A 57,671-nucleotide genomic window follows, 5' to 3' on the forward strand; every position below is an offset into this window, starting at 1 on the left:
AGGGCTAGTGACGTACCAACCTATCGGTATTATCTATGGCATGCAGCCTTGGAACTTCCCAGCGTATCAGGTATTCCGTTACACCATTGCAAATCTAATGGCGGGTAACAGTGTTTTACTAAAACACGCATCAAACGTAACAGGCTCTGGTTTATTAATTGAAAAAATTCTTCACGAGTCTGAATTACCAAGTGATTTGTTCCGTACGATTATCATTGATCATGACCAGTCAGAAGCATTGATTGGCAATGACAAAGTACGCGGCGTGACACTAACAGGTAGTGACAAAGCAGGTGTAATCGTTGGGCAGCAAGCAGCTAAAGCGATCAAGAAAGCTGTATTAGAACTAGGTTCAAACGATGCATTTATCGTATTAGAAGATGCTGACATCGAAACTGCTGTAGAAACCTGTACTCAAGCACGTTTAATCAATAACGGTGAAACTTGTGTAGCAGCCAAACGCTTTATCGTAGTCGATAGCGTATATGACGAATTCCGCAAGCGTATCGTTGAGAAGTTTGAAGGTACCAAAGCGGGTGATCCAATGGATGACAGCTCAGATATCGGCCCATTAGCACGTGCAGATTTACGTGAGCAGCTACATGAGCAAGTAGAGCAAAGTGTGGCTAAAGGGGCAACGATTGCTGTTGGCGGTAAGGTACCTGAAGGTAAAGGTAGCTTCTATCCAGCAACTATCCTAGAGAACGTCGAAAAAGGCCAACCTGCGTACGATGACGAACTATTTGGCCCTGTCGCTTCATTGATTCGTGCCAAAGATGAAGACGATGCAATGCGCATCGCTAACGACAGTCGTTATGGTTTAGGTGGCGCGATTTTCTCAAAAGACGAGGAGAAAGCCGTTCGTCTAGCACGTGAGCAATTCGATACAGGTATGGTCTATATTAATGGTTATGGTCTTGCCAACCCTGCACTACCATTTGGTGGCGTGAAAAACTCAGGTTATGGTCGTGAGCATGGCGGCTTCGGTATCAAAGAGTTTGTTAACATCAAAGCAGTTCATGTATTCTAAGAATGAACTAACTAGACAAATTAGCTAAATAGATAACTATTTACGATTTTAAATGATAGTAAATAATAAATAGTTATCAAATGAAAAAGCCCAGTTGCTCGTAATGAGTAGCTGGGCTTTTACTGTGCTATATAAAGTAGTATAAAAAGCAGCTTAATAAGCTGAGATTTTTATCCCTCTATCAGCAATTGCAAAGGCAACTTAGGTAAATAAGTTTCCGTTTGCGATGATGTATTATTTACTTCAAGTGATAATACATTTTGTGCTAGTAGTAAAATCGTCCAAGGTAGCAGCTGATGTTCAAGCTTCTGAATCCGTGACTGTAAGCTCTCTGCAGTGTCGTTGATATCGACATTCAATACGGCTTGAGTTAATACCTGACCTGCATCAAGCTCCGCGGTCACTTTATGAATACTACAACCGTGACGACGCTCACCCGCTTGTATGACCCGTTTATGAGTATCTAAACCCTTATAAACCGGAAGTAGAGAAGGGTGAAGGTTAATCATGGGCGCTGGTACATTATCGATAAATGAGCCACTTAATACACGCATAAACCCAGCTAAGACAATCAAATCAGGTTGCCATACTATTAGCTGCTCGTTGGCATGGGTTTCAAATGTTTTGATGCCCATACGTTTACCATTAGCAACGTGTGACAATACTGCAACTGGAATATTGGCATCTTTAGCACGTGTCAATGCATAAGCATCTTCACGGTTACTAATGACACCAACGATTTCAATCGGTAGCGCACCTGCTTGCATGGCATTGATTAACACTTGCAGGTTGCTACCACTTCCTGAGACTAGAACAGCAATACGCAATGGTTTGATAGGCTGGCTTGCGTTATCAATCGACATTAACGGTACACCACTGCATCCGCCTGGTCATCAGTGCTGCGTTTGACCATTTCACCTATTTGCCAAGCTGTCTCGCCTGTATCAGTCAAGGTCTGGATAGCAGCATCTGCTTTGTCTTTTGGCACAACGATGACAAAACCAACGCCGCAGTTAAAGGTACGGTACATCTCGCTCTGCGCGATATTACCTTGGGTCTGTAGCCAAGTGAATAGCTCTGAGAACTGCCAGCTATTAGTATCGATGCTAGCTGCTAGGTTATCAGGTAGTACACGTGGTAAGTTATCCGTTAGACCACCACCTGTGATGTGTGACATCGCATGTAAAGCTGAGCTACCAAGCGTATCTTGTAATGCTTTGATTGCTTTCACATAGATACGGGTAGGAGCCATTAGAGCGTCTTGAATAGGCTGGCCGTCTAGTTGCTCATCGCTACTCGTAACATCCACACCGCTAACTTCGATGACTTTACGAACCAATGAGTAGCCGTTTGAGTGCGCGCCACTTGAGGCAAGGGCAATCAGTACATCGCCTTCTGCGACATTTTCACCAGTGACAACTTCTGCTTCTTCAACCACGCCTACACAAAATCCAGCTAGATCGTAATCGTCGTCTTGATACATGCCTGGCATTTCAGCAGTTTCACCGCCGATAAGCGCACAGTTAGCAAGTTTACAACCATCACCAATACCAGTCACCACAGTCGCCGCTACATCGACATCGAGCTTACCAGTTGCATAATAATCTAAGAAAAATAATGGCTCTGCGCCGCAAACCAATAGATCATTGACGCACATCGCGACCAAATCAATACCAATCGTGTCATGACGGTTCAGCTGTAGGGCCAGTTTTAGTTTGGTGCCGACGCCATCAGTGCCAGAAACCAATAATGGTGAGGTATAACCTGTTGGGATACGGCACAACGCACCAAAACCGCCAAGTCCACCCACGACTTCAGGACGAGTAGTGGCTTTTGCAACGGACTTGATTCGCTGAACCAAAGCATCGCCTGCATCGATATCAACACCGGCATCTTTGTAGCTTAAAGAAGGCTTGTCACTCATAGTCATCTCACAGTTGGGGATAGATAATTGGGGTTAGAAGGTAAAGTAATTGAGCACGCAAAAATCAGCGTTATAAAGTTCAAAAGCAAAGTTTAAAGACAGTGCGCGCATTATACCCAAAAACAGACCGTACTCGCAAAGCAACTTGCCAATATTTGACTAAGATTTGCATTAAGTGGCAAATAAGCCGTTAAGAAACAAAAAATGACTGATTTTTTGTTGTACTCTGCGATAATAGAACGCTAAATTTATTGTCAATAATGGCCTTAATACAAGTCCAAATGTGATTGACAGAATAAAAAATACTAAACATAAATTTATCAAAAGTTAGGCTTTTTAGGAACGTTGATACGTCTCAGTTTAGCTAGCTAAAACTAATGAGAAAAGAAAGCAATTCGCCTAGTGATACATCGTGATGGCTGTAGTTATATCATTTAGAAATCGCTATCACTGACCGACTCACTGCCACTTTTTTAAACCTGTCACTTTTTTAACCTCGTCCAACTATAGGATTACTTGCCATGATGAATCAACCAATAGATCCTTTTTTTCGGCGTTTATTTATTGTCGTGGCGTTAGTTGTGGCTGTGTTTCTTTTGTATTTAATGATGCCCGTCATCGTGCCTTTCGTTTTTGCCTTTATGCTGGCTTACCTATTTAATCCTCTAGTCAAGCGCCTATCAAAATACATCAAGCGTTGGGTCGCGATTATTATCGTCTACTCGACAATTACTTTGGGGATGGCGTTATTATTATGGTGGTTGGTACCGACATTGTGGCATCAGTTGCAAGCGGCGTGGGATTATTTGCCAAAGATATTTAATTGGTACAATCAAGTAGTACGAGAGTGGTTCAATAGTAATACTCGTATCAAATTGCCCCAATTAGAGTCTAAAGAGTTTTCCGATACTCTCGTCGATTATATGCAAACGAACTATAAGTTCGCTGATGCTAGCACCATGATGAGCCAAATACTGACTTCAAGTATGAACTTTATCAATAATGCAGGTCTGATTGTATTGGTGCCTATTTTGACATTCTACTTCCTATTTAATTGGGATCAGCGTTTGCATAACTGGAAGATGGCGATACCAGGTGCTTACTGTCAAAAAGTGACTGAAATAGCTAAAGAATGTGATCTGGCATTGATGGCATTTATTAAAGGTCAATTGCTAGTGATGGTATTGCTAGGCGCTATTTATGCCGTACAGTTGCAGCTTATTGGGCTAGAGCTTGGGCTTATCATTGGTATGGTAGCAGGCATTGCCAGTTTTGTGCCGTATTTAGGATTTGGTATTGGTTTTATCGCAGCTATTATAGCCTGCCTATTTCAGTTCGGATTGGACTGGACGTATTTGTCATTGGTCGTAGGTGCGTTCTTGATTGGACAAGCTGCAGAGGGTTATATCCTGCAGCCGTTACTCTTAGGTGATAAGATTGGTCTATCGCCATTGTGGGTCATATTTGCCGTATTGGCAGGTGCCAGTCTATTAGGTTTTGTCGGTATGCTAATCGCCTTGCCAGTGTCCGCTGTCTTGAATGTCCTGTTCCGCCATTTATACAACTATTATCGAACGACTGACTTTTATAAAGGCCGTAAACAACTGGCATTGTTTGAAAAAAGATAATTATCTTATTATTGAATACACTAGATAAAGATTGCTATGTAATATTAAGATAGGAACGCAATGATTGATAAGGCTTAATGGGTAAAAGACTTGTCAGTCATTTTGTAAATATGTTATATATAGGCGCAGTGTTGATAGTATCAACCGTTTTGGTACCAGTTTTGCTAACGTTGTTTTCGACAAAGCGACTGACCGATTTTTGCAAAGGCTATAGGGTCATTACTTACAGCTGTATCGGCTAGTATTGACAGTAATGAATACAGCTCAAAGTAACCTATCTTTTCTATTATATTTTTCCATTGCACTACGCAACACGAGTTGATGATTCATGGCAGAAGCACAGCTAAGTCTCAATCTGGACATTAAGCATGATGCAAGTCTCAGCGACTTTGCCGGTCCCGGTTGGATGTCGATTATTGATGCAGTACGGCAGTTACATGTCGGCCTGATCGGTCAACTATATCTGTTTGGTAGCCCTGCTACAGGTAAGTCTCATTTGCTGTCTGCTATTTGCGAGTCGTTTATCGAGATGGACAAATCGGCTATCTGTTTGTCGCTTAATGAGCTGATTCATACAGATGTCCACGTACTATCCTCTTTAGAAAACTTTGATCTGATTGCCATCGATGATTTGGAAGTGCTTGAGCAAAGCAGTCAGTGGCAAGAAGCTTTATTTCACCTGATCAATCGTAGCCGAGAAGGACAGCGCCAGTTATTGTTTGCCGCTAATAAACCAGCTGATGGTTTGCCGTTCCAGTTAAGAGATTTAATGACTCGCTTGGCACAAGCACCGACCTTTAAAGTACCTACTGGGCATGATTTGGCAGACAGACAAGCATTGTTACAGTCTATTTTGCGTCGGCGCGGATGGCAGTTTGACGATCGAATTATTGATCACTTACTAACTGATGGACCGCATCGTATCGGTGCGATGATGGAAGTACTTAATTATATTCAACCAATGTTTTCTAACCTTGGTCGCAGTAATATCTCAAAAGCTGTAATAAGCGATGCTCTACGTACCATTGATGAGCAAACGCTTGCAGCGGAGCTGGCAGATATCGCTCAAGAGACGCAAGTAAATAACGATATGCCTGATCAGGACCAACATACGATGCCACTTGATTTTTAGCAGCAAGACTTCTGGCAGTAAAAAAACCAATTACCGTAAGAACACGAATCTTTTGTCCAACTCGCTTTTACTATTAATGGAATAACTTATGAAATCGAATACTTTTTTGCTAAAGAAATTAACGATAGGCACGTTGTTGGTGGGGGCTGCCTCGGTTTCTATGTTGTCACAGGCAGCAGTGACTCTACAGGTTGATGACCATATCAAAGTAACTGCTATTAATGGGCAGGAAATTCAGCAGAGCGCTTTTCAGCCGCTGCAAAAAACATTTACGTTACAGCCTGGACAACATGCTATTACTGCTAAGTATGACCGTTTATATAACTTGCGTCGTGATGAGCATGATTATTTGCGTTCAGGTAATGTCAGTGTGACGGCACAATTGGCCGACAATCAAACATATCGTTTGACTATGCCTGACCAACCAGAAGGTTATGAAGCTGCTAGAGAGTATGCCAAGCAGCCTACGCTCGCTGTGCAACAAAACAATACTGTCATTGCTAGCCAGCAAAGTATGGCCGGTAACCAAGGCGGACTATTTTCAGGCCTTGGTAAAGCACTGGGCGGCGTGTTCGGCGGTGCAGGTGATGCAGAGCTACAGAACCAACGTGCTATTGCCTCTTTAGATCAACCAGTAGTGAATTCTACTAGCAACGTCAATACTGGCACGACCACTGTTAAGCAAGCTACTAGCTTAAACACTTCTACTAGTACGCTAGATACGTTTATGCAAGTTTGGCTACAAGCCACGCCTGCTGAACGTGAAAAAATGCGTCAATGGATCGAAAAATAAATCAGTCTTCTCTAAAAGATTGACAATAAAAAAGCACCTAATTAGGTGCTTTTTTATTGTTTAAAACTTGATACTCATTAGGCTTATTAAAATTCAGCCTAGTAAAATCTAACGATTCTTAACCCAAAAATGCGTTGTACATCCATACCAGTTTTTCTTGCTCTTGTACGTAGGCATCGACTAAGTCAGCTGAACCTTGGTCTTCGCTCTCTTCTGCTAACGCTGATACTTGGCGTTGCTCTGCAATTAACGCTTGTAAGCCAGTGACTACGCCTTTGACACAGCTTGTGCCATCTTTGACGTTTTTGTCTTCACTAATACTAGTATGCTGCATAAAATCGCTATAAGCGTGAAGTGGTGTACCACCCAACGTCAAAATACGCTCAGCGATTTCATCAATTTGTAATTGTAGTGACGTATATAGCTCTTCAAATTGTGGATGCAAAGTAAAGAAATGCTCACCTTTTACATTCCAGTGATAGCCACGTACGTTTAGATAAAACACGTGATACGTCGATAGTAGGTTGTTCAACTTGGCGATGACTTCGCTCATGTCTGCTTTTTCTAGACCGATCTGGTTAGTAGCATTGTTAGAATTGCTCATAGTATTGTCCTTATAGTGTGAGTGTAGTTATATGATAATAAATAAAGAAGAATAAAGACTCTAATCAATTGAAATACAGCGAAAATACTTTAGTTTTTATCTGTACCTATCAATATAAACTCTATCTCTTCCTTTGATGCTTATAATAATAGCAAACTATTATTAATAAGTTAAATTTAATAAATACAATTTTACGATTGGTTTTATAAAACTAAAACCAAATCTCTCTACTATTTTTCTAAACGATAGAGAGACCTCATTACATTTACGCTGGTGGCTGCAAGTTTTCAGGATTTAAGCCTTTAACGGGAACCACTTCTTGTAAATGTTGACGTATCGTATCGATAGGAAACTTCTGTGCTTGCAAGCGTTTCGGTACGATTTGGCTACCTTGCTGACCTTTTAGCTCAAACATCATAAAGATATAGTCGTCAGTCTCATCCCAGCTCTTGATAGAGGTCCAAGGAATAACCGCTTGCTGAGTTGCGCCTGCACGCATTTGCATACCGCGCATTTGCGAGTTTTTCATCATATCAGGCTGGTTGCTTGGCATCGCCATGACTAGACCATGCTTTTGTACACCTAACTTCATTTGGCGCATTTCATCTGGCATCTCTTGGTCGGCCACTTGTTTGTCAAACTCTCTTTTTACGTACCATTTAAAACCTAAAGTACGCGCCAATAGATATATCACCACACCAACCAGCATTAACCAAAATATAATGGTTGAATAGCCTGTTACAAAGATAAGTCCTGCAATAGCAAGTACCACAACCACTGCCATGATGATCCACTCTTTGGTCTTAAAGCTTGATAAACCAAAAGACGGGCTGGCACTGGCAAACAGTTCATACTGTGCTTGGTGAAATTCAGCCTCAGTCAGGTTTAAGGCGACAGGTTGGAGCGTGTAGGGGTACAGGGCCATAAAGGTTTCTCAAATACTTATATTAAAAGCGTTGGATTAAAACTGCCAAAGCGAAGCAGCGATGCTGTACTTGGCTAGAAGTGAATAAAGGTATGCGCTTATCTTACCGAAAAGTACTCCTAAATGAAACATATAAGCAAGACTGTTCACGGATAGATGTCATATTAATGACGTAGTTTACGCTCTATACTCAGCTTACTAAGACTAGACGAAAGCAAAAGTGAGAAAGTAAAAACAGAATAACTTGTGATAAGTGATTAGCACAATGAACAAAAGCTGGTGAAAGTCAGCCAAAAACAGTGAAAAGCAGTCAAAGACATCCAAAACATGGTCAAATCTGCCGTGTCTTGGTATTATAGCGACTACAAGATATGTTGATATAAAACATAACGTCATAGCCAGTTATCACAAAGACCGTGATAGCGATACGCTAGGCAATTACCCTATTAATAATACTTTTAAACCTTTTACTCACCTTTAGTGTTACAGGCAACTACTATGATTGATCCGAAACTCTTACGCGGCGATTTAAGCGACCTACAGCAGCAGCTAGCCACCCGTGGCTATGAGCTTGATATGGAGTTCTGGCAGACGATTGAAAACGAGCGTAAGTCTCTACAAGTCAAAACCGAAGAGTTGCAATCGCGCCGTAATGCTGGTGCAAAGCAAGTAGGTGCCCTAAAAAAATCAGGCGAAGATGCCAGTGAGCTATTGGCTGAGATGCAAAGCGTTAGCGGTGAGATTAAAGCTGCTGAAGACGAGCTACGTACGCTACAAGAGCGTATCACTCAAGCGGCTTTGCAAATTCCGAATATTCCGGCGGCGGATGTACCAGTCGGTACGTCAGAAGACGATAACGTAGAAGTGCGCAAATGGGGCACGCCGCGTGAGTTTGATTTTGAAATTCAAGATCATACGCATATCGGTGAGACGCTTGGTATGCTGGACTTTGAAGCAGCGACTAAGTTAACTGGTAGCCGTTTTAACGTGCTTAAAGGGCAATTGGCGCAAATGCATCGCGCACTAATTCAATTTATGTTGAACACGCACACGATGAAGTACGGTTATCTTGAGACCTATGTACCTTATATCGTTAATAGCGATAGTCTAAAGGGTACGGGTCAGTTGCCTAAGTTTGAAGATGATTTGTTTAAGCTGAGCAATCACACGAATAATGATGAGATGGATTTTTACCTTATTCCAACCGCTGAAGTGCCAATGACCAACTTGGTACGCGGCGAGCGTTTGGATATTAAAGAGCTACCGCTAAAATTCACCGCGCATACGCCATGTTTCCGCAGTGAAGCGGGCTCACACGGGCGTGATACTCGCGGCTTGATTCGTCAGCATCAGTTTGAAAAAGTTGAGATGGTCAATATTGCTACGGCTGAGCAGTCTGATGAATTGCTTGAGGCAATGACTGGACAAGCTGAATATATCTTGCAGCAGTTGAACCTACCATACCGCACGGTACAGTTATGTACAGGTGATATGGGTTTCGCAGCCCAAAAGACCTATGACATCGAAGTATGGCTACCAAGCCAAGATACCTATCGTGAAATCTCTAGCTGCTCTAACTGTGGTGATTTCCAAGCGCGCCGTATGGGTACTCGTGTCAAAGATGGCAAACAAACTAGCTTGGCTCATACTTTGAACGGTTCGGGTTTGGCGGTTGGTCGTACGCTACTAGCAGTGATGGAAAATCATCAAAACGCTGATGGCAGCATTACGATTCCAGAAGTATTGCGTCCGTTTATGGGCGGTGCTGAGACTATTTCAGTTTAATAAATTGACTATAAGTAATGAGCTGCTTGTCACTTAGGTCACTCGCAGCTTGTTGTTTATAACTTAAATCAAAGATCGTTACTGCTTATCGTTTAACAAAACTGATGTGAGTCATTGCTAAATATAAACGGTCTTGTCACCGCATTTTTGGCTAGGCTCATAGCAAATATGTTAATATTGCATTTTTATTTTATAGCCTATCCGTTGAAAATGCCTGTTGTGTTTTTGATGGATTATCCTCTGAGTAAACTCTCCTCTTATCTTCATACTACTCATTCGAATATTAGGACACTCTATGCCAGCTCCAATTAGCGAACGTAAACTAGCCAATGCCATCCGTGTACTGTCGTTTGACGCGGTTCAAAAAGCCAACTCTGGACATCCGGGTGCGCCAATGGGTATGGCTGATATTGCCGAAGTTTTGTGGCGCAAATTTTTGAAGCACAATCCAGCTGATCCTAATTGGCACAACCGTGATCGCTTTGTACTGTCAAACGGTCATGGCTCGATGCTTGTTTATTCATTGCTACATTTATCAGGTTACGATGTGAGCGTTGATGACCTTAAAGGTTTCCGTCAGCTGCATTCAAAAACCCCAGGTCACCCTGAACTTGGTTACACGCCTGGTGTAGAAACGACGACTGGTCCACTAGGACAAGGTATTGCTAATGCCGTTGGTTTTGCAATCGCAGAAAAGACGCTAGCCGCGCAGTTCAATCGTGACGGTCATAACATCGTTGACCATCATACTTATGCGTTCTTGGGCGATGGCTGCTTGATGGAAGGTATCAGTCATGAAGTTTGCTCGCTGGCTGGCACGTTGGCGCTTGGCAAGTTGGTATTCTTCTATGATGACAATGGCATCTCAATCGATGGTAATGTCGAAGGTTGGTTCACTGACGATACCGAAGCGCGTTTTGAGTCTTACGGCTGGCAAGTGATCAAAGTTGACGGTCATGATACTGATGCAATCACGCAAGCAACGGAACAAGCAATTGCAGAAACTGCTAAGCCAAGTCTAATTATTTGTAAAACCACGATCGGTGCGGGTAGCCCGAACAAACAAGGCCTTGCGGCTAGTCATGGCGCGCCACTTGGTGATGATGAAATTGCCTTGACTCGCGATGCACTGTCTTGGAAGCATGCCCCATTTGAATTAGATGACGAAATCTATGAAGCATGGGATGCCAAAGCCAAAGGCGACGTACAGCAAAAGAACTGGGACGCAGACTTTGAAGCGTACAAAAAAGCCTATCCAGAGCTTGCAGCAGAACTATCACGCCGTCTCAATGGCGAGTTACCTGCTGACTTTGCTAGCCAAGCGCAAGCGTATATTCAGCAAACGCAAGAAGCGGGTGGCGATGTCGCTAGTCGTAAAGCGAGCCAAAATGCTATCAATAGCTTGCAGCCGTTGTTGCCAGAACTATTGGGCGGTTCAGCCGATCTAGCGGGCTCAAACCTCACGCTATTTAAAGGCGCTAAAGGTATCGAAAAAGATGCTGATGGCAACTACATCTACTACGGCGTACGCGAGTTCGGTATGACCGCGATTGCCAATGGTATCGCATTGCATGGTGGCTTCATCCCTTACGTAGCGACGTTCCTGATGTTTATGGAGTACGCTCGTAACGCGGTACGCATGGGCGCACTGATGAAGCAGCGCGTCATCCACGTCTATACTCATGACTCTATCGGTCTGGGTGAAGATGGCCCAACGCATCAGCCAGTTGAGCAATTGACTAGCCTACGTACTACGCCAAACCTACGTACGTGGCGTCCGTGTGATGCGACTGAATCTGCCAGCGCTTGGGTAGAAGCAATCAAGTCTGAAAACAACCCATCAGCATTGATCTTTAGCCGTCAGAGCTTGCCACATCAAGCACGTGATAGCGAGCAAGTAGCCAACATCACCAAAGGTGGTTATGTACTTGCGAAAGAGCAGGGCGAGCTACAAGCAATCATCATCGCCACTGGTTCAGAAGTTGGCCTAGCGATGGAAGCGTATGAAAAACTAAGCGCAAATGGCGTTGGCGTCCGTGTGGTCTCTATGCCCTGTGCTGAGATTTTCGTCGAGCAAGATGCTAGCTATCGCGAAGCGGTATTGCCTGCCAATATTCGTGCTCGCGTCGCAGTAGAAGCCGCGCATGTGGATTACTGGTATAAGTTCGTTGGTCTAGATGGCAAAGTCATCGGTATGACGACTTATGGTGAATCTGCTCCTGCTAGCGACTTGTATAAAGAGTTTGGTATTACCACTGATGCTGTGGTTGAAGCGGTAAATAGTTTGGTGTAATAAATCTAACTTAGTTAATGTTTAAACAAAAAAGAGCTACCGGAGAAATCTGGTGGCTTTTTTTTGTATGGCTAATCAATATATTAAGTTGTATTATCGTATAAACTAAATGTTTAACTAGGCATTATGATGATTAAAGAGCTAATTAAAGATATAAGCTACGATAAAATTTCTTTAGATCAAGCGTTAACCCGAGCTAAGCTAATTGCCTATAAAATTGATAATGATGAGTTCATAAGTTGGATAAGTAGAGAGCTAAATGGATATGATGATTTAGACATTATTCCTGAATACCGAGAATTACACTGTGACATAGTTGCTAGAGTAGAAAATCCATATAATGGTACTAGATTGGTTCCTATAGATTTGACTGAATTTGACAGAAGTATCGATGGTAATTTATATAAATTTAATTATACATTAAGTATTTTTGGCGTTGAACAGAACTTAGAAGCTGTGAAGCATTCAAACGAGCAATATGGATATATTGATTTTCCTATTGAGATAGTAAGGGATATAAGTAAGCTTGTTCAGCAAAATAATATATCTGCTGTAAGTAGAAAAATGCAATTTAGTCAGCTACATAATATATTAAGCATAACAAAGCAGAGGCTTTTAGATACATTGCTTGAACTAAATAAAGCTTTTCCAGATTTAGAAGATGAATATATGAACGATGATAAAAAAGATACAGCGAGTCAAATTATTACTACGTATATCTATGGCAATAATGCAAGTTCGAACGTTGGAGTTGGCAAGGATTTCACTCAAGGTATTAGCAATAGCTATACGGAAAAAGTAGAGCAAGTACTTAATGATTTAAGGCAGTTAGGTGTTCCAAATGAAGACATTAATGAATTAGAAGATATTATCAACAATGAGCCGGATAAAAATAAACTTGGTGCTAAGTTTCTTGCCTGGTCGTCTGCTCTCATGACAAAAGCTGTCGAAAAAGGTATAGATGTCAAAGTACCTGAGGTTTTAGATGCGATTCAAAACCTTGTAGTCTAGGATATTTAGAGTAAAAAACTATGTCCCTAAAATCCACCTTTAAAGGTTTCCTCGGTGAAACCGTCATCAACGTCGCCATGTGGCTAAAGCTTGAAAAAGACATCTATCACCGTCTAAACAATGTCACTTTGCCATTAGCCAATGGTGGTAGTACGCAAATCGATCATGTTATCGTCTCCGTATATGGCATCTTTGTGATTGAAACCAAAAACTACAAAGGTTGGATATACGGTAGCGAGAACCAAAGGCAGTGGACACAATCTTTCCCAAATGGCAGCAAATACAAATTTCAAAATCCATTGCGTCAGAACTACTTGCACATAAAGACGCTCGCTGATTTATTAGACTTGGAGCTGAGCTACTTTCATTCAATGATTGCTTTCATCGGTGAGTGCGAGCTAAAAACCCGTGATGAGCTACCCGAACACGTGTTAACAGGTGGTATGGTGTCTTATGTGAAGAAGAAGCAAGATAAAATACTCACCGAAGACGAGGTCACATCTATCGTCGAGCAGATCGAGAGCAATAAATTTAGCAAGTCATGGCGCACCAATCGCCAACACAAAGCCTATCTAAAAGATAAGCATAGCAATGCTAGCAAGAATACTGATAACCCTACACTTGAACCAATAGTTAAAGAAACTGTAAGAAGAACTCCTCTAAAAAGTAGGGAAGTACATGGATGGTCTGGTCAAACTGAGATTGAATCTAGCGAGTTACCAATTGATAGTCTAAATACTCAGCAAATAATCAAACCGCATGATATGGCTGATAAGGTTTTTCTTACGCCATTTGAGATTATAGAATATGAGTCACAGGAAGAACCTGAGATACCTAAGACGGTAGAAGATAACGTTAATCTCGTCCAAACACCAACCTGTCCAAGATGTAACGGTGAGATGGTTGAACGCATCACAAAAAAAGGCGCACGCCAAGGACAGTCCTTTTATGGGTGCGCACAGTTTCCTAAATGCCGCGGTGTGGTGAATATTACTTAGCCGTTAGTCCTTTTACCCATATATTTCTTCCAAACGCAGACAAGCCACCAGCCGACCATCCCATTCGCGCAGTTGTGGCTCGATTTCGCTGCATTGCGAGGTCGCATATGGGCAGCGTTTATGTAGAGCACAGCCGCTTGGCGGATTAAGCGGGCTTGGTAGCTCACCTTGTAGCGTCAAATCTTTCTTTTGGCCATTTACTGTGGGTGCAGCCGCCAGTAATGCGATGGTATAAGGATGCTTTGGCGCATTATAGATCGCTTCTTTGGGGCCGTGCTCGACCGCTTGACCCAAATACATCACCATCACATCATCAGCGACATGACGTACGACTGACAAGTTGTGTGAGATAAAGACGTAAGCGGTACGATACTCATCTTGCAAATCCATAAACAGATTTAAGACCTGCGCCTGAATCGATACGTCGAGCGCGGAGGTCGGCTCATCAGCGACGACAATTTTTGGATTGAGCATCATGGCACGGGCAAGGGCAATCCGCTGACGCTGACCACCCGAAAACATATGTGGAAAACGCCCAGCATGTTCGGGACGTAGACCCACGTTTCTCATCATCTCATTGATTTTGTCACGCTTTTCTTCTTTCGACAGGTTAGTATGAATATTCAACGGCTCTGTCAATTGATAGGCGATAGTATGGCGCGGATTCAAGCTACCATAAGGGTTTTGGAAGACCATTTGAATTTCGGTACGTAAGTCTTTGAGCGCCTTTCTACTATAGCCAGTGGTGGCTTCATCGTTGATAAAAAGCTCGCCCTGCGTCGGCTGCTCGATGAGTGTCAGCTGGCGGGCAAGGGTGGATTTGCCGCAGCCTGATTCACCAACGACTGCCAATGTCTTGCCAGCCTCAAGCTCAAAAGAGATACCGTTCAGCGCTTTGACGTGCGCTTTTGGTTTGCCCAATCCTTGTGATACCGGATAGTGCTTATGTAGATTGTCTGCTTTTAAAACCACTTTATTACTCATACTTGTGACTCCAAAATAGCAGCGTGAGAGATGGGGGTGCGAGCAGTAAGATCGGCATAAATGCAGCGCACTTTGCCATTTGGTGTGTCCAAAATAGGCGGCGGCACGTCACAAGCAGGCTCTTTATATGGGCAGCGAGGAGATAATAAGCACCCGCTTGGGCGATCATATTGACTTGGTACGACCCCAGGCAAGCTGTTCAATCGATCTTGTCCGATAGCCAGCTCAGGAATGGCTTGTAAGAGCGCCTCTGTATAAGGGTGTGCAGGATGTTGGAAAACCTCTGGCACGGTACTGGTTTCAACCACTTGTCCAGCATACATGACCGCGACATCACGCGAGTTTTGTGCAACAAGGCCCAAATCATGGGTAATCAAAACCATCGCCATTTGTTTTTCACGTTGTAGACGACCGAGCAAGTCCATGATCTGCGCTTGTACGGTGACATCAAGTGCGGTGGTCGGTTCATCGGCGATGAGCAGTTTTGGTTCACACGCAAGCGCCATCGCAATCATAACGCGCTGGCTCATACCGCCTGAGAGCTGATGTGGATACACTTTGAGTCGGTTTTTGGCGTCAGGCATTTCGACCAACTCTAACAGCTCTAATATGCGTGCCTGTACTGCTGCACCGCGCAAACCAAGATGCTTGCGCAGTACTTCACCCAGCTGCATCTCAACGGTAAAGCTTGGATTGAGGCAAGACATCGCATTTTGAAAGATCATAGAGATGTCTTTGCCAATGATGCCGCGTTTTTCTTTGGCAGGCATACTAATCATGTCTTTATTATCAAAGACCACTCGCTGTGCGCGAACGGTGGCAGACGGCGGCAGTAGCCCCATCAGCGCCATCATCGTGACCGACTTACCTGAGCCGGATTCACCCACGACAGCGATGACCTCACCTTGTGTGATTTTTAAAGACACATCATCTACAGCACGAAAGGCACGCTTTCCTTGACCAAAAGTGACCGACAGATTTTCGATGTCCAATAACAGCGGCGCGTCTGTTGCTGATGCACCATTCATAGAAGTATGAGCGGTAGGCGTTTTAATTAAAGTATCAGTCATCTTAGGTCACCTGCTTTAATTTAGGATCTAGCGCATCGCGTAAGCCATCACCAGTCAGGTTAATCGATAGTGCAGCCAAGAAAATAGCGACACCCGGCCAGATTGCTAGCCAAACATTACTTTGAATATATTGACGCGCCGTACCTAGCATCGCGCCCCATTCAGCATCAGGTGGCTGTACCCCAAAGCCTAAGAAACCAATCGCACCCGCTTCTAAAATAGCAGACGAAAAAATCATCGTTGCCTGTACGATGAGCGGTGCCATGCAGTTGGGTAGAATCGTGATAAATAATAAACGCAGCACACCAGCACCCATCACTTGCGAGGCGATAAAGTACTCACGTTGTAGCTCTACCATTGCGGTGGCGCGAGTCAGACGAATAAAAGGCGGCGTACAGACCAAAGCGATGGTAATAATCGTATTGGTCATAGAGGGCCCTAAGATAGCGGCAATGATGATCGCTAGTAGTAAGCTGGGGTATGACATCAAAATATCATTGACCAACATGACCGCTTTGCCCCAAACTTTGGGCCAAAAGGCAGCACTAAGTCCTAGTGAAATACCGACTAGCATCGCAAGGGTCGTCGCGCTCAGACCGATAAATAAAGAGTAACGCGCGCCATACATCACCCGAGACAAGGTATCTCGTCCAGCATCATCCGTGCCTAGCCAAAACATCGCATCACCACCACTTAAAAAGGCTGGCGGCAATTGCTCTTGACCAGTGAACAACTCATAAGGATCATGAGGCGCAATAGCAGGCGCAAGTATGGCAACTAGGACCATCAATGCCAGTACGATAAAACCAATCACGGCGCCTTTGTTTCGGCAAAACGTCGATAAAAATAGCTGCCAAGATGACGGCGGTGTGGCTGCCATCAGATTGACATCAGAGGGGAGAACAGAAGGCTTCATGAGCATTTCCTATAGTGGCTAGCGCATTGGACTCGTTTAGGTTCTCTTTCCTGATAATCATCAGAAATTTGCCAAAACCTTTGTAACCATGCAAGCGCTAATCATCACTATTTATAATGTGAGTATTTATCAATGTTGAATTAAGAAGTATGGCGAATACGTGGATTGATCAGACCATACAAAATATCAATAAATAAACTAACCAAAATCAGAGCGGTGGCGACCAATAAAATACCGTTTTGTACAATAGGGTAGTCACGAGTGAAAAACCCATCGAGTAGCCAATTACCAACGCCTGGCCAACTAAAGATAGTCTCGGTAATAATGGCACCTGCGAGCAATGTTGCCATCTGTAGGCCAACGACTGTAACCACAGTAATCAAGGCGTTACGCATTACGTGGACTAGTATCACTCGGCGTGGAGATAAACCTTTGGCTCGCGCTGTACGCACGTAATCCTCATCTAGTACCTCTAGCATCGCAGAGCGTGTCATCCGTGCAATCATCGCTAACGGAATGGTCGATAGAGCAATAGAGGGCAATATAAAGTGTTTGACCACGTTCCAAAACGCGCCAGGTTCTCCCGAGCTTAGTGAGCCGAGTAACCATGAGCCATACAGTGGCTGCACATCTAAAAACTGTGCGACAGATATCACACCAGCGACGGGCAGTAGACCTAAATAATGAGCGAAGATACCAGTCAGGATGGGACCTAGTAAATAGATGGGCATAGAGTAACCTGCCAACGCGCCTGACATTAGGGTGTAATCAATCCATGTACCACGGCGCAGGGCAGCAAAGATGCCTAAGCTGACACCAATGACACTAGCGATGACAATAGCGCATAATGCTAACTCTAAAGTAGGAACAAAATGGGCAAAGAAGTCTTGCAATACGGGCGTACGAGTACGAAAAGACTGACCAAAATCACCTGTTAGGATGCCAGTCAAATAATCCCAATACTGGGCAACGAGTGGTTTGTCTAATCCTAGCCTTTCTAAGGCACGAGCATGTAGCTCTGGATCGACCATACGCTCGCCCATCATAATCTCTACCGCATCTCCAGGTACGAGACGAATCAGAGTAAAAGTCGATAGCGTTAGGCCAAGATAGACGGGTATTAAAATGGCAATACGACGCAGAATATAAAGTAGCATGGGCTGCTCAATAGTTGTGGTTCAATGATTAGAGTATTAGCGATAATGAAGAGATCCGTGACAAAGCGCTTAATTCATATTGTTCATATCATTTATATAAATTCGGCTGGAGCAGAGTATCTGACCCAGCCGCACTTATATGAATGAATAAAATGAATAAATTGCTTACGTCGTAACGGAATTAATCAGTCAAGGTTATTCAACTTTTACACCATCGAAGCGTATTGAGCCAAGTGGGCTGATTTTATAATCGACAACGTTTGGTGCGGTGAATACGGTCACTACCGAGTGTGCCATTGTTGTCCAAGGAAGCTGCTCTTTGAATATCTGCTGAGCTTGCTCATATTCACTGACACGCTCATCTTGATTGTTAATCTGACGGGCATTGGTCACCAAATTATCGAAGTCTTTGTTACACCAGCGCGAGTAGTTGTTACCACCGACCGCGTCACAAGACAATAACGAACCAAGCCAGTTGTCTGGATCACCATTATCGCCAGTCCAACCTGCTAGAATGACATCAGGCTCGCCTTTAGCAGCGCGTTTTAGGTACTCGCCCCACTCATAAGTCACAAGTTTGGTATCGACGCCAATCTTCGCCCAATCGGCTTGTAGCATTTCAGCCATTAGCTTGGCATTTGGGTTGTACGGACGCTGAACTGGCATATACCACAGATTTATAGAAAGATTATCCGCGCCAGCTTCTTTGATTAGTGCTTTTGCCTTTTCGACGTCGTAAGGCGCATCTTTAAGTGACTCATCATAGCCCCACTGCGTTGGCGGCATTGGGTTGGTTGCCTTGAGGCCTTCGCTCTGATAAACCGCATTGATAATAGCGTCTTTGTTGATCGCCATATCTAATGCTTGACGCACTTTAAGATCGCTCAGTTGAGGTTTTTCTACGTTATAACCGACATAGCCGACGTTGAAGCCAGGCTGATCCAGAACGGTGGCTTTACCTGATTTTTTAACAGATTCGATTTCGGCAGGTTTTGGATAAGCGGACACGTGACATTCGCCAGCTTGCACTTTTTGAGCACGAACAGCTGAATCTTTAGTGATGACAAACACTAAGTTGTCGATATAGATGTCGTCTTTATTCCAATAGTCTGGATTCTTGGTATAACGAATTTGTGCGTCTTTTTGATAAGAAGTAAAGACGAAAGGTCCAGTACCGACGGGCTTAGTATTGATATCAGCAGCATTGCCAGAGGCTAGCAATTGATCTGCGTACTCAGCAGAACCAATATAAGCAAAAGGCATCGCTAGGTTCTGTAGGAACGGCGCATTGGTTTCGCTAAGGGTGATTTTTACCGTATAGTCGTCAATCTTTTCGATATTAGAGATAATATCAGGTAGTCCCATGCCGACCGAATATGGGAATTCAGCAGGATAAGCTTTGTTAAATTCAAAGTCTGGGTCAGTGATACGTTCTAGCGTAAAGACAATATCATCCGCGTTGAAATCGCGAGTTGGAGTAAAGTAGTCAGTTGTACCGAACTTAACCCCTTTACGTAGATTAAAGGTATAAGTCTTGCCGTCTTCGCTAATATCCCAGCTCTCCGCAAGTCCTGGTTGAATCTCAGTCTCCGCTCTTTTGAATTCTACCAAGCCATTATAAATAGGGAAGGCACTCGCATCAAAATCCGTACCTGAAGTATATTGCGCTGGATCGAATCCAGCAGGGCTACCTTCTGAGCAATAGAGCAATGTTTTGGCGGCTTTGGCATCTGAGCTAGCAGCAGAATCGTCGGTGGTCTTGTTGTCTCCACTACAGGCGCTGATACCTAAGACAAACGTCGCCAACATTGTAAGTTTGAAGAGTGATTTTTGCATTATTACATCCTATGTAATGGTAGGTAGGTACTCATCTATCCATATGTTCGTACTCGAGCATGAATACGATGAGAAAGCGTTTAATGACCTCTAAAGTATCTATCTATGCAGTATTTTATATATACAAAATAAAACATATTAAAGGTTGTTATAACTTTAAATTATATAGATGGAAACTAAAAATATAAATAAGTCGTTCGAATATACTCTCTTAATCTGTGATAATGCAAGCTATAAATAGACTAATTTTGATAAAAAATGCACGGTTTTACTGTATTTAGCATAAATAAGATGTTAAATACTAGATTGTATTATTTTTTGTTTATTCATTCTAAGTAGCAAAGAGACACGCTTTTAAATTGCTAACCAGTTACAATTTTACTAGGTGTAAACAATTAGAAATAATAAAGTTATGTCTCTTTAAAGCAATCAGCTATAAGCCGTTTGTCCAATGCAGCATTAAACAGGGCTATGATTCATTTTAATGAGATCGGCTATTTTTTCGGCAATCATGATAGTTGGCGCATTGGTATTGGCGCTAATAAGCGTTGGCATCACTGAAGCGTCGATAACTCGTAGTCCGCTCACACCTCGTACCTTCAACTCCAAATCAACCACAGAGCTGTCATCTGATCCCATGCGGCAAGTGCCTACTGGGTGATAGATGGTATCTGACTTATTGCGGATATAGCCGAGCATGCCATCTTTTTCGAGGTAAGGGGCAGGGTAGTCTTCAGTGATGTACTTTGCGAGTGCAGACTCTTGCATAATGGCGCGAGTACGCTCGGCACCGGCAACCATATACTCTACGTCTTTCGGGTGTGACAGATAGTTTGGATCGATTAAGACAGCATCGGAGGGGTCGGCTGAGTCCAATCTGACAGTACCTCGACTTTCAGGCCGTAAGTAACAACTGTGACAAGAGACAGCGAAGCCGCGTCTGAGATCACGGCCATGCTCTATCACGCGCGAGATGACAAAGTGCAGCTGGGTATTTGGCCACTCTTTTGGGTCATCACCGACGCTAAAGAACGCACCTGCCTCTGCATAGTTGGTAGACAGCAGCCCTGTACCGTCTCTTCTCCACTGCCGAATACTTTTGGTCAATGTCGAAATCGATGCCATGCCAATACCGATGACGTCAGTAGTATTGACCTCGTAATCAAAGACGACGTCTAAATGATCCTGCAAATTACCACCGACTTCAGGTGCATCTACCACCACATCGATACCATGAGACTGCAAATGCTCTGCAGGACCAATACCTGAGAGCATCAGGACTTTGGGCGAACCAAATGCGCCACCTGATAGTAGGACTTCATGACGCGCCGTGACAGTATGTTCGACACCGTCTTTTTCGTAGACGACGCCTGTCGCTTGATTGTCTTCGATAATGACGCGGTTAGCCTGCGCATGAGTGATGACAGTTAGGTTGGAGCGGTTTTGGACAGGATGTAGATAGGCGGCCGCGGCAGAGCAGCGTTGGCCTTGTTTTTCACCATGGAAATGAGTGACTTGATACAATCCTGTACCGTCTTGCTTTTCGCTATTAAAGTCGGTGTTATGATCTAGGCCATTGGCAATCGCAGCTTCTACGAATGCTTTTGAGATGTCTCGTGGACTGAGTAGGTCGCTAACATGCAGCGGCCCGCTATCGCCATGTAGGTCATCGCTACCACGAACGTTATTTTCAGCTTTGATAAAGTAGGGAAGTACATCGTCAAATCCCCAGCCAGTACAGCCTTGCTCTACCCAGCGCTCATAATCTAGCTTACTACCGCGCGTATAGATCATGGCATTGATCGCTGATGAGCCGCCCAGACATTGTCCACGCGGCTGAAAACCTTTACGGTTATTAAGGTGCTCTTGCGGGGTGGTGTGAAAGCACCAATTGTTTAATTTAAGCGGTTTACCAGGAACCATCAGAATCAGTCCAGCAGGCACGCGTACTGCTAGATCTTTGCCATCACCGCCGTACTCTAATAAACAGACACTGATATCTGGGTTTTCAGTGAGACGGCTGGCGAGCACGCAACCTGCTGATCCACCACCGACGATGACATAGTCAAATGTTGTGTCAAATTCCATTTTATATTCCTTATAGCATCCATGCTAATTAAAATAGGGTACGCTTTACAGTAACTATTATTCTGCTGAAATAATAAAATAAAAATGACTCTGCGGTATCTGTTTGCGTCAATATCGTAGGACAAGCTAAGACTGTTATATTCGGTATGTTATTTAAAATTAATGCTACTTAATGTTGCGTCAAACGTCCTTATATCGCACAGATTTCTGAGCGTACGATAAAGCGTTTGCCTTCAGGGATTTCTAACGAAAAGCTCGCACCGCGACCATTGACGACATCAATGGTGAGATCGGTATGCTGCCATAGATTGTACTGTGCCTTACCCATATAAAATGGACAGCCAGCAAGCTCACCAACCAACACATCCTGACCACCCACTTTGAACTCTCCTAATGGATAGCACATGGGCGAGCTACCGTCACAGCAGCCACCTGATTGATGAAACATCAGCTCACCGTGCTTAGATTTCAATAGCTCAATTAACGCTTTACAAGATTCTGTTGCTGCCAGTTTCATATCGTACTCCTTCTTATGGCCCATCCATGGTTTATATAATTGCTCTCTAGTATCAGTATGCCACAGTCAAATCAAAAAGGTCGCATCATCTTCAGACACATCACAACTGGCATATGACTAAAAAGATACGACCTTCGGCTGATAATTGACAGTTGGAATAACTATGTAATAAGCTTATAACACTGTCATTTTACTATCCGTTATTGATTATAGTCGATGACGATACGACCTTCGATTTTGCCATTACGCATCCGCTCAAAAATATCATTGATGTTCTCTAACGGCTCAGCTTTGACGGTCGCTTTGACTTTGCCAGCCGCTGCCATATCTAGCGACTCTTGTAAGTCAAGACGTGTGCCAACGATAGAGCCGCGTATGGTGATACCATTGAGTACAGTATCAAAGATTGACACCGGGAAGTCGCCAGTGGGGAGCCCGTTACATACTAAAGTACCACCGCGACGTAACATGCTTAAGGCTTGATCAAAAGCTTTTGATGATACTGCAGTGACTAACACGCCATGAGCGCCACCGATTTTTTCTTGTAGCAACTCGCCTGGGTCTGTATTTTTGGCATTTACCGTCACTGTTGCCCCCAGCTTTTTGGCGAATTCAAGTTTTTCGTCATCAATATCAACAGCAGCAACATTGAGCCCCATGGCAATGGCATATTGTACAGCCATGTGACCAAGGCCGCCGATACCTGAAATAACAACCCAGTCGCCTGGCTTGGTGTCGGTCATTTTAAGACCTTTATATACCGTGACGCCCGCACATAAAACAGGGGCAATCTCAATGGAGTCGACACTCTCAGGAATAATGCCAACATAGTTGGCATCTGCAAGGACGTATTCTGCAAAGCTACCGTTCACTGAGTAACCAGAGTTTTCTTGCTTTTTACATAAGGTTTCCCAGCCACCCAAGCAATGCGTACAGTGACCACAAGCAGAGTATAGCCATGGCACACCAACGCGATCACCTGCTTTGACATGAGTTACGCCGTCACCGACCGCCGTGATCACGCCAACACCTTCATGACCTGGGATAAATGGCGGGCTTGGCTTAACAGGCCAGTCCCCCTCAACTGCATGTAAATCAGTATGACAGACGCCTGAGGCGTGCATTTTGACAACTATTTGCCCAGCACCTGCGGTTGGAATGTCGACTTCTTCGATTTTTAAGTCTTGACCGAACTCATGTAATACAGCGGCTTTCATTTTGTTAGTCATAATAAGCTCTCTTTTATGGGTGATTGATAAATGTTGATATAAAAAGTTGTTGCGATATTGCATTCAAAATATGCAAACACCTTATTTTGAACGCAAGACTGCTACAAATTTTTCCTGCTGTGCGCCTAAGCGCATTAGAGGATATAAAAATTCGTCTCAGTTTTTTATTTAGATCGTTGTAGCGAGCGGGCTATGTAACACTTGTGATAACCCGCTCCATGATTAGCAATGATGGTTTAGAAGAAGCCCATTTTTTTAGGGCTGTACGACACCAGCATGTTTTTGGTTTGCTGATAGTGGTCGAGCATCATTAAATGGTTTTCACGTCCGATACCAGATTGTTTGTAACCACCGAACGCCGAATGTGATGGATAAATATGATAGCAGTTGGTCCATACGCGGCCTGCTTGGATACCACGGCCGAAGCGATATGCCTTGTGTACGCTACGTGTCCATACGCCAGCGCCTAAACCATACAAGGTGTCATTGGCAATCTGCATGGCTTCGTCATCGTCTTTAAAAGTAGTCACGGCAAGGACAGGTCCAAAGATCTCTTCTTGGAACACGCGCATATCGTTGGTGCCCTCAAAGATCGTTGGTTTGACGTAGTAACCGTCTGTCAAGTCGCCATCGTGCTTGGCTTGTTCGCCGCCGACGAGCACTTTTGCGCCTTCTTTTTTACCGATATCAAGATAAGATAGAATTTTCTCTAATTGATCTGAGCTGGCTTGCGCGCCAATCATGGTGTCGGTATCTAATGGGTTACCCATCTTGATGGCTTCAACGCGGGCGATACAGCGTTTGATGAACTCATCATAGATGCTCTCATGAACGAGTGCCCGCGATGGACAGGTGCAGATTTCACCTTGGTTCAGTGCAAACATCACTAGACCTTCGACCGCTTTGTCCAAGAAGTCATCGTCCTCATCCATAACATCGGCAAAGAAGATGTTAGGGCTTTTGCCACCAAGCTCTAACGTCACTGGAATGATATTTTCGCTCGCGTACTGCATAATGAGGCGACCAGTCGTGGTCTCACCTGTAAAGGCAACTTTATTGATACGAGGGTTTGAGGCAAGTGGTTTACCCGCTTCGACACCAAAGCCATTGACGACGTTTAGCACGCCCTTTGGCAAAATGTCAGCGATACCGATGGTCTCTAACATGAACAGAATAGAAACTGGCGTTTGTTCGGCTGGCTTTAGAACGACACAGTTACCAGCAGCAAGGGCAGGTGCTAGCTTCCATACGGCCATTAGGATAGGAAAGTTCCAAGGAATGATTTGACCGACGACACCAAGTGGCTCATGAAAATGATAAGCTACAGTGTCTTCGTCAATCTGACTGATACCGCCTTCTTGTGCGCGAATGGCGCTGGCAAAATAACGGAAGTGATCAATGGCTAGAGGGATGTCGGCTGCGAGTGTCTCACGAACAGGTTTGCCGTTTTCGTAACATTCGGCAATCGCAATCGCTTCTAGGTTGGCTTCCATGCTGTCAGCAATTTTGAGTAACAAGTTGGCACGTTCAGTAACACTGGTCTTGCCCCAAGCATCTTTGGTAGCATGCGCCGCGTCTAGGGCTTTTTCGATATCGGCTTCTTTTGAGCGGGCTACTTGGCAAATAGTTTTACCATCGATGGGGCTTGTGTTATCAAAATACTCTCCATCGATAGGAGCGGTCCACTCACCATTAATAAAGTTATCGTATTTTTCGCGGAACTGAACAGGGCTACCTTCCGTATTGGGATTTGCATACAGCATGAAACACTCCTTGTTGTGTTGTTTGTTTTATCGGATAATACAAGCGCAATTTTATCTATCCTAATATCTGTTATCGCAAAACAATATCAGTTGATGTTGTGATTGATTAACATCAATTGCTCTCTGTACACGTTTCATACTACTCGGCTTCTGCTGATAATCATACTAAAATTTTATAATGACTGATGAGTTAACACATAACAGGAAGTTTGCTTTAATGGCCATGATTTTATTGCTGTAAAGCCTAGAATGCATAGGCTTGGTATTTATGATCAAAGCAGATACTTTACGGACAAAATTAAAAGATAAGCTATTGATTTTTTGCATTTATAAAAAATAAAGCATTTTTTATCTATATTCTATTGACAATTGTTTATTTTATTGTCGATACCTCAAGGTTGCACAGCCCGCAAATTTTAGGTGATTTTAGGCAAATGTTGCGTTTTTTTCCATTATGATGATGGTTTTATTATTCTCTTTTTTCACATTACTGGCTGGTTTGAATCTATGCGTCAATCTTCTGCTCTCGATATCTTAAAAACAGGTCAAAATGTCTTTTTAACGGGCTCAGCAGGCTCAGGTAAGACCTATACGCTCAATCAATATATTGATTATCTACGCGCTCGCCGTGTGCCTGTTGCGGTGACTGCCAGTACCGGTATTGCTGCCACACACATGAACGGCACAACGATTCATAGTTGGTCGGGTATTGGTATCAAGGATGAGCTGTCTGATCGAGATTTGACAAATTTATCACGCAAGCAGTTCTTAGCAGACAGACTAAAAGACACGGCTGTGTTGGTCATCGATGAGATATCAATGCTACATGCTAAGCAGCTTAACTTGGTCAGCCAAGTGCTCAAACATATTCGCAAAAATGACAAAGCGTTTGGTGGTATTCAGGTGGTAGTCGCAGGAGACTTTTTTCAGTTACCACCGATTGGCAGTAAAGGTGAGACGAATCGTGAAAAGTTCGCCTTTATGTCCGAAGCGTGGCTCGATGCCAAATTCCATATTTGCTACTTGTCTGAGCAGCATCGTCAAGTCAGCGAGGCAGCCAATGGCGGTCTGGATTTAGACGATATTCTTAATCAAATTCGTCGTCAGGAAGTGACCTTTGAGGCGATTGCCGCTTTAGAAGCGACGTATGACCAAAGCGTCGATATTAAGCGTACTCGTCTGTATACCCACAATCTCAATGTCAATAAAATCAATGACAAAGAACTGGCGTCTCTAGATGGCGATATGATGCGTTTTGAGGCGACGGCAACAGGCGATAGTAAGCTGGTTGAAACGCTAAAAAAGACCGTGCGTACCCAAGACGAGCTGATTCTAAAAGTCGGCGCCAAGGTAATGTTTATCAAAAACAATGCTGAGCTTGGTGTCTCTAACGGAACGATGGGCGAGTTGATTGGGTTTGCTGCTGTCAAGATAGAGGATAAAGACAGTAGTGACGCGTTAATCGAAGACGATAGCAGCGATGACGTTGATGAAGAGGCTGCTGGCGAAAAAACGACAAAAGGTAAGAAGTCCGCTGCTAAAAAAGACAAAGAAAAACCAAAGTCGAAGAAACCAACGACCCAGAAAATGCCTGTCGTGCGGCTTAATTCAGGACGAGAAGTCATCGCTGAGCCTGAAGAGTGGATTATCGAAGATGAAACGGGTGATGTGCTAGCAAGTTATTTACAAGTGCCACTCTGTCTAGCATGGGCGATTACCATCCATAAATCCCAGGGCATGACCCTCGATGCAGCTGAAATCGATTTATCGCGTACTTTTGAGTTGGGACAAGGCTATGTGGCATTATCACGCCTCAAGTCGCTATCTGGCCTACAGCTGCTTGGTATGAACGACATGAGCTTGCAACTCGATCCATTGGCTCGCGGCGCAGATAAGCGGTTTTTGGTACTGTCTGAAGAAGCGGATGCTAATTATGCGATGCTAGATGAAGAAAGTATGCAGCAGGCACATGAAAAATTCGTGCTGAAGTCAGGTGGGACATTGAGCAAGTCGGTAATCGATGCCTATGCCACGCTACAAAACAAACGCCGCGAACAACAGCAAGCGAAAATCGATAAAAAACAGAAATTAGGTAATCAGGTCTCTGATAAGTCAGAAAGCACCTTGCGTGCAACCCGAGTGTTATTGGAGGAGAGTTTGACCATTGCGGAGATTTCAGAAGCACGTCAATTGTCACAATCGACCATCATGCGCCATATCGGTGAGCTAAAATCACAAGATCTGAGTCTTGCCTGCGATCATCTGCGTCCAGATGATGAGGTGATGACAGCCGTAGGTAATGCCTATGTCGCCATTAAAGTCGCCAATAATCCAAATGACTTTAATGATGATGGTAGCATCAAGCTGCGTCCGATATATGATCATCTCAAGCAAAGCATTGACTACAATACCATTCGCCTCGCATTGATTTTTATCACTCCATAGTTTTGCTGCTTATAATTTTATTGCCTATAACTTTGTCACCTTTATTTTTATAGGCTTTATTTTTGCTATTTCTTAGTATTTAGCAATCATTAGCGCACTCAACGTGATAACGCTCAGTTTTTACCCCCATTTATAGCGATACCCTTTATGTCCGATGTTATGCCTGATTTTTCGAGCGCTACTTACCAATTGACCTCTGACCCGACAGCGGCGACGTTCCGTACTACTGGTGAGCACACACAGCCACTGAGAGTCGCTATCAATGGCTTTGGTCGTATAGGGCGCAATGTACTTCGTGCTTTGCTAGAGCGCTTCGAAGTGTTAGGTCGTGCGATTCATGTAGTGGCAATTAATGATTTGGCGCCAGCGGATATCTTATTACATTTATTAAAATTTGATAGCACCCATGGCCGCCTCAGTCGATTAGGGGTCAATGCTGAGATTGTAGAGAGTGAGTCAGGTGATACGAGCAAGACCGAACTCTGTCTGACTAAGAACAACTTAACTTATTGCATCAATATGCTATCAGAGCCTGATCCAAAAAATTTACCTTGGCAGGCTCTGGGTGTTGATGTGGTTTTAGAATGTACTGGGCATTTTCGCTCGTATGAGCAAGCGACGCTACATATCGATGCTGGCGCGCAGCAAGTAATTATCGGTGCCGCGCCATTTGACGATGTGGATGCCTGTATCGTCATGGGCGTGAATACCGATGCGCTTACGCTTGAGCTACCGATTATTTCTAGTGTTTCTTGCACCACGCAGGCATTGGTACCATTGATTGATACGCTAGATAAAGCGTTTGGTGTGCAGTCCGCCATGATGACAGAGATTCATGCAGTTACTGCTGATCAGACAGTGCTAGATCAAGCACATCGAGACCCAAGACGGGCGCGCGCTTCTGGCTATAATATTATCCCAACAACATCCAGTAGTATCGCTGCGACAGAGCGGGTGCTACCAGCCATGGTCGGCAAGATAAACGGACATTCGATACGAGTGCCAACTATCGACGTGGCTGCGATTGATGTCACCTTTGTGTTTGATACGCCAGATGTCGATGTCGAGACAGTACGAGAAGTACTCAAATCTGCCAGTCAAGCGCATTTGCATGACATCATGGCTTATACCGATGAGCCATTGGTATCTAGTGACTTTATCCATCAGACTGAGTCGCTTATCATTGATGGTCAGCAGCTTATGCAAGTAGGTGGTCAATATAAGGTTTTTGCATGGTACGATAATGAATGGGGCTATGCCAATAGGCTGCTCGATATGTGCTTACATCTGGCCTCAAGCAAGCGATAATGCACCAATTTACAAGTATTCGAAAATTAATTGAATTTTTTTAGTTTAGGGGCTTGCATTATAAAATGATATCTATATAATGATGCACCAATGGAGACGTGGCAGAGCGGTTGAATGCACCGGTCTTGAAAACCGACAAGGGTTAATAGCCCTTCGAGAGTTCGAATCTCTCCGTCTCCGCCAAATTCGAAAAAGCCCCAATCAGCAATGATTGGGGCTTTTTTTTATGGTATTGATAAAAGTATTAATTAGCCCCTTCTACTTCTATAAAATCCTCAATAGTAGGTTGTACAGCTACTTCACTACTTCACCAAAGAATTTTCAAATTCAATTGTCTGATCGTCTACTAAGGTAAGCGTACCTTTATTAATCTCGATAGTGATGCCACTAGCATTTTTGATAGCACGCATGACATTGATATCCTCAATGCTGCTTTCAATAATGATCTTGCCGGATTGTTCTGGTGCGATAGGTGGATCAAACGTTGTCAAAGGCACATTAAAGTTTTTGCCCTTTGTCAGATTGGCATCCTTCATGGTTAGCGTCCCTTTAAAGCCTTTTATCGCGCCTTTGCCATGATTGGATAGCATAAACTGCATTTTGACTTGATTTAAGCTATCGCTATCACTGGTTTTCACTGGGAGCAGGGCGACAGGATACATCTGTGCAGTAGCGTTCGCCGCCTGACCTTTGACGATTGGGCTTTTCTTACCTGTTGGGTTGTTTGGATGCAGACGTTCATATTCACGCTGTTGTATTAGCGCTTGCTTGATAGTGGTACGCGGCATGGCTCCTGATTCATAAGCGTCGCTCAATTTCATACGCAGCATATATCGGCTGAGTACTTGTTGATCGGCCTCAGACAACTGCTCAAAAGTTTGCCCTAACTTTTTTTGCCATTGGTCAGAATCTGTCGGTATCGTTGTTTTACTTGGATCAGTCTGCGGCGATGAGCAGCCAGTCGCAATCACTAGCATTGCTACCGTCATGGTTGAAAACAAAGTTTTGTTGAAACGCTGATGTAAGCCCGTCATCGTACCCCTCCTTGCAGATCTTTATTATGTTGAAACCTTATAAATAGTCGCGACTATATGTTTAATATACCTTGTTTAAACATCTGTTGTGTTTAGTTATGGCTAACTAAAACCGCAAATATCGCAGAGTACTTAAAAACATACTTACTGTAGATTAAATGTAAGAAGGGCATAACAAGAGGAGAGTTAGAGAAATATCAGTAATGCTTAGACTTTTATAACAGCCACAAAAAAGACCAAGCTCGCGTTAGCAAACTTGGTCTTTTTTATTTTAGTATTATCTAGCAGCGTTACTATTAATTAGCAACGATATTATTAATTGTTTAATCGTTGTCTTGTAACTCAGATAGCGGATGAGTGATGTTGTTGTTATGCGTCACTACAATCGCTTCATCAATAATATGCTGGCTAACGCCGCGTTTACGTAGCGTTTCGATGAATACTTCATCATGGGCAAGCGTATAATCCTGATGGTCACGATCCAAGCCCTGACGAATATAAAGACGAATAAGCCCTTGAATGCGCTTAAAGCCCAAGTCTGATGACGTCGTTTCTAATAGGCCAATCATTTCTTCAGACAAACGAATACTAATCGGGCGCATGATTTTTTGCGGATGATCAGAAAACTTATTTTTTATACGTACAGGTATCATAATAAACCATTACTTTTAGTGAGTAAGAGCGAAGCACTCAAACAAAAACGAACCCAATCAAAACTAATCTTACCATACAACAAAAATGTCTAAAAGAACACCATAGCCGTGCTAATATTATTAGAAGTAAATATAAAAGACACAGCAATAAAAAAACCTCCATCAAATTATGATGAAGGTTTTTAGTATATGGCTCTCCAACCTGGGCTCGAACCAGGGACACACGGATTAACAGTCCGTTGCTCTACCAACTGAGCTATTGGAGAATAGCTGGTCATAACAGCAAGTTATTGACGCTTTATATTAAAGCAGTTAATTAGCTTGTTTGCGTTATGTGGGGCACATTTTAGCCAAGTCACTACAGGCTGTCAACCTTATTATGCGTTTAATTATAAATATTATCGCAATTATTGAAAATTAACGCCTATCCCTTATCAGATAGGCTATTTCAAGGCAGAACTCAATAGAAAATGACGATAAATTTGCTTCACAAACAAAAAAATATTTTTAGAAATTTTCATATGGCATATAGGATGAACAATAAAAGTATCGAAATAGATATCAACTCGGCAAAGTAAAACTGGACTTGGTGCTTTGTGTTTTTGAATATAAAGGTGGTGCGACACCGTTTGACACAATAAAGTTGCAAGACAGCCCTTCACATTGGCAGTAGAGTTCTATAAAATACCGACCATGTGGTTTCTTTGCTATGTTTTTTCATAGCATGCGTTGAACGAAAGCGGGTGTTCTAAAGATGAGTCCTACTACTATTGCTTATGGTTACTTAGCCATTGCCATCATTTGTGAAGTGATCGGCACTACTTTTTTGATGAAGTCAGAGCAGTTCACCCGTTTGGTGCCAACTTTGATGATGGGCGCGCTCTATGCGGTTTCATTTTATCTAATGGCTCAGACGCTTAAGACCATACCGCTAGGTATTGCGTACGCGCTGTGGGGCGGACTCGGAATCGTACTGACATCACTTGCTGCTGTGGTGCTATTCAAGCAAAATCTTGATACAGCAGCAGTGGTCGGTATCGCGATGATCGTCGGCGGTGTTGTTGTGATGAACTTATTGTCTAATTCTGTGGTGCATTGATATGGAAAATGCTTATAAGCGTAAAAAACAGCCAGAAGTCATTCGTCGTGCGTTGTTAGATCAAGCAGCACGTATCACATTGGAGCAGGGCTTATCTAAAGTGACTTTTCAGGCGGTCGCTGATGCGGTTGGGGTGACAAAGGGTGGTGTGATGCATCATTTTTCTACCAAAAACGCACTCGTGCTAGAAGTCTTCAATGATGCAATGGCTAAGTTTGAGGCAGAAGTAAACGCAGCAATGGCTGACGATCCTGTTAAGTACGGTTCATTTACCCGCGCTTACATAGACGCCACCATCAGTCTCGGCGAGCAAGGGCAGGAAGAGTACGATAACCAAGCGACCTTATATGTGCTGATGCTAGGTGATAGTGAGCTGCGTGAGTTGTGGGCTAAGTGGGCGAACGAGCAACTCAAAAAACATGCAGCAACGGATAATACCGAGACATTATGTATGGTTCGCCTTGTCGCTGACGGTATTTGGCTCTCAGACTTTTCAGGTATCGATATCGCAGACAAACAGTCATTACGTGATCGCCTGATAAAAATGACGCAACAAGACTTTGATTCATAAAATGACGCTGTTTTATAAAATAATTTTTATTTCACTATTTAAAGACTAAATTTCGAAACTTAACTAACGACGACACTATTCGGCCTGAGTACCTTTATATAGCTACTTTTGCCAATCGTCCTAAGGAGAATTTATGACTGATATTAATAATTTGACAGATATTATCGATTTAGACCAAGTACAAACAGCCTATATCAACGGTCGCTATCTAGCGGTAGATGAATCGCTGACGACTTTTGAAGATATCAATCCAGCCACTGGTGAAGTATTGGCAACGATTCAGCAAACCAGCAAAGAGCAGATTGATGAAGCCGTAAAAGCCGCACATAAAAGTCAAAAAGTTTGGGCGGCGATGACAGCGGTCGAGCGTGGCCGCATTTTATCAAAGGCTGTTGAAATATTGCGTGCGCGCAATGATGTGCTCGCCCTACTTGAGACCAAAGACACGGGTAAAGCCTACTCTGAGACAAAGTATGTCGATATCGTGACTGGTGCTGATGTCATCGAGTACTATGCAGGGCTTGCGCCAATGATTGAAGGTCGTCAGATTCCATTGCGTGATACGAGCTTTGTCTATACTCGCCGCGAGCCACTTGGCGTAGTCGCTGGTATTGGTGCATGGAACTATCCTATTCAGATCGCGATGTGGAAAGCAGCACCTGCACTAGCTGCTGGTAATGCGATGATTTTTAAGCCGTCAGAAGTCACCCCTTTGACTGCCTTAAAACTGGCAGAAATATTGACCGAAGCTGGATTGCCAGACGGTGTGTTTAACGTGGTACAAGGCAACTATGAAGTGGGTCAGGCGCTAACTGAACACCCAGATATCGCAAAAGTATCGTTCACAGGTGGCGTACCAACTGGTAAAAAAGTCATGTCGAGCGCGGCAAGCTCATCTCTAAAAGACGTAACCTTAGAGCTTGGTGGTAAATCGCCATTGATCATATTTGATGACGCAGATATCGATACCGCTGCTGACATCGCTATGATGGCCAACTTCTACAGTACTGGTCAGGTATGTACCAATGGCACACGCGTATTTGTCCCGAAAGCGTTACAAGCGAAGTTTGAGAAAGCCATCCTAACCCGTGTTGAGCGTATTAAACTAGGCGACCCTATGGATGAGAACATCAATATGGGTCCACTGGTTAGCTTCCCGCATATGGAGCGCGTGCTTGGCTATATTGAACAAGGTAAAAAAGGCGGCGCACGTCTGTTAACGGGCGGCGCACGCGTTACGACAAACGAGCTTGCCAACGGCGCATTTGTCGCACCGACAGTATTCACTGATTGCACGGACGATATGACTATCGTACGCGAAGAAATCTTTGGCCCAGTGATGTCGATATTGACTTACGAGACCGAAGAAGAAGTTATTCGCCGTGCCAATGATACCGATTACGGCTTGGCCGCTGGGGTTGTGACTGCAGATCTAAAACGCGCACATCGAGTCATCGCTCAGATCGAAGCTGGCATCTGCTGGTTGAATACGTGGGGCGAGTCGGCAGCACAAATGCCAGTAGGCGGCTATAAGCATTCTGGTATCGGCCGCGAAAACGGTATCGAAGCGCTCGAACACTATACTCAGACCAAATCTATCCAAGTAGAGTTGGGTGCGTTTGAATCTGTCTTTTAATCAATCTTATTGAGAAAAATGAAGCCAGTAAGGTTTCTTATTAGCTTTAATTTAGCCTTTTTAGGACATCTTACTGACCCTAAACGATTTATGTTTTTTCAATATTATGGAGTATGTTATGACATCAACCACACCTGAGTATGACTATATTATCGTTGGTGCAGGTTCAGCAGGAAATGTGCTGGCCACACGTCTGACCGAAGATGCCAGTATTAAGGTACTGCTGTTAGAAGCGGGTCGCCCAGATTATCGTTTTGACTTCCGTACCCAAATGCCAGCTGCACTTGCAATGCCGCTACAAGGGACGACTTATAACTGGGGTTACAAGACAGATCCTGAGCCATATATGAATAACCGTGTCATGGACTGTGGCCGCGGCAAAGGGCTAGGTGGCTCATCACTGATTAACGGTATGTGCTATATCCGTGGTAATGCGCTAGATTTTGATGATTGGTCTAAGATAAAAGGTCTGTCAGACTGGACGTATTCGGATTGCTTGCCGTACTTCAAAAAGCTAGAAAACTGTGACGCTGGCGAGAACGACTATCACGGCGTGGGCGGTCCTGTTGAAATGACTACCTCAAAGCCAGGAGTCAATCCACTGTTCCAAGCTATGATTGAAGCGGGCGTACAAGCTGGCTATCCACGTACCGAAGATCTAAACGGCTATCAGCAAGAAGGTTTTGGTCCGATGGATCGATTCGTGACGCCTAACGGTCGCCGTGCATCAACAGCTCGCGGCTATCTTGACCGTGCTAAACCGCGTAGCAATATCACGATTTTGACGGGTGCGTTGACTGACGTAATTTTATTCGACGGCAAGCGCGCTGTCGGTGTCAAAGTCGAACACGAAGGCCAGACCAAAAACTTCCATGCCGCTCGCGAAGTAATTGTCTCATCTGGTGCGATTGCCTCACCGCAACTACTGCAACGTTCAGGTATCGGTCCTGGTCAATGGTTAAAAGACGCTGGCGTGACTGAAATATTGGATCTGCCAGGTGTCGGTAATAATTTACAAGACCATCTAGAGCTATATATGCAGTATGAATGCAAACTGCCAGTATCGATCGCGCCTGCTAATAAATGGTGGAATAAGCCTGCGATTGGTGCGGAATGGTTATTCAACGGTACAGGCCTTGGTGCGTCTAACCAATTCGAAGGTGGCGGTTTCATCCGTACCGATGAGAAGTTTACCCATCCAAATATTCAGTATCACTTCTTGCCACTAGCTGTACGCTACGATGGCCGCAGTGCTGTCAAATCACATAGCTTCCAAGCGCACGTCGGCTCACTGCGCTCACCAAGCCGTGGCCGCGTCAAGCTAAAATCACGTGACCCGAAAGCGCATCCAAGCATTTTGTTTAATTACATGTCACATGATCAGGACTGGCAAGAGTTCCGTGCTGCGATGCGTATCACACGTGAAATCATGCATCAGCCAGCACTTGATCCTTATCGTGGACGTGCGATTGCACCGACCGATGATCTGGTCACCGATGCTCAATTAGATGAATACGTACGCAATCATAGTGAGACGGCTTATCATCCATCTTGTACTTGTGCGATGGGTGAAGATAACGATTCGGTAGTAAATGGCGAAGGTCTGGTACATGGTATTGATGGCTTGCGAGTCGTCGATGCGTCTATCATGCCCAATATTATCAGTGGCAATCTCAATGCTACGACTATTATGCTCGCCGAAAAAATCGTCGACAAGATGAGAGGCGTACAGTTGCCACGTTCAACGGCAGATTATTATGTGGCCAATGGTGCACCGCTGCGCTCAGAGCCAATGCGCGATTATCTCTCGACGGTGTAGGCTGCGATATAAGCCTGCATACAGGTTACTGAATAAATAACGATATGAGAAAATTTTAACCAAAAGGCCTTTCCAAGTAGAGGCCTTTTCTATCAGCGCTAACGTATTAGAATAATGAATACCGTTCAGGTTGAATTTGTTTATAATTTTATTAGCTTTTTATTTATTGGTACTGCTTTGTCCGTCATGCGGTTGGTTCTACGTATACGGTTATAGATCATCAGTCTACTATTAGACGATGCCGGACAAAGCAATATCGGACCCTGTTTAATTTATCTATTGAGGTCTTTTATGTACAGTTCGCCATCACAAGATGTGACGAAACCTCTGACCCTAAACAAAACGGTGTTTATGGGCTCAGCTATTATTTCTATTTTATTGATAATCTGGACCATCGTTTTTCCAGATTATAGTGAGGCCTTGTTGAGCGCAAGCATGACTTGGGTATCAGACAAGTTTGGCTGGTATTATATGTTGGTGGTTGCCGCTTATAGTATCTTTGCGTTGTTTGTTGGTTTTTCTAAATACGGCGATATCAAGCTTGGTCAAGACCACGAAAAAGCACAATTTCCGTTTTTAGCGTGGGCGGCCATGCTGTTCTCAGCGGGTATTGGTATTGACCTGTTGTTCTTTGGCGCCTCTGAGCCTTTGATGCATTATTTGACCCCGCATACAGGCCTAGAGCCTGCGAGTGCTGAGGCCATGCGCGAAGCACTTGCGCAAACCTTTTTACATTGGGGTCTGCATGGTTGGGGTATTTATGCACTAATCGGTATGGCGCTGGCTTACTTTGCTTATCGCAAAAATATGCCACTCGCGCTACGCTCGCCGCTGACACCGATATTTGGTGAACGTTTAATCAAGGGCTGGCTAGGCGATGGTATTGATACTTTTGGCGTCGTCTGTACATTGATGGGTATTGCGACCAGTTTGGGTATTGGGGTATTGCAGGCAAATGCTGGCTTGACCCATGTGTTTGGTATCGAATCTAGCAAAACGGTTCAGGCGCTCATCATTGTGGGTGTTGTCGCGGCTGCTGCTATCTCTGCGATGACAGGTGTCGAAAAAGGTGTTCGTCGTCTATCTGAATTCAACATGTTGTCGTCAATACTGCTGTTGCTTGCCATATTGGTAATGGGCAATACGGTGTATCTATTAAATACCTTTACTCAAAATATCGGTCAATATTTCCAAACCATCATTTATAAAACCTTTGACGTTTATGCTTATGACGGTGCTGCTGGTGCCGAGTGGAAATCTTGGTGGACGATATTTTTCTGGGCATGGTGGGTAGCTTGGGCACCATTTGTAGGTCTATTTATTGCACGTATTAGTCGTGGCCGTACGTTACGCGAGTTTGTATTTGGCGTGATGTTTATTCCGCTTGGGTTTATTTTTGCATGGTTCTCTATCTTTGGTAATTCAGCGATAGACTTGGTTGCCAATGGCGCAACAGAGCTGGGTGAAATTGCGGTCAATGATGCGGCAATGGGCATGTTTGCGCTGTTTGAATACTTCCCTTACAGTGAAGTATTGTCATTTGCTGGTGTGGTTATTGGTCTTATTTTCTTTGTGACTTCTGCTGACTCAGGCGCTTTAGTATTAGCGAACTTGAGCTCAAGAGGTATGACCAATGATACCGATGCTCCTGTTTGGTTACGTCTGTTTTGGGCAGCAGCGACTGGTCTTATTACGTTAGGATTGTTATTTGCAGGTGGTTTTGCCTCATTGCAATCTGTCTCTGTCATTGCAGGTTTACCATTCTCTATTATTCTTGTGCTCTACATGATGTCTATGTGGAAGTCGCTAAAAGAAGAAGGCAATAAGCGTAAAGCAAGTACAATCGGCACGGCAAATGTGTTGGACAGTGGGAAGAGCTGGAAAGCGCGCTTGCAACGTATTGTGAGTTTCCCAGGCCATGCACAGGTTGAAAAATTCTTGCATACGGTCGTGATGCCAGCGATGTCTGAGGTCGAAAAAGAGTTTAAAGCAGGTGGTCTCAAAACTTCTTTGGATACCAAAAACCTTGCCAGTATCGGTGAAGGTATCGATGCAGGCATGGACCAAGATAGTGGTCAGGTAGACGGTCTAAAACTGCGTGTCGGTCATGGTGATGAAGATGACTTTATTTATGAAGTCAATCTGATTAAAGCTCATCGTCCTAACTTTACATTGAGCACATCTACCAAGCACGCAGAGTATTACTACCGTGCGGAAGTGTTCTTAAGTGAAGGCTCGCAAGAGTATGACTTGGTTGGCTACTCAAAAGAGCAGGTATTGGTTGATATTTTAAATCAGTATGAGCGTCATTTGCAGTATCTGCATTTAGAGCGTTAATCAGACACACTTTTTAAGTAAAACTATTAGTAAAAATGCCCCCATAAGTTGAACGCAGCTTATGGGTTTTTTTATGAATAACCATTTATAAATAACTATCGTTTGGGTTGAGGGTATATCCCAAATAAGTGGCAAACAAGCGCCGCAAATATAAGGTAAAATTCATTAAGATTAAATTGATCGACTGATATGCATCTACGTATTAGCAAAGGATACATTTGTGACCAAATTAAAGTACATAGCGCATTACTCAGAACAGATTCAAACTCAAGCTGCTCAGCTTATCAGTGATGGTAGGTTGGGCGAGTATCTGGAAAAAAAGTACCCAACTCAGCATCAAGTCCAAAGCGACAAAGCGCTTTATCAGTATATAAATGAGATAAAAACCCAATACATGCGTAAGATTGGTCAGCTATCAAATGTCAGCTATAGCAGTAAGCTCAAGGTTTTAAAGCATGCCCTAGGTATTCATACGACGCAGTCGCGCGTACAGGGAAGTAAGCTCAAATCGCACAATAGCATCACGGTAGCTAGCCTATTTAAAGACGCGCCGCCAGAGTTTTTGCGCATGATAGTGGTGCACGAGCTTGCCCATTTCAAAGAGCATGAGCATAACAAAGCTTTTTATCAATTATGCTGCCATATGGAGCCTGAGTATCATCAATTTGAGCTGGATACGCGACTGTGGTTACACTGGCGAGAGTTGTAACACTAATATAGTCATTCCACTATAAAAGTATTACGGCGTTAGCCTCGCTTGAAGTATCAAATATACCTCTGCACTCGGTTGCCTTGTACTACTTTTAAATTGAATCGACTATAGTATGAATAACAACCTTAACAAGGTTCATAGTGATGTTAACAACCGCCACATAAATATCGTGTCTTCTTTTAAGCCAATCATCTGAGCCGCCAGAATTACGTTATAATCCTAACCACACACGATATAGTCCATAAAAGGTTGTAAACAATGATTAATACCAAAATATATAAAGCCATTTACACCTTAGCCGAAGAGTTATTAGAAGCGGATCGCAGAGGCAATCAAGAAAAATTTGATTCGCTGTATGCTGAACTAAACGCCATTTGTACCGATAATGAAGGCACTGACAAAGACCACCCAGAACAATGGGAAACGCTTGCTGATTTCACAGAAGATTTGGACGCAGCGCTGGTCATTTATGACAAAGCATTGGCCAAAGCTACTGCCATTAACTCAAAAGATCATATGTCATCGATTGCTTTTTCTATGGCGGTGCTACAGCTTGAGACAGGTGAAAAAGAAGCCGCTATCCAAAGTCTGCAAAATGCCAAAGTCACAGCCAATAAAATAGAAGATAAAGAGTTCAAGGTTGAGATTGATGAGATGCTTACGAAGCTATTGGCAGAGTAGTTTGGTTTATAGTCAGTCCTCTACAAATTGGGTACGGTGTCAGTCTCGCTTAGCCTACTACTTGTACTACTTCCATTCGGCTTCCTTGTATCCAAGTTATATTGAACCGACTATAAATAGGGTAATCAGTTATGCAAGATATACCTGTGGTAATCGTTGGTGGTGGGTTAAGTGGATTATATGCCGCCTTCTTATTAGAGCAAAAGGGTATAGCTTATAGACTGCTAGAGGCGCGTGATACCTTTGGTGGTCGCATTGCAGTTGCTAAATATCCAGATGCACATGCTACTAATAACAATACTGATATTGACCAAGCAGAATCAAGTGCCGCGTTCGACTTGGGTCCATCTTGGTTTTGGCCTGATTATCAAACGCAATTAAGTAGTCTGGTTGAATCGTTAAATTTATCACGTTTTGCGCAGTTCGAAGAAGGCGATATGATGGTTGAGCGCATTGCCAATCAGCCACCTGTGCGTATGCAAGGTTACAAAAGCGCACCACCTTCTATGCGTCTAGTCGGTGGTATGGCTGCTTTAACTGATGCGCTATATGCTCGAGATGCTAGTTGTATTATGACCAGTCAAACGGTAAGGCAGTTGAACAAGACGTCTCAATATATTGAAGTACAGAGCGAAGACAGCTCTGGGCATATGACCACGCTCCGAGCGAAACATGTGCTACTTGCGTTACCGCCTCGATTGGTAGAAGGCCGGATAGCATTTCAGCCAGCACTACCGCAAGACTTAAGTGAACAGTGGCGCGAGACAGCCACTTGGATGGCGCCTCATGCCAAATACGTCGCTGTTTATGAATCACCATTTTGGCGAGATGCTGGTTTCTCGGGTGCCGCGCGTAGTGCAATAGGGCCGCTCACTGAGATACATGATGCTTCTACGTTAGAGGGCGATGGCGCGTTGTTTGGTTTTTTTGGCGTTCCTGTTCAAGTACGACAGAGCGTCTCTGATACGGTGCTAAAAGAACATTGCCGTGCCCAGTTAGTACGACTATTCGGTGAGCAGGCGAATACTACAAAAGCTGAATATCTCAAAGACTGGGCAAAAGACCCATTAACAGCGATGTCTGCTGATGCCAGCGGTAACGGTCAACATGCAGTAGCACCGCCATCCAAACCAAAAACGGGCATGTGGCAAGACTGTATAACAGGTTGTGGTAGTGAGTGGTCAGCGCAGTTCCCTGGCTATGTCGCTGGGGCAATTGATGCAGCAACCGTCGCTGTACAAAGCCTACCTGCTACCATTTTGCGCCAGTAGTTATTATAAAAGCCATCAAACATGATTAAGAAAGTTCGTCATCCAATAGGATAGTCGATGAATGACTCGCTCAAGCAAACCAGTATTCATAAAACCACTTGGCTGGTGCCTTTTGTTTGTCTACTGGCAGGCGGTGCACTCACTGGTATCTCGACCAATGTGGCAAAGTACGCTATCGATGTCGGTCTGACCCCATTAGGGTTTTTGTTTTGGTCGATTACTGGCGCTGCTGTTATCTTACTGATGGTAGCGCTCATCAGAAAAGAACTCCCTCCTCTTAATGCTCGGAGCTTAGAGTATTACTTTGTCGCGGCGCTTGTCAGTGTCGCGGCCGCCAACTTACTGTTATTTTCTGCCATTCCTCATGTGGGCGCAGGTTTCGTCGCCCTAATCCTCTCATTGCCGCCACTACTAACGTATCTTGGCGCGCTGATACTACGTATAGAGAAATTTTATATTGTCCGTGCGCTTGGGGTCATCGCAGCACTCATCGGGGCAGGAGCATTAGCCATACATAAATTCTCTGCGCCAGATTCTAGTGTGTTTTGGATTTTAATCGCGCTTTGTGGGCCAGTGCTACTCGCTATTGGCAATATATATCGGACATTACGCTGGCCCGATAATGCGTCTTCTGGTGCACTCGCTCCAGGTATGTTGATTGCAGCAGCGCTGCTGCTAGGGTTATTCAGTATGATGTCAGATTTCTCTATTGCTGTACCTTTAGATTTAGAGAATTGGTTGCCGCTAAGCATGATAGCTATACAAGCATGCGTGTTCGCTGGACAGTTTTTACTATTATTTCTATTGCAAAAGACAGGTGGGCCCGTGTTACTGAGTTTGTTAGGCGCAGTAGGAGCCATTGTCGGCGTGCCCGTCGCTATTTTTTTGCAAGGGGAGAGTCCTCCAGAAGGTTTATTTTTAGGCGCCACCTTAATTGCGATTGGCGTGGCATTGGTAACATGGGGCGGCGTAAAAATAGCAAGAGTAAAAGAAGAGGTTTAATAAGTGTGTATAGGCGATAGCATTAAACTATAGAGTTATTAAAACCGTTACTTCCTAATGGGCACTTCTTATCTCGCTCGGATTATCAGTCTGGTTATCAGTATCTAGCTTATCAATAGCTGCTATGACTCAATAATTGGTTACGATTAACTTAAATCACTTTTTGTGGATATGACAAAAAAGGAGTATAAGTATCGTGGTTATTGTTGTCATGGACTCAGGCTATGAATGCAGCCACGCGTTATCGATTATTAAACAATTTTACGATTCTCATTAGTGTCATCGGGGTAGCGATTGCCTTGTTAGATAGTGGTTTTACACTACCGACGTGGCTCCAACAAATATTTCATATTTTCTATTTGGTCATTATCTTTCTTAGTTTTATGGTGACCGCTGGTCGTTACATCTATACCAAAAAGCCATTAACGCTTAATAAAGTCGCCGTCTTTGACGCACTGACTAGCATTGCCATCATCATTTTATTGACCGCGCATTTTACGGACTTAGTACGTTCAGGCCTGTCCGCTGCCGTTGATGGCTTTGTCGCGATAAAGATAGCGGTGTTTGTCACCTTCGTCCGCGAACTCTCCGATCACAATTTCAATCTCAATCGTACCTTTCTACATCCTGCCCAGTTTTTTATTCTAAGCTTTTTAGTCGTGGTGCTGGTTGGTGCCTTGCTATTGATGATGCCCAATGCGACGACGCAGCCACTATCTTTTGTGGATGCGCTATTTACTGCGACCAGTGCGGTTTGTGTGACGGGGCTTATCGTTGTGGATACTGCCACCTATTTTACGACTTTTGGCCAAGTCATTATTATGGGTCTGATACAAATTGGCGGCTTAGGTATTTTGACCTTTGTGACCTATTTTAGTTATTTTTTTAAGGGTGGTGTCAGCTATGAGACACAAGCCAGCATCAGCGAGATGTCTTACATGCGCGGTATGGGTGATGTGGTGTCGACACTCAAGTCTATCTTATACGTCACATTTGCTGTCGAGGCGGTAGCGGCTGCGCTGATTTATATCAGTATTTATGACATACCCAATATGGATTGGTCTGAGCAGTTATTTTTTTCAGTCTTTCATGCGATTTCTGCTTTTTGTAATGCTGGGTTTTCTACCTTTAGTGCTGGCTTGTACGATGATTCGCTACGTTTTAATTATTCGCTACAGCTGATTCTGGCGATGACATTTATCTTCGGTGGTATGGGTTTTACCATCGTGGTCAATGTGCTTAGGTATTTACGTTATCGTGCTCAGCGGCTGATAAATCGCCATGACCAACGCTATATTTATCAGCCTTGGTTACTTAATATTAATAGCCGTATTACTTTGATTACCACAGGCGCATTATTGCTGGTCGGTCTGATTGGGGTGATGATATTTGAATACAATAATGTGCTCGCTGATCACACGAGCTTCCTTGGCAAGCTCGTAACAGGGTTCTTTACTGCGGCTACCCCGCGTACGGCAGGATTTAATGTCATTGATATGGGTGAGCTGACTTTTCCAACAGTGATGCTGACGATATTTTTGATGTGGATTGGTGCTTCGCCAAACTCGACAGGTGGTGGTATTAAGACCAGTACCTTTGCGATTGCGTTATTGAATACATTGAGCCTAGCTCGTGGACAGACCAAGATAGAAGTGTTTAAACGGGAGATTGCTGAGATTTCCGTTCGACGCGCATTTTCTATTATGTGGCTGTCGCTACTGGTCATTGGTACGGGTGTGACACTCATCAGTTATGATCAGCCAGAACTTGATTTGATTAAAGTGGTGTTTGAGTGCTTTTCAGCGTATAGCACGGTGGGCTTAAGTTTAAATCTGACAGCAGACCTATCAGATTTTAGTAAAATAGTGGTTTCGGTCATTATGTTCGTTGGCCGCGTCAGTATGCTGACAATCTTTATTGCACTGCTTAAAAATATGCGTCAACGTAATTATCGCTATCCTACGGAAGAGATTACGATTAACTAATCCGTCGTAAACACACTATGTCGGTCTTAATAAATAGCAAAAAATATTAAAAAAGGTTGTTTAAGTTATGAAGTACATCATCGTAGGACTAGGTAATTTTGGGGCATCATTGGGGTCAGCATTGACCAGTCAAGGGCATGAAGTGATTGCTATTGATAGTAGTATGCAACGGGTTGAAGCTTACAAAGAAGTGATCTCTCATACGCTGTGTATGGATGCCACGGACGAGTATACGGTTAGCGGATTACCAATCGTTGATACTGATATCGTCATCGTGGCGATTGGCGAAGATCAAGGTGCCAATGTCATGGCAACGGCGTTATTTAAGACGTTAAAAGCCAAGCGTTTGATTAGCCGTAGTATCAATCCGCTACACGAAAAAGTCCTACAAGCCATCGGCGTGGATGATTTGATTCACCCTGAAAAAGAAGCGGCCAATCGCTGGGCCAAGCGTCTGTCACTACGCTATTTTGTCGATTCGTTTGAGTTGAGCGATAATTTCAGCATGGTAGAGATTAAGATTCCAAATGTGTTGGTTGGTAAGACTGTTGACGACTTACAGTTAGAGCAAAAATTCAATATCCGATTGCTTAGTACGTTGCGCTATGAGTATTATGAAGACAGTTTTGGACGTACGCAGAGCAAGCCTAGTATCCAAGGTTTGGCAACGTCTGAGCAAGTATTGCAAGAGCGCGATGTATTAGTGATTTATGGTGCCAACAAACACATCAATCAGTTCTTACGTAGTGTGGGTGTGAAAATCAAATAGCAGCTTGTCATCGCAGTGATACCAGAAGGTATAGGGAAATGATTATGAATAAGCGAAGTATGTCTGTCCTACTGATCGCTATAATGGCACTACTGTCAGGTTGTGATCAGTCCGCGCAAGACCCGAACGTTCTTCTGTCCGAGCATCAAAAAGATCCGATTAAAGAGTTGGCGATTACCTCAGACGTGGATCACAGTCAGTTTGGTTACAAGCAAACCTTTTATGTGCCGATTTATTCTGATATCTATACCGATAGAGACGCTCGCAAAGTGCTGCTATCGGCGACGCTGAGTGTACGTAACACTACGCTCAAAAAGTCACTGTATATCAATAAAATTGATTATTACGATACAGATGGAGCATTGGTCAAATCATATCTAGATAAGCCTATCGAGCTACCAGCGATGGCAACGCTCAACTATATCGTCGAAAAAGAAGAGGACAAAGGCGGTTCTGGCGCTAACTTTATCATCGAAGTCGAAGGTGTGGATGAAACCGTCAAACCAGTGATAGAAGCGGTCATGATCGGTAATTTTAGCAATAAAGGATTTGCCTTTAGTACAGAAGGTACGCCTGTGATACATTGAGATATGTATAGTCGGTACGTGGTTTAAAATGTTAAAGGCACGCAGTAGCATAGGCGGAAGTAGTTCGATTTTGCCAACTAGCGATGATCGTATACATGTATTAAACGAATCAACATGGATAGTTCAATTCAAGGAAGCGTTATGTCTGCAACCAAAGAAGAAATCAGCGCCTTTATGGCATTGGAGTTTCCCCAAACCAAATGCGTCGTCGAGGCGGTCAATGAAAATGGCGCGACCTTATCGCACGAGATTGGCATAAACGAGCTGCGTCCCGGTGGCACCGTTTCAGGACCGGTCATGATGGCCGTTGCTGATGTCGCTATCTATGTGGCGATACTCGGAAGAATCGGTATTGTCCCATTAACGGTGACGACGAGTTTGACCATCAACTTCTTGCGTAAGCCATCAGCAAGTGCTCGTATTATCGCCGAATGTACCTTGATGAAAGTGGGACGCACGTTGATAATAGGTGAGGTGTCCCTTTATTCAGAAGGCTCTGATGACATTGTGGCTCACGTAGTTGGCACGTATTCGGTGCCGCCTAAGCGTATTGAGGGCTAGTTAGTTTGTCGTGTATTTTACTTACTCACTAGGGTCTGACCCTGGTGGAAAGTCATGGCGTAGCTGTGCGACATTAGCAGTGGTCACTATATCAGTGAAGTTATTTAGATCGCTATGCACGTATTGTGTGACGGCTGCTATTTGTTCATCACTCATCATGCGGTGGAATGATGGCATACCGCGCAGGCCATTGATAACGACACTAATAATATAGTACTTCGATTGCATCTTGCTGTTGTTGGCCAGTGGTGGATAGTACCCTGCGCCTTGTGCGCCTTCACCTTTTTGCATATGGCAACCTGCACAGGAGTCATCGTAGAGCTTTTTACCGTTGATAGTAAAAAACCCCGTTTTGCCTTGTGTACTGCCTTCAAACTTTGCGAGCCATTTTTGCAGGTTGGCATCTTCGCTCATTTTTGGTATTGAGCGCACATCGACAATATTGCTGGTGGGTTCAGTCAATTCTGCTTTGGACATATATACGCCGCCCCATGCGCCCTGATTGCGACTGGCCTGATTGTCAAATAGCATTGGCGCTGTCTGCGGGTTGGCGATAGTAGCTGCGTTTTCTGCTTTATACTGACTACAGCCAGATAGGGCTATCGATCCGCCGACCATGAGCATCATTATTGCCTTGCTCGAGCTAGATAATTTGATTGATTTTGCTGTCACCACGTTCATAATTATTCCTAATGTGTCTAGTCTCATTGTTATCATCCTTGCTTGAACGGCAGAGTTGTTATTCAAAGCTCATTACTCAAAAGTTAACTATCCAAGTTTTTTAGCCTTTTGATGTAAGCGTTTGGCGGCATCCATACCGGATAGTATGGCTCCTTCTTGCCACGCAGGAATATGCGAGCAATGCTCACCTGCCAGTACGATACGGTGATTAATCTCGCAAAGCGTATCGTAATATTGCTCACGACTGGACTCGCTCCAGATACCGTAGCAACCAAGCGACCAAGGGATACGATGCCATGCGACGGATGTGCCTGAGCGGAACTCTTTGGTATATTGCGGATGAATTCTTTTGCCGTAGGCGAGAGCCGCACTGATACGCTCTTTGGGGGTTAATGAATTAAACTTGTACGAGGCTTCCCCAAATCCATACGCGCCAAGTATCACGCCCGAGCCTGAGCTAAACATATCTTGCGACGGATAAGATATTTGCGAGATAGGCATATCAGTATAAGTGATGCCGCCATAGATCCATTCATCTTCTTCCCAAAACCGCCGTTTGAACTCCAAACCTACTTTATACGAGCTGTCATAAGGGACGGCTGCCATCGCTTGTTTCATTGGCGCGGAGACATTGATATCAATCTGCGTCAATATTGACAAGGGGATAGTACAAATGCACCAATCCGCGCGCACTGTTTTGGTGGCACCATCAGGGCTATTACTATCGACATAGTCAACGGTGACCCCAGTTTCGTCTTGATTGATTTTGGTGACTTTGGCATTGAAGGTAGTCATCTCACGGCATTCTCGTGTGAACGCATCACCAATTTTTCCCATACCGCCAACAGGCTGAAACATCGTTGGTTGATGCACGTGGACAGTATAGTTGCTATAAATGTCCGACCACATGCCTGAGTCTAATAATTTATCCATCGGTATGGGGGTTGATGGCTTGGCATCAGGCATTAGACCACCACCAGGATATATGCTATAGCCGCGATGCTTACCAGTCTCATGGCTTTTGACATAGCGATAGTTTTTATCAAGGACGCCCCAGCCCTTTAGACCTTCGAGGAGTTTTTCTTTGTCCTCTTTATTGACCGTACTATCGAGACTGCCTTTATTGACGGCTTTGGACAATAACTCTGACACGTAACCGCGGACATCGTTTTGCACTTCGCCCAAGCGCTGCGGCGCACCATTGAAGTGATTGATACGATGTAGATAAGCACGATCATTGGTTTGGATAAAAGGCTGTAGTGCCACACCGAACTTTTTGCAGTAATGAAAGACCGCGTAGTGGTGGATGGGCAATCGCCATGGACCACCATTGAAGTAATTGCCTTTTTCAAAGTCACAAGTAACTTCAGCATCACCAAGCTCAGTATATTTATCACCGCTATTAAGTGTCCAGCTACGGCCACCGCCACGATTTTGGTACTCTAGCACGGTGACTTTATAACCCGCCTTACGTAGCTCATAGGCAGCAGTCAGACCACCTAATCCTGCACCCAAAATTACGATACTTGCGCCAGCCGGCGCGCCTTTGAGGTTCACCTCCTCTTTAAAGCTCGACTCGGATGCAAACCCCAACGTGGTCATCGCTTGATACATCGCGGTCGCGCCTGCCGTCTTGCCTATCATTGAGAGCAGTTTCCGCCGTGTAGGGGATTGGAGCAGGTCATTCATAGGACTATCCTTATCGTGCTAAGTCTTTACATTATTATAAAAGACGAAGATTAGAGCGCATTTTTTATAGTTAGTTTTATGGCTAGCTTTTTTCTTTTATCACGCGTATCACATCAGCCGCGATGACGTCGCTGTTTGGTAAACCACCAAATTTAACTCGTACGTAGTTAGTAATATCAGCAATCTGTGCAGGGCTTAAATCTTCTGAGAACCCGGGCATCTTTGGTGCTGTGTTAAATGCACCTTTTGCCCCAAAGGCAATGACGCCAACGAGCGCATCAGGTTTTACGCGGCGAATGCTACTCAAACCCACAATAGAGGCATAGCGGGCATCTGGCTGAGCGTAACCATCGACGCCATGACAACTGGCACAATGGATGAGATATAAGTCTTTTGGCGTGTTGCTGTTCAGACCGCTATTGTTGGCACTGCTGACATTATTGGTTTTGGCACGCGCCAGATAGTCTTTTTGCTCAAGTAAGTCATAAGTAATAGAATCGCTGACTGGTTGCGGTAGACGAGAGACATTGATAGGTATTAGATAGTCATCGGTCTTAATGGCTGGAACGACTTTTAAATAGTCAGCCATCGCGATCAGGTCTTCTTCAGTGAGATAACGCGTACTGTGCGCCACGGCTTATGCCATTGGCCCGCCCGCATAAGCACGTTTATCAAGCGTTCCTGTACGCAGGTAATTTACGATATCCATTTCGCTCCAAAGGCCGATACCCGTATCGTTGTCAGGGGTGATATTTGGTGCAAACCATTTACCAAGTGGTGCGCCGGATAAATAGCGGTCTTTATCGAGGCCTTGAGTTAAGTTGCGCGGCGTATGACAAGTGCCGCAATGCTCTAAGTTATTGACCAAATATTCACCGCGCTGCTGAGTGTTCGTCAGCCCTGAGCGATTTTCGGTAGAGGGTACGTTGATGACATTCCATGCCAGCATCAAGCTACGAATATTTAACGGGAAAGGCAAATGAGTGGTTTTTTCAGGTGGTTTGTCTACGATAGAAACGGTTTGAAAGTACGCGAACAAGGCGCTGATATCCTCATCTGTCATGCCATGATAAGACGGGTAAGGCATCGCAGGATAAAGCTGATGGTTGGGTGCACGACCTTTTTGCAAAGCCTTTTTGAAGTCAGATTCAGTATAGTTGCCGATGCCATAGCGCGTTGACGGTGTAATATTGGTCGAATAGATATTGCCAATGGGTGTCTCAATTGGTACGCCGCCACTATAGTCATCACGGTGGCAAGCCATACAGTCGGCGCTGCGTGCCACGTAAGCCCCGCGATTGGCAAGCGCACTATTGGCTGGGCTGACATTTGGTAGGGTTATTTGACTGGGCAAAGTGTCTATTGGCAGGCTGACCGTGCCTGCCATCACGACGGTAGACACTAAGCTGAATCCCAATGTCAGTGTTATTATCGAAGAAAATGACAATGCTGGCATGACGGCAGAAAGTGTTTTCGCAATACTCTTATAATACCGATGAATCATGTCTAATTCCTTTTTAAGCTTTCTGCAAATCACTACCCGTATCTATTAAGACAGTGGCGAAACATTAAAAATACTACTGTCTGGCGGCTTCGACCTTGATACTTAAGTCAAGGTTTTTGGTCAGTCCGAACCAAGCGAATTTATTGATATTCCATTTTGTGCGATTAATCGTAGCAGTGAACTCGCCACCGCAAACATCTTTTCTGATGCTCGTGTTTAGATAACAATCGAACTTAGTCGCGGTTAGGCTAATTGGGTGTGTCTCGCCATGCAGTGTCAATTGTCCATCTACCCGAGTGACCTGCGGGCTTTTTTTATCTTGATTAAAATGCCATTTTGTCGATTCAAAATGTGCTGAAGGAAATCTCTGCATATCAAAAAATTCAGGCCCCGTTAGACTATTATTGAAAGAAGGATTGCCTGTATTTAAGGAGTTTATCGGTATGATTAATGAGATATCACCTGATCTTAAGTTTGGATCGTATTGCAATTGACCTTTGATATTGTAAAAGCCACCAGTCGTGGCTGAACTCTTAAAGCGTTCGATAGAAAATCGAATATGAGTGCTGGCAGGATTAATAGCGTAACTGGCAGCTTGACTGCTATTTGCAGTGCCTACGAGTAGCAATGGAATGGTCAAAGAAGAATAGATATGTGATGGTTTTGGCCTAATAGACAACAAGCGCATAGCCACATTCCTTTACCGGCTATTGATATAGAGGAGCTTATTCACAAGCGCTATCCGTGCGTTTGCTTAACAATAAGCCAGTGATTGTTTATTATTTATACAGGGTTTTTCAAATACTTAGTAGTGCTATTTTAGTAAAGAGATAACGAACAACTCTGTCATGCCCGAACGTCAATTCCAAGTATTGATGCTAAGTACTGATACCTAATTATTGAAGCTGAGTACTGATGCATAGGTACTGAACCTAAGTGCTGACTTTAAGTATTAGAGTGTTCAATGCTAGACAAGCTAAGACCAGTATGTCCTTTATCATCGCTGATTCTGTGTGCTTTATTTTTAATCGATTGTTTAAAAAATAAGGCCGCGAGCGCACAGGCTATGGTTAATGACAGCAGCATTGAGACCAATGTATGGCTAAAGAAGTGATCACCAAACAGCATCTTATACAGTCCCATTGTCCAGCCCAAAATAGTTACTGATATGACTATTTGATAGCGGTATTTTCTTAGTGTCGGTAAAAAAGCCAATCCATATAAAGAAAACCCTGCGCTGGCGTGAGCTGCTGGGAAGCATCTGGCAGGCGTTGCTGCTACGATGTTTTGCCAAAGATTGAGGTAGGGCAAATCCCCATTAAAAATAACTAAGTCATTTGGGCAGCTGACATGGGTGACACCTTTGAGCGTGGCAATAGTAGCAGGTACAATCGCCAATATAATCAGTAGGTAGCTTATCTCGCGCATAGGTAAAGGAAGCAGAAACTGATCAAGCTTATTATGACTGAGCTTACTGCGATTTAGCTTATTGCGGTTTAGGGAAGTAGCATTAAGCCTTGACTGTCTATACTTGATGATTAAAACCGCTATGAGGTAGATAGCCAATAGAATCAATAATGCTTTGGGCAAATCATAAAAGATAAATGCATAAGGCTGTGCGCCTTTTTCGAGTAGCCAGTGTCCATTGTTATAAAAAAGCTCACTGATACGTACGTCTAATTGGCCATGCTCAAAAATCAAGGAGGCCATGATGGTCACGCACAGTAGTTTTAGCCAGTCCCAAGTCATTGCGTTGTTTTCTGAAGTCATGACTACACCTGATAACATATATGCGATGTTGATGGATTTTAATACGACCTTCGTTTTATTATTTAAGATAGTGCTAGAAACGCGTTTCGCTCTTAGGCGAGTGATCGCCATGCTTTAATAAAATAGAACAGACAATGCCATTACCCATAAGATCAGTAACAAACATAAAGACAAAAACTGTGCCGCAGAGCCGACATCTTTTGCGATTTTTGCGAGCGGGTGTTTGGCGGTTGAAGTATGGTCAACACAGGCTTCAATTCCTGTATTGAGCAGCTCGACAATCAACGACAAAAAAGAAGCGACGACCAGCATCATTTTTATACCAAGCGCAAAAGGCATAACGATGACAGCAGCTAGCAGTACAAGGTTGAGCCACACAACTTGTCTAAAAGCCGCTTCAAATTTATATGCGGCTTTAAAGCCATCTATAGAGTAACCAGTGGCTTTTATAATGCGTTGGATTCCCGTTTTGCCTTTGGCATGACCTGCAAAGCTGTCAGCTGCAAATGCACTATCATGTGCTGTTTGGTTGACAGAACTATGCTCGGCTGATGGGTCTATAAGGTCGGTATGAGTGATTTGCTTCATAGGGCATTCTTAATGGTCTATTAAAATTAAGATAGCCTGAGTATAAGACGGGAGAGGTTAAGAAAACGTTAAGAGGATATAGATGGTTGAGAATAAAGCGTAATGGTTGTTTAAATTTTTATTTCCCAATCAGTAATTATGATTAGGAAATGAATATGTCTTTGGATTATCATAAGGTTATTTATAATAAATACTAAAGGTGCTACCACCTGAGCGATTGGCTTGGTGAGTGAGCTGCCAGCCCATATGCGACATGATACGCTGGACGATACTGAGTCCTAGACCTGAGCCTTCAACCTTATGTTTTGTCTCATGCTCTGACGACAGGATTGTTTGCTCGTCTTTATACTGAGACTCTAGTCGCTCAAACCGTTCATAGAGTAAAGGCATCATTGCCTCAGGAATACCTAAGCCAGTATCAGTCACCGTGATTTTTTCGTCATCGATAGTAATGGCTACTTCGCCATCATCGGTATATTGAAACGCATTTTTTATGAGGTTGCCCAATGCCATTTTTAGGAGTTCGGGGCGTACGTAAGCGCTGTATTCCTGCTTGGCAATTACCTGACAAGTAACAGATTTATACCGCAGCAAGTATTTTAGGCGCTGCATTTCCGCTAAAGCGATACTGTTGATAGAGGTTTGCGGTGCATCTAACTTTTCAGGCGCGCGCGATAGTAGAAGCAGGGCTGTGATAATCTCAGAAGTTTCTTTGGCAGTAGTGCTAATGCGATTGGTAAACTCATTTAAGTGGCTGTCAGGGTCTAGTTGCGAGGCCAACACCTCGGAAGCCCCCATGATAATAGTTAACGGTGTGCGTAACTCGTGACTGACATCACCAGTAAACAGTTGCTCGCGCTTGAGATATTGCTCTAACTTGTGGTTTTTCTCATCGATAGCCCGTGCCAAGACACCAACCTCAGATGGCAAATATGTTAAATCGCTTAAGTTATGATGGTCGGTCTCGACGGCTCGCTTCAAATCCAATAGAGGCTTAATGATCTGTTTGGAAGATAACTGAGAGAAGATAGCGGCGATAAGTAAGCTTAGAATCACGGCTACTTTTAGCGTATCTGCAAATATGTCTTCTAGGTGTTCAAATATCGCCAAGACTGGGTAATTTCCCATCACCATTTCGGTGTTTTCTAGGTAAGTCAAAATATAGGCTTGACCATCTTGGGTATAGGCAAAAAGATGCAAATTGGCATGACCTGTTCCAGAGGCTTTATTAACAGTGACAGAAGTCTCTTGCACCGTGTCATTGGCTATCGCTTGCAAACTGGCAGGTGCTTTATCATAGCGATAAATCTTGATACCTGGGTCAGCGACATAGATAGGCTGGTCACCATACTTTTCTTGGCTAAGCTCTAGCTGCTGCAATAGGCGAGCCTTGACCAAATCTTGCTCTATTCGGCTCTCTGCGTACAAGAAAATACTGACAAAAGCTGCGCACAGTAATAACGCGAATATGAAGTAAGACAGTCTGAACTTATTGGCTATCGAGTCTATATTGAGCATGGCATGAGATGACCTAATAGAAAAAGGCGATATATAACAGGGCGATATATAATAGAGCGATAAATACGATACGGTAAGTCGGTTAGTAAGTCACATGAGGTTTATTCAATTGCATCCTGCAATCATGACTACGCGCTTGCTGATGTATTAGGGTCAACAATTTGATAACCTACGCCAGGTACTGTGACTATCATAGGTGTGTCAAATGGCTTATCAACCTGCGCCCGTACGCTATGCATATGGGTGCGCAGTGCATCACTACTCGGTATATCTAGTCCCCATACTTTTTCTTCAATCTCAGTTTTACTGACGACTCTAGGCGCTGCGCTCATTAGGATATGTAATATCTTAAATCCAGTTGGGGTGAGCTTAATCGATTTGCCCTCGCGCATAATAGTATGTTCGCTGTTGTTCAACGATAGCGCGCCCACAGCGATACTGTGTACAAAATGATCGTCCTCATGGCGACGTATGAGCGCTTTGATACGGCACTCCAACTCAACCAACGAAAACGGCTTGACCAAATAATCATCAGCGCCGCTATCAAACCCAGCGACTTTATCCAAGATTGTATCGCGAGCCGTGAGCATTAGCACGGGCGTTTTATCATGCAGCTCTTCTCTGAGTTTTTTGCACAGCTGCGTGCCATCCATACCGGGCAGCATCACATCTAGCAATATCACATCATAACGATTGTTTGAGGCGAGTGTTAGCCCGCTATAGCCGTTGTGCGCGTTGTCCAACTCAAACCCTTTTGGCTCAAAAAAAGCATAAATATTGGCCACGATATCGGGGTTGTCTTCAATGACGAGTATCTTGTACATGATGCTGACCTAAAAAATAGTGGTTACCTAAAAGGACTGAGTAATATAAGAACGTATGTAGTGAGCTGTTTTAATAAATTATTTGGAATAACTCACTTTTAGCCAATCAATTAGAATGACCCAGTTTAAAAAAGGTTGCTTCACCTTTGACTTCATCGGTCGTAATACCAAAAAAGCTAAGCAATGTTGGTGTAATAACGTCGTGCGACACAGGTTGGCTGACCATACTAGAGAGACTATCCGCATCGATGTTATTACTGTCTGGTGACCAAATGACCGCGGGCACGTGTTTTTGGGTATCTGGTGCGAACTTGTAGGGCAAGCCGTGCAAGTAGATATTATTTTCACCCAAACTCTCCCCATGATCACTAATATATACCATTACCACATCATAATCTTGCTCATAAGGTTTTAACGTATCAATCACATTGTTCAAAAAATAATCGGTATAACGAATCGCATTATCGTAGCCATTTATCACAGACTGAGCATCACATTTAGACAGCTCATTGGTCATGCAGACAGGATTATATTTTTCAAATTCTTTCGGATAGCGCTGATAATAGGCGGGGCCATGATTGCCCATTTGATGCAGTAGAATAAGCGTGTCTTTCGGCACTTCTTTCTGTGAGCTGCCTGACTTTACAAGTGCATCAAACCCATCAAGCATACCGATATCTCGGCATTCAACATCGCAGTTGGGGTTTGTGTCAGCTGTTTTATAGTCTTCAAAAGTAACGCGATCAGCCACGCCTTTTGAGCTAGAGTTATTGTCGCGCCAAACGACATTGACCCCTTGCTTGCTGAGCGTATCTAATACGTTTTCATTATACTTAGCGGTATCGATATCGTAGTCTGTTCGATTTGCATAGCTGAACATGCAAGGTACGGAGTAGGCCGTAGAGGTTCCACAAGAGACAGCATTCTGAAAGCTATAAAGGTCTGACTGCTTTGAGAGCAAAGGTGTGGTATTGCGTGTATAGCCGTTCAAGCCGAAGTGATCGGCGCGAGCCGTTTCGCCAACCACAAATACCATTAGTTTTGGTTTGCCGCCGCCATTCACATTATTAGCAGGTGCCACGCGCTTTGCATCTGTCGCATGTAGCGTGAAAGTATCAGGACGGCGTAGCTCATCGACATAGTTTTCGCCAAGTTTGATCGTAGAGTAAATAGGCGTGATCGGATTGGCATAAGAGCGAACTTGTTTATGTTGACGAAAGAAGCTGGCGTACTGATCACCAAACGGCAAAATGCAAACGGCGATTAGCGCAACAGATAGGAGCAAGGTTGCCGTTTTTTGTAGAATACTGCGTTGCCAAGTAGAGCGTTTTAGACGAATTTTGCTAATGATAAATGCCGGCAACACGCCTAATATCAGTAGTCGAATGACCATGCTGGGGGCAAACAATCCCATGGCCTCTGCTTGATCGGTCTCCAGACTGTTAATCAACATGTTGGTATCAAATATCGTCCCATAAGCATCGGTAAAATAACCGCATATGGCGGCAGTAATCAGTAGCGCAATCAACACTGGTTTGGCAATAGGGCGATAGCACAGCAGCTGTAATACCAGCCACATCAGTCCAAATAACAAACCTGTAATAGACAGGATAAATCCGACGTTTTTACTAAATGGATAGACATTTAGCACCTGCTCAAAGAACCCAATATTTGCAGTCGCTACCAAATATAAAGCCACGATAATAATAAGATAACTGAGATTTATCTCACGATTATAGAGCTTGCTAAGGTAGCTGGTCTTTGTATTGGCGTTGGGTGCTTTGATTTTTAGCACATTGGTCTTGATGACTTGAGGTATAGACATACAGATACTTCTCAACAGATGGTAGGAAACGTCATTCCTTACCATAGCAAGTGGTCTGTTAAGAAGATGTTAAGGCAGTTGATGCTACTTATAATAAGTTAGATGCTGAGGTGTTTTCTGAGATGATTTTATACATTCAAGTCAGGCAGGATTCATCATTTCCATTAACTGAGGTTTGTCCTTTATAGTGATGAAACCATAGTGCATATCGATAAGGTTCTGCTTTTGCCACGATTGGATGATTTTATTGATGGTTTGTCTGGTAGTGCCAAGCATAAAGCCAAGCTCTTCTTGCGATAAGCGCAGATCTATTTTGATATTACCATTCACTTGCTTACCATAAGTGTCAATCAGCCCAATCAGCATATTAGCCAATCGCGCTGAGGTATTGAGTGAGGTAGCATCGTCAATCCAATCAAATGCTCGTCGGATTCGCTCGCAGGTTATAAGCGCGAGGTGCTTGTATAAAATCGGATGCAACTGCGCTGTCTGAATGACTAGATTTCTTGGGATTGAGATTAGCGTTACTTTATTAATCGTCCACGCATCATGGGTGCGAGGATTGTCATCTATGATAGATATCTCACCAAACCACTCACCACTAGATAGATGCGCCAACGTCATGGCATGGCCACTAGCGCTCACGTTACAGACTCTAATCGTACCCGACACGACAAAGTGTAGCGCCGCATCATCGTTGTCACCGATGGCATGAATCATTTGGCCTTTTTGGTATACCTTTAGCACCGCATCGCCTGCCAGTAGCGGCTGCACAATGACTGGCAATTGACTAAACCATGGGTCGTTATTCAAATAATGATTGATATTCATAAGTGTAATGTTTTTGACAGATTTGGTTTTATGAAATGGTGTAAAGTAATCATTCAGGATATCTAACACGGTAAAGGAATACACCATGCAAACAACTATGCAAACCGCGACATCAACCGATTCAACCTCGAGTGTACACCATAATATGAGCGAACAAGAGTGGCAGATGCGCGTAAATCTTGCCGCCTGTTATCGAATGATTGCTTCTTATGGTTGGGATGATTTGGTATTCACTCATATCTCTGCGCGCGTACCAGGTACTGAGGATGAATTTTTAATCAATCCGTA

General features: G+C 43.9%; 50 protein-coding genes and 2 tRNA genes (2 of these 52 cut by a window edge). 25 read left to right on the forward strand and 27 right to left on the reverse strand.

Annotated features, from left to right (window positions below):
• Window positions 1-1,030 carry the 3' portion of an NAD-dependent succinate-semialdehyde dehydrogenase gene (locus CXF60_RS12970; protein WP_102092262.1) on the forward strand. Its footprint begins 344 nt before the window's first position, so 1,030 of the gene's 1,374 nt are visible here — the last part of the coding sequence; its start codon lies beyond the left edge, outside the window; it ends in the stop codon at window positions 1,028-1,030.
• A 170-nt stretch (window positions 1,031-1,200) separates the two neighbouring features.
• On the opposite strand, the gene purN is transcribed toward CXF60_RS12970, so the two are convergent.
• Together purN and purM are read right to left on the reverse strand one after the other, a co-directional pair.
• Window positions 1,201-1,893: a phosphoribosylglycinamide formyltransferase gene (gene purN / locus CXF60_RS12975; RefSeq protein ID WP_102092263.1), complete on the reverse strand. Its 693-nt coding sequence runs from the start codon at window positions 1,891-1,893 to the stop codon at window positions 1,201-1,203.
• Window positions 1,893-2,954 carry a phosphoribosylformylglycinamidine cyclo-ligase gene (gene purM / locus CXF60_RS12980; RefSeq protein ID WP_102092264.1) on the reverse strand — a complete coding sequence of 354 codons (1,062 nt, stop codon included), beginning with the start codon at window positions 2,952-2,954 and terminating at the stop codon, window positions 1,893-1,895. Before purM ends, purN begins: the two co-directional genes overlap by 1 nt.
• Before the next feature lie 521 nt (window positions 2,955-3,475).
• On the opposite strand from purM, the gene CXF60_RS12985 reads away from it, so the two are divergent.
• The 3 genes from CXF60_RS12985 (at window position 3,476) to CXF60_RS12995 (ending at window position 6,507) form a co-directional block, all read left to right on the forward strand.
• Complete coding sequence (locus tag CXF60_RS12985) at window positions 3,476-4,582, forward strand: AI-2E family transporter (RefSeq protein WP_057761151.1); 1,107 nt, start codon at window positions 3,476-3,478, stop codon at window positions 4,580-4,582.
• Window positions 4,583-4,910: 328 nt separating this feature from the next.
• Window positions 4,911-5,714: a DnaA regulatory inactivator Hda gene (hda, locus tag CXF60_RS12990; RefSeq protein WP_102092265.1), complete on the forward strand. Its 804-nt coding sequence runs from the start codon at window positions 4,911-4,913 to the stop codon at window positions 5,712-5,714.
• A gap of 88 nt (window positions 5,715-5,802) precedes the next feature.
• Complete coding sequence (locus CXF60_RS12995) at window positions 5,803-6,507, forward strand: DUF2057 family protein (RefSeq protein WP_102092266.1); 705 nt, start codon at window positions 5,803-5,805, stop codon at window positions 6,505-6,507.
• 118 nt (window positions 6,508-6,625) lie between these two features.
• Here CXF60_RS12995 and CXF60_RS13000 read toward each other — a convergent pair whose 3' ends face one another.
• Window positions 6,626-7,111, reverse strand: coding sequence for a Dps family protein (locus CXF60_RS13000; RefSeq protein ID WP_102092267.1), 486 nt, complete (start codon window positions 7,109-7,111; stop codon window positions 6,626-6,628).
• 265 nt (window positions 7,112-7,376) lie between these two features.
• Window positions 7,377-8,036, reverse strand: a complete 660-nt coding sequence (locus CXF60_RS13005; RefSeq protein WP_101206317.1) for a YcxB family protein — start codon at window positions 8,034-8,036, stop codon at window positions 7,377-7,379.
• Between the two features lie 498 nt (window positions 8,037-8,534).
• On the opposite strand from CXF60_RS13005, the gene serS reads away from it, so the two are divergent.
• The 4 genes from serS (at window position 8,535) to CXF60_RS13025 (ending at window position 14,123) form a co-directional block, all read left to right on the forward strand.
• Window positions 8,535-9,821, forward strand: coding sequence for a serine--tRNA ligase (gene serS, locus CXF60_RS13010; RefSeq protein ID WP_102092268.1), 1,287 nt, complete (start codon window positions 8,535-8,537; stop codon window positions 9,819-9,821).
• Between the two features lie 295 nt (window positions 9,822-10,116).
• Window positions 10,117-12,114, forward strand: coding sequence for a transketolase (tkt, locus tag CXF60_RS13015; protein WP_102092269.1), 1,998 nt, complete (start codon window positions 10,117-10,119; stop codon window positions 12,112-12,114).
• A 126-nt stretch (window positions 12,115-12,240) separates the two neighbouring features.
• On the forward strand, window positions 12,241-13,125 hold the full coding sequence (locus CXF60_RS13020; RefSeq protein WP_145990215.1) for an AbiTii domain-containing protein: 885 nt from the start codon (window positions 12,241-12,243) through the stop codon (window positions 13,123-13,125).
• A gap of 20 nt (window positions 13,126-13,145) precedes the next feature.
• Window positions 13,146-14,123 carry an NERD domain-containing protein gene (locus CXF60_RS13025; RefSeq protein WP_102092271.1) on the forward strand — a complete coding sequence of 326 codons (978 nt, stop codon included), beginning with the start codon at window positions 13,146-13,148 and terminating at the stop codon, window positions 14,121-14,123.
• Between the two features lie 12 nt (window positions 14,124-14,135).
• Here the strand turns inward: CXF60_RS13025 and CXF60_RS13030 are convergent, their stop codons facing one another.
• The 9 genes from CXF60_RS13030 to CXF60_RS13070 form a co-directional block, all read right to left on the reverse strand.
• Window positions 14,136-15,107: a peptide ABC transporter ATP-binding protein gene (locus CXF60_RS13030; protein ID WP_102092272.1), complete on the reverse strand. Its 972-nt coding sequence runs from the start codon at window positions 15,105-15,107 to the stop codon at window positions 14,136-14,138.
• Entirely contained in the window at window positions 15,104-16,177 is a 1,074-nt protein-coding gene (locus tag CXF60_RS13035; protein ID WP_102092273.1) for an ABC transporter ATP-binding protein, read from the reverse strand. The genes CXF60_RS13030 and CXF60_RS13035 overlap by 4 nt, the downstream gene beginning before the upstream one ends.
• Before the next feature lies 1 nt (window position 16,178).
• Window positions 16,179-17,093, reverse strand: a complete 915-nt coding sequence (locus CXF60_RS13040) for an ABC transporter permease (protein ID WP_102092274.1) — start codon at window positions 17,091-17,093, stop codon at window positions 16,179-16,181.
• Between the two features lie 140 nt (window positions 17,094-17,233).
• The gene (locus CXF60_RS13045) at window positions 17,234-18,250 is read right to left on the reverse strand and encodes an ABC transporter permease (protein WP_057761126.1); all 1,017 of its coding nucleotides are present in this window, start codon (window positions 18,248-18,250) and stop codon (window positions 17,234-17,236) included.
• A gap of 195 nt (window positions 18,251-18,445) precedes the next feature.
• Window positions 18,446-20,086 carry an ABC transporter substrate-binding protein gene (locus CXF60_RS13050; protein ID WP_102092275.1) on the reverse strand — a complete coding sequence of 547 codons (1,641 nt, stop codon included), beginning with the start codon at window positions 20,084-20,086 and terminating at the stop codon, window positions 18,446-18,448.
• A gap of 459 nt (window positions 20,087-20,545) precedes the next feature.
• Complete coding sequence (locus CXF60_RS13055; protein ID WP_102092276.1) at window positions 20,546-22,174, reverse strand: GMC family oxidoreductase; 1,629 nt, start codon at window positions 22,172-22,174, stop codon at window positions 20,546-20,548.
• A 190-nt stretch (window positions 22,175-22,364) separates the two neighbouring features.
• Window positions 22,365-22,691: a DUF779 domain-containing protein gene (locus CXF60_RS13060; RefSeq protein ID WP_101206326.1), complete on the reverse strand. Its 327-nt coding sequence runs from the start codon at window positions 22,689-22,691 to the stop codon at window positions 22,365-22,367.
• 200 nt (window positions 22,692-22,891) lie between these two features.
• Window positions 22,892-23,920, reverse strand: a complete 1,029-nt coding sequence (gene adhP / locus CXF60_RS13065; RefSeq protein WP_178379299.1) for an alcohol dehydrogenase AdhP — start codon at window positions 23,918-23,920, stop codon at window positions 22,892-22,894.
• A gap of 236 nt (window positions 23,921-24,156) precedes the next feature.
• Window positions 24,157-25,683: an acetaldehyde dehydrogenase ExaC gene (locus CXF60_RS13070; RefSeq protein ID WP_102092277.1), complete on the reverse strand. Its 1,527-nt coding sequence runs from the start codon at window positions 25,681-25,683 to the stop codon at window positions 24,157-24,159.
• A gap of 507 nt (window positions 25,684-26,190) precedes the next feature.
• Here CXF60_RS13070 and CXF60_RS13075 point away from each other — a divergent pair.
• From CXF60_RS13075 to CXF60_RS13085, 3 genes are all read left to right on the forward strand, one after another.
• A complete protein-coding gene (locus CXF60_RS13075) occupies window positions 26,191-28,128 on the forward strand; it encodes an AAA family ATPase (RefSeq protein WP_102092278.1) in 1,938 nt (645 codons plus the stop codon).
• Window positions 28,129-28,287: 159 nt separating this feature from the next.
• A complete protein-coding gene (locus CXF60_RS13080) occupies window positions 28,288-29,436 on the forward strand; it encodes a type I glyceraldehyde-3-phosphate dehydrogenase (protein ID WP_102092310.1) in 1,149 nt (382 codons plus the stop codon).
• 92 nt (window positions 29,437-29,528) lie between these two features.
• Window positions 29,529-29,619, forward strand: a tRNA-Ser gene (locus tag CXF60_RS13085).
• A 119-nt stretch (window positions 29,620-29,738) separates the two neighbouring features.
• Here CXF60_RS13085 and CXF60_RS13090 read toward each other — a convergent pair.
• The 3 genes from CXF60_RS13090 to CXF60_RS13100 all read right to left on the reverse strand — a co-directional run bounded on the left by CXF60_RS13090 (window position 29,739) and on the right by CXF60_RS13100 (window position 31,389).
• Complete coding sequence (locus tag CXF60_RS13090; RefSeq protein ID WP_102092279.1) at window positions 29,739-30,470, reverse strand: hypothetical protein; 732 nt, start codon at window positions 30,468-30,470, stop codon at window positions 29,739-29,741.
• A gap of 323 nt (window positions 30,471-30,793) precedes the next feature.
• Window positions 30,794-31,123, reverse strand: coding sequence for a hypothetical protein (locus CXF60_RS13095; RefSeq protein ID WP_057761113.1), 330 nt, complete (start codon window positions 31,121-31,123; stop codon window positions 30,794-30,796).
• A 190-nt stretch (window positions 31,124-31,313) separates the two neighbouring features.
• A tRNA-Asn gene (locus tag CXF60_RS13100) sits at window positions 31,314-31,389 on the reverse strand.
• 488 nt (window positions 31,390-31,877) lie between these two features.
• Between CXF60_RS13100 and CXF60_RS13105 the strand changes: the two genes are divergently transcribed.
• The 13 genes from CXF60_RS13105 (at window position 31,878) to CXF60_RS13165 (ending at window position 46,153) form a co-directional block, all read left to right on the forward strand.
• On the forward strand, window positions 31,878-32,222 hold the full coding sequence (locus tag CXF60_RS13105; protein WP_102092280.1) for a DMT family transporter: 345 nt from the start codon (window positions 31,878-31,880) through the stop codon (window positions 32,220-32,222).
• 1 nt (window position 32,223) lies between these two features.
• Entirely contained in the window at window positions 32,224-32,793 is a 570-nt protein-coding gene (locus CXF60_RS13110) for a TetR/AcrR family transcriptional regulator (RefSeq protein ID WP_220456015.1), read from the forward strand.
• 133 nt (window positions 32,794-32,926) lie between these two features.
• Window positions 32,927-34,429, forward strand: a complete 1,503-nt coding sequence (betB, locus tag CXF60_RS13115) for a betaine-aldehyde dehydrogenase (protein ID WP_102092281.1) — start codon at window positions 32,927-32,929, stop codon at window positions 34,427-34,429.
• Window positions 34,430-34,547: 118 nt separating this feature from the next.
• A complete protein-coding gene (betA, locus tag CXF60_RS13120; protein WP_102092282.1) occupies window positions 34,548-36,248 on the forward strand; it encodes a choline dehydrogenase in 1,701 nt (566 codons plus the stop codon).
• 291 nt (window positions 36,249-36,539) lie between these two features.
• Window positions 36,540-38,585: a choline BCCT transporter BetT gene (gene betT / locus CXF60_RS13125; RefSeq protein WP_102092283.1), complete on the forward strand. Its 2,046-nt coding sequence runs from the start codon at window positions 36,540-36,542 to the stop codon at window positions 38,583-38,585.
• A gap of 220 nt (window positions 38,586-38,805) precedes the next feature.
• A complete protein-coding gene (locus tag CXF60_RS13130; protein WP_102092284.1) occupies window positions 38,806-39,294 on the forward strand; it encodes a M48 metallopeptidase family protein in 489 nt (162 codons plus the stop codon).
• A gap of 261 nt (window positions 39,295-39,555) precedes the next feature.
• Complete coding sequence (locus CXF60_RS13135) at window positions 39,556-39,978, forward strand: hypothetical protein (RefSeq protein WP_057761099.1); 423 nt, start codon at window positions 39,556-39,558, stop codon at window positions 39,976-39,978.
• 131 nt (window positions 39,979-40,109) lie between these two features.
• Window positions 40,110-41,249 (forward strand): flavin monoamine oxidase family protein, encoded by a 1,140-nt coding sequence (locus CXF60_RS13140; protein WP_102092285.1) that lies wholly within the window; start codon window positions 40,110-40,112, stop codon window positions 41,247-41,249.
• A 57-nt stretch (window positions 41,250-41,306) separates the two neighbouring features.
• The gene (locus CXF60_RS13145; RefSeq protein ID WP_102092286.1) at window positions 41,307-42,251 is read left to right on the forward strand and encodes a DMT family transporter; all 945 of its coding nucleotides are present in this window, start codon (window positions 41,307-41,309) and stop codon (window positions 42,249-42,251) included.
• A gap of 224 nt (window positions 42,252-42,475) precedes the next feature.
• Window positions 42,476-44,236, forward strand: a complete 1,761-nt coding sequence (locus CXF60_RS13150; protein ID WP_102092287.1) for a TrkH family potassium uptake protein — start codon at window positions 42,476-42,478, stop codon at window positions 44,234-44,236.
• A 67-nt stretch (window positions 44,237-44,303) separates the two neighbouring features.
• A complete protein-coding gene (locus CXF60_RS13155; RefSeq protein WP_102092288.1) occupies window positions 44,304-45,005 on the forward strand; it encodes a potassium channel family protein in 702 nt (233 codons plus the stop codon).
• Window positions 45,006-45,049: 44 nt separating this feature from the next.
• Window positions 45,050-45,592, forward strand: coding sequence for a DUF3124 domain-containing protein (locus tag CXF60_RS13160; RefSeq protein ID WP_102092311.1), 543 nt, complete (start codon window positions 45,050-45,052; stop codon window positions 45,590-45,592).
• Window positions 45,593-45,733: 141 nt separating this feature from the next.
• The gene (locus tag CXF60_RS13165; protein ID WP_102092289.1) at window positions 45,734-46,153 is read left to right on the forward strand and encodes a PaaI family thioesterase; all 420 of its coding nucleotides are present in this window, start codon (window positions 45,734-45,736) and stop codon (window positions 46,151-46,153) included.
• A 21-nt stretch (window positions 46,154-46,174) separates the two neighbouring features.
• On the opposite strand, the gene CXF60_RS13170 is transcribed toward CXF60_RS13165, so the two are convergent.
• The 11 genes from CXF60_RS13170 to CXF60_RS13215 form a co-directional block, all read right to left on the reverse strand.
• Window positions 46,175-46,834, reverse strand: a complete 660-nt coding sequence (locus tag CXF60_RS13170) for a c-type cytochrome (RefSeq protein ID WP_102092290.1) — start codon at window positions 46,832-46,834, stop codon at window positions 46,175-46,177.
• Window positions 46,835-46,921: 87 nt separating this feature from the next.
• Window positions 46,922-48,523 carry a flavin monoamine oxidase family protein gene (locus CXF60_RS13175; protein WP_102092291.1) on the reverse strand — a complete coding sequence of 534 codons (1,602 nt, stop codon included), beginning with the start codon at window positions 48,521-48,523 and terminating at the stop codon, window positions 46,922-46,924.
• 82 nt (window positions 48,524-48,605) lie between these two features.
• Window positions 48,606-49,157 carry a c-type cytochrome gene (locus CXF60_RS14615; RefSeq protein ID WP_228707136.1) on the reverse strand — a complete coding sequence of 184 codons (552 nt, stop codon included), beginning with the start codon at window positions 49,155-49,157 and terminating at the stop codon, window positions 48,606-48,608.
• Between the two features lie 3 nt (window positions 49,158-49,160).
• Window positions 49,161-50,027, reverse strand: coding sequence for a c-type cytochrome (locus tag CXF60_RS14620; RefSeq protein ID WP_228707137.1), 867 nt, complete (start codon window positions 50,025-50,027; stop codon window positions 49,161-49,163).
• A 73-nt stretch (window positions 50,028-50,100) separates the two neighbouring features.
• The gene (locus tag CXF60_RS13185; RefSeq protein ID WP_102092292.1) at window positions 50,101-50,715 is read right to left on the reverse strand and encodes a YceI family protein; all 615 of its coding nucleotides are present in this window, start codon (window positions 50,713-50,715) and stop codon (window positions 50,101-50,103) included.
• Window positions 50,716-50,972: 257 nt separating this feature from the next.
• Window positions 50,973-51,797 (reverse strand): PAP2 family lipid A phosphatase, encoded by an 825-nt coding sequence (locus CXF60_RS13190; protein ID WP_102092312.1) that lies wholly within the window; start codon window positions 51,795-51,797, stop codon window positions 50,973-50,975.
• A gap of 114 nt (window positions 51,798-51,911) precedes the next feature.
• Window positions 51,912-52,385, reverse strand: a complete 474-nt coding sequence (locus CXF60_RS13195; RefSeq protein ID WP_102092293.1) for a diacylglycerol kinase — start codon at window positions 52,383-52,385, stop codon at window positions 51,912-51,914.
• Between the two features lie 177 nt (window positions 52,386-52,562).
• On the reverse strand, window positions 52,563-53,903 hold the full coding sequence (locus CXF60_RS13200) for a sensor histidine kinase (RefSeq protein ID WP_102092294.1): 1,341 nt from the start codon (window positions 53,901-53,903) through the stop codon (window positions 52,563-52,565).
• Between the two features lie 128 nt (window positions 53,904-54,031).
• Complete coding sequence (locus CXF60_RS13205) at window positions 54,032-54,727, reverse strand: response regulator transcription factor (RefSeq protein WP_102092295.1); 696 nt, start codon at window positions 54,725-54,727, stop codon at window positions 54,032-54,034.
• A 106-nt stretch (window positions 54,728-54,833) separates the two neighbouring features.
• Window positions 54,834-56,552 carry a phosphoethanolamine transferase gene (locus tag CXF60_RS13210; RefSeq protein WP_102092296.1) on the reverse strand — a complete coding sequence of 573 codons (1,719 nt, stop codon included), beginning with the start codon at window positions 56,550-56,552 and terminating at the stop codon, window positions 54,834-54,836.
• A gap of 141 nt (window positions 56,553-56,693) precedes the next feature.
• Window positions 56,694-57,383 carry a Crp/Fnr family transcriptional regulator gene (locus CXF60_RS13215; protein WP_180958154.1) on the reverse strand — a complete coding sequence of 230 codons (690 nt, stop codon included), beginning with the start codon at window positions 57,381-57,383 and terminating at the stop codon, window positions 56,694-56,696.
• 85 nt (window positions 57,384-57,468) lie between these two features.
• Between CXF60_RS13215 and CXF60_RS13220 the strand changes: the two genes are divergently transcribed.
• A protein-coding gene (locus tag CXF60_RS13220) for a class II aldolase/adducin family protein (RefSeq protein ID WP_227673240.1) crosses the window boundary here: on the forward strand, window positions 57,469-57,671 show its start. The gene runs 589 nt beyond the window's last position; 203 of the gene's 792 nt are visible here — the first part of the coding sequence; the start codon lies at window positions 57,469-57,471; the stop codon falls past the right edge of the window.

It is taken from the genome of Psychrobacter sp. 4Bb, assembly GCF_002836735.1.
Taxonomy (GTDB): domain Bacteria; phylum Pseudomonadota; class Gammaproteobacteria; order Pseudomonadales; family Moraxellaceae; genus Psychrobacter.

Coding starts and splice junctions, on each gene's coding strand:
- betT (WP_102092283.1), top strand. CDS start 36,540: ATGTACAGTTCGCCATCACAAGATGTGACGAAACCTCTGACCCTAAAC.
- CXF60_RS13005 (WP_101206317.1), bottom strand. CDS start 8,036: ATGGCCCTGTACCCCTACACGCTCCAACCTGTCGCCTTAAACCTGACT.
- CXF60_RS13150 (WP_102092287.1), top strand. CDS start 42,476: ATGAATGCAGCCACGCGTTATCGATTATTAAACAATTTTACGATTCTC.
- CXF60_RS13000 (WP_102092267.1), bottom strand. CDS start 7,111: ATGAGCAATTCTAACAATGCTACTAACCAGATCGGTCTAGAAAAAGCA.
- CXF60_RS13205 (WP_102092295.1), bottom strand. CDS start 54,727: ATGTACAAGATACTCGTCATTGAAGACAACCCCGATATCGTGGCCAAT.
- CXF60_RS13075 (WP_102092278.1), top strand. CDS start 26,191: ATGCGTCAATCTTCTGCTCTCGATATCTTAAAAACAGGTCAAAATGTC.
- CXF60_RS13190 (WP_102092312.1), bottom strand. CDS start 51,797: ATGACTTCAGAAAACAACGCAATGACTTGGGACTGGCTAAAACTACTG.
- serS (WP_102092268.1), top strand. CDS start 8,535: ATGATTGATCCGAAACTCTTACGCGGCGATTTAAGCGACCTACAGCAG.
- CXF60_RS13110 (WP_220456015.1), top strand. CDS start 32,224: ATGGAAAATGCTTATAAGCGTAAAAAACAGCCAGAAGTCATTCGTCGT.
- adhP (WP_178379299.1), bottom strand. CDS start 23,920: ATGACTAACAAAATGAAAGCCGCTGTATTACATGAGTTCGGTCAAGAC.
- hda (WP_102092265.1), top strand. CDS start 4,911: ATGGCAGAAGCACAGCTAAGTCTCAATCTGGACATTAAGCATGATGCA.
- CXF60_RS13080 (WP_102092310.1), top strand. CDS start 28,288: ATGCCTGATTTTTCGAGCGCTACTTACCAATTGACCTCTGACCCGACA.
- CXF60_RS13020 (WP_145990215.1), top strand. CDS start 12,241: ATGATGATTAAAGAGCTAATTAAAGATATAAGCTACGATAAAATTTCT.
- CXF60_RS13055 (WP_102092276.1), bottom strand. CDS start 22,174: ATGGAATTTGACACAACATTTGACTATGTCATCGTCGGTGGTGGATCA.
- tkt (WP_102092269.1), top strand. CDS start 10,117: ATGCCAGCTCCAATTAGCGAACGTAAACTAGCCAATGCCATCCGTGTA.
- CXF60_RS14620 (WP_228707137.1), bottom strand. CDS start 50,027: ATGATTCATCGGTATTATAAGAGTATTGCGAAAACACTTTCTGCCGTC.
- CXF60_RS13135 (WP_057761099.1), top strand. CDS start 39,556: ATGATTAATACCAAAATATATAAAGCCATTTACACCTTAGCCGAAGAG.
- CXF60_RS13070 (WP_102092277.1), bottom strand. CDS start 25,683: ATGCTGTATGCAAATCCCAATACGGAAGGTAGCCCTGTTCAGTTCCGC.
- CXF60_RS13210 (WP_102092296.1), bottom strand. CDS start 56,552: ATGTCTATACCTCAAGTCATCAAGACCAATGTGCTAAAAATCAAAGCA.
- betA (WP_102092282.1), top strand. CDS start 34,548: ATGACATCAACCACACCTGAGTATGACTATATTATCGTTGGTGCAGGT.
- CXF60_RS13160 (WP_102092311.1), top strand. CDS start 45,050: ATGAATAAGCGAAGTATGTCTGTCCTACTGATCGCTATAATGGCACTA.
- CXF60_RS13040 (WP_102092274.1), bottom strand. CDS start 17,093: ATGAAGCCTTCTGTTCTCCCCTCTGATGTCAATCTGATGGCAGCCACA.
- CXF60_RS13095 (WP_057761113.1), bottom strand. CDS start 31,123: ATGATACCTGTACGTATAAAAAATAAGTTTTCTGATCATCCGCAAAAA.
- CXF60_RS13060 (WP_101206326.1), bottom strand. CDS start 22,691: ATGAAACTGGCAGCAACAGAATCTTGTAAAGCGTTAATTGAGCTATTG.
- CXF60_RS13170 (WP_102092290.1), bottom strand. CDS start 46,834: ATGAACGTGGTGACAGCAAAATCAATCAAATTATCTAGCTCGAGCAAG.
- CXF60_RS13105 (WP_102092280.1), top strand. CDS start 31,878: ATGAGTCCTACTACTATTGCTTATGGTTACTTAGCCATTGCCATCATT.
- CXF60_RS13155 (WP_102092288.1), top strand. CDS start 44,304: ATGAAGTACATCATCGTAGGACTAGGTAATTTTGGGGCATCATTGGGG.
- CXF60_RS12995 (WP_102092266.1), top strand. CDS start 5,803: ATGAAATCGAATACTTTTTTGCTAAAGAAATTAACGATAGGCACGTTG.
- CXF60_RS13185 (WP_102092292.1), bottom strand. CDS start 50,715: ATGCGCTTGTTGTCTATTAGGCCAAAACCATCACATATCTATTCTTCT.
- purM (WP_102092264.1), bottom strand. CDS start 2,954: ATGAGTGACAAGCCTTCTTTAAGCTACAAAGATGCCGGTGTTGATATC.
- CXF60_RS13045 (WP_057761126.1), bottom strand. CDS start 18,250: ATGCTACTTTATATTCTGCGTCGTATTGCCATTTTAATACCCGTCTAT.
- betB (WP_102092281.1), top strand. CDS start 32,927: ATGACTGATATTAATAATTTGACAGATATTATCGATTTAGACCAAGTA.
- CXF60_RS13090 (WP_102092279.1), bottom strand. CDS start 30,470: ATGACGGGCTTACATCAGCGTTTCAACAAAACTTTGTTTTCAACCATG.
- CXF60_RS13175 (WP_102092291.1), bottom strand. CDS start 48,523: ATGAATGACCTGCTCCAATCCCCTACACGGCGGAAACTGCTCTCAATG.
- CXF60_RS13215 (WP_180958154.1), bottom strand. CDS start 57,383: ATGAATATCAATCATTATTTGAATAACGACCCATGGTTTAGTCAATTG.
- CXF60_RS13025 (WP_102092271.1), top strand. CDS start 13,146: ATGTCCCTAAAATCCACCTTTAAAGGTTTCCTCGGTGAAACCGTCATC.
- purN (WP_102092263.1), bottom strand. CDS start 1,893: ATGTCGATTGATAACGCAAGCCAGCCTATCAAACCATTGCGTATTGCT.
- CXF60_RS13200 (WP_102092294.1), bottom strand. CDS start 53,903: ATGCTCAATATAGACTCGATAGCCAATAAGTTCAGACTGTCTTACTTC.
- CXF60_RS13145 (WP_102092286.1), top strand. CDS start 41,307: ATGAATGACTCGCTCAAGCAAACCAGTATTCATAAAACCACTTGGCTG.
- CXF60_RS13050 (WP_102092275.1), bottom strand. CDS start 20,086: ATGCAAAAATCACTCTTCAAACTTACAATGTTGGCGACGTTTGTCTTA.
- CXF60_RS12985 (WP_057761151.1), top strand. CDS start 3,476: ATGATGAATCAACCAATAGATCCTTTTTTTCGGCGTTTATTTATTGTC.
- CXF60_RS13030 (WP_102092272.1), bottom strand. CDS start 15,107: ATGAGTAATAAAGTGGTTTTAAAAGCAGACAATCTACATAAGCACTAT.
- CXF60_RS13035 (WP_102092273.1), bottom strand. CDS start 16,177: ATGACTGATACTTTAATTAAAACGCCTACCGCTCATACTTCTATGAAT.
- CXF60_RS13195 (WP_102092293.1), bottom strand. CDS start 52,385: ATGAAGCAAATCACTCATACCGACCTTATAGACCCATCAGCCGAGCAT.
- CXF60_RS13165 (WP_102092289.1), top strand. CDS start 45,734: ATGTCTGCAACCAAAGAAGAAATCAGCGCCTTTATGGCATTGGAGTTT.
- CXF60_RS13140 (WP_102092285.1), top strand. CDS start 40,110: ATGCAAGATATACCTGTGGTAATCGTTGGTGGTGGGTTAAGTGGATTA.